At 65.9% G+C, this 49,783-nt stretch carries 47 protein-coding genes, 2 tRNA genes and 1 rRNA gene; 35 read left to right on the top strand and 15 right to left on the bottom strand.

The window, feature by feature from the left end; genetic code table 11:
• Positions 1-240 precede the first annotated feature (240 nt).
• The gene (locus tag ACFWCF_RS20975) at positions 241-1,050 is read left to right on the top strand and encodes a metal-dependent hydrolase (protein ID WP_378565488.1); all 810 of its coding nucleotides are present in this window, start codon (positions 241-243) and stop codon (positions 1,048-1,050) included.
• Between the two features lie 81 nt (positions 1,051-1,131).
• Entirely contained in the window at positions 1,132-2,892 is a 1,761-nt protein-coding gene (locus ACFWCF_RS20970) for a cholesterol oxidase substrate-binding domain-containing protein (protein ID WP_378565485.1), read from the top strand.
• A 93-nt stretch (positions 2,893-2,985) separates the two neighbouring features.
• Here ACFWCF_RS20970 and ACFWCF_RS20965 read toward each other — a convergent pair whose 3' ends face one another.
• The 3 genes from ACFWCF_RS20965 to ACFWCF_RS20955 all read right to left on the bottom strand — a co-directional run bounded on the left by ACFWCF_RS20965 (position 2,986) and on the right by ACFWCF_RS20955 (position 5,835).
• Positions 2,986-3,441 (bottom strand): tellurite resistance TerB family protein, encoded by a 456-nt coding sequence (locus ACFWCF_RS20965; RefSeq protein ID WP_378565482.1) that lies wholly within the window; start codon positions 3,439-3,441, stop codon positions 2,986-2,988.
• 85 nt (positions 3,442-3,526) lie between these two features.
• On the bottom strand, positions 3,527-4,612 hold the full coding sequence (locus ACFWCF_RS20960; protein ID WP_378565660.1) for a CaiB/BaiF CoA transferase family protein: 1,086 nt from the start codon (positions 4,610-4,612) through the stop codon (positions 3,527-3,529).
• A 35-nt stretch (positions 4,613-4,647) separates the two neighbouring features.
• Positions 4,648-5,835 (bottom strand): acyl-CoA dehydrogenase family protein, encoded by a 1,188-nt coding sequence (locus tag ACFWCF_RS20955; RefSeq protein WP_378565479.1) that lies wholly within the window; start codon positions 5,833-5,835, stop codon positions 4,648-4,650.
• A 155-nt stretch (positions 5,836-5,990) separates the two neighbouring features.
• Between ACFWCF_RS20955 and ACFWCF_RS20950 the strand changes: the two genes are divergently transcribed.
• The 5 genes from ACFWCF_RS20950 (at position 5,991) to ACFWCF_RS20930 (ending at position 10,897) form a co-directional block, all read left to right on the top strand.
• A complete protein-coding gene (locus tag ACFWCF_RS20950; protein WP_378565475.1) occupies positions 5,991-6,998 on the top strand; it encodes a LacI family DNA-binding transcriptional regulator in 1,008 nt (335 codons plus the stop codon).
• 122 nt (positions 6,999-7,120) lie between these two features.
• Positions 7,121-7,495, top strand: a complete 375-nt coding sequence (locus ACFWCF_RS20945) for a helix-turn-helix transcriptional regulator (protein ID WP_378565657.1) — start codon at positions 7,121-7,123, stop codon at positions 7,493-7,495.
• Between the two features lie 10 nt (positions 7,496-7,505).
• A complete protein-coding gene (locus ACFWCF_RS20940) occupies positions 7,506-7,916 on the top strand; it encodes a VOC family protein (protein WP_378565472.1) in 411 nt (136 codons plus the stop codon).
• 39 nt (positions 7,917-7,955) lie between these two features.
• The gene (locus tag ACFWCF_RS20935) at positions 7,956-8,429 is read left to right on the top strand and encodes a nitroreductase family deazaflavin-dependent oxidoreductase (protein WP_378565469.1); all 474 of its coding nucleotides are present in this window, start codon (positions 7,956-7,958) and stop codon (positions 8,427-8,429) included.
• 77 nt (positions 8,430-8,506) lie between these two features.
• A complete protein-coding gene (locus ACFWCF_RS20930; protein WP_378565466.1) occupies positions 8,507-10,897 on the top strand; it encodes an ATP-binding cassette domain-containing protein in 2,391 nt (796 codons plus the stop codon).
• 168 nt (positions 10,898-11,065) lie between these two features.
• Here the strand turns inward: ACFWCF_RS20930 and ACFWCF_RS20925 are convergent.
• Together ACFWCF_RS20925 and ACFWCF_RS20920 are read right to left on the bottom strand one after the other, a co-directional pair.
• Positions 11,066-11,139: transfer RNA gene (locus ACFWCF_RS20925), tRNA-Pro, on the bottom strand.
• 98 nt (positions 11,140-11,237) lie between these two features.
• A complete protein-coding gene (locus ACFWCF_RS20920) occupies positions 11,238-12,191 on the bottom strand; it encodes a metallophosphoesterase (protein ID WP_378565463.1) in 954 nt (317 codons plus the stop codon).
• Positions 12,192-12,258: 67 nt separating this feature from the next.
• Here ACFWCF_RS20920 and ACFWCF_RS20915 point away from each other — a divergent pair, with 67 nt between their 5' ends.
• Positions 12,259-12,735: a GatB/YqeY domain-containing protein gene (locus ACFWCF_RS20915; protein WP_378565460.1), complete on the top strand. Its 477-nt coding sequence runs from the start codon at positions 12,259-12,261 to the stop codon at positions 12,733-12,735.
• A 2-nt stretch (positions 12,736-12,737) separates the two neighbouring features.
• Here the strand turns inward: ACFWCF_RS20915 and ACFWCF_RS20910 are convergent, their stop codons facing one another.
• Positions 12,738-15,176, bottom strand: a complete 2,439-nt coding sequence (locus tag ACFWCF_RS20910) for a transglycosylase domain-containing protein (RefSeq protein ID WP_378565654.1) — start codon at positions 15,174-15,176, stop codon at positions 12,738-12,740.
• A 277-nt stretch (positions 15,177-15,453) separates the two neighbouring features.
• On the opposite strand from ACFWCF_RS20910, the gene ACFWCF_RS20905 reads away from it, so the two are divergent.
• Positions 15,454-15,777 carry a WhiB family transcriptional regulator gene (locus ACFWCF_RS20905; protein WP_378565457.1) on the top strand — a complete coding sequence of 108 codons (324 nt, stop codon included), beginning with the start codon at positions 15,454-15,456 and terminating at the stop codon, positions 15,775-15,777.
• Between the two features lie 80 nt (positions 15,778-15,857).
• Here the strand turns inward: ACFWCF_RS20905 and ACFWCF_RS20900 are convergent, their stop codons facing one another.
• Both ACFWCF_RS20900 and ACFWCF_RS20895 read right to left on the bottom strand, forming a co-directional pair.
• Positions 15,858-16,997 (bottom strand): ArsA family ATPase, encoded by a 1,140-nt coding sequence (locus tag ACFWCF_RS20900; protein WP_378565454.1) that lies wholly within the window; start codon positions 16,995-16,997, stop codon positions 15,858-15,860.
• Positions 16,994-18,007 carry an ArsA-related P-loop ATPase gene (locus ACFWCF_RS20895; protein WP_378565451.1) on the bottom strand — a complete coding sequence of 338 codons (1,014 nt, stop codon included), beginning with the start codon at positions 18,005-18,007 and terminating at the stop codon, positions 16,994-16,996. The genes ACFWCF_RS20900 and ACFWCF_RS20895 overlap by 4 nt, the downstream gene beginning before the upstream one ends.
• 53 nt (positions 18,008-18,060) lie before the next feature.
• Between ACFWCF_RS20895 and ACFWCF_RS20890 the strand changes: the two genes are divergently transcribed.
• From ACFWCF_RS20890 to ACFWCF_RS20880, 3 genes are read left to right on the top strand one after another with little or no spacing between them, the layout of a single operon-like run.
• Entirely contained in the window at positions 18,061-18,225 is a 165-nt protein-coding gene (locus tag ACFWCF_RS20890) for a hypothetical protein (protein WP_378565448.1), read from the top strand.
• Between the two features lie 4 nt (positions 18,226-18,229).
• Entirely contained in the window at positions 18,230-18,691 is a 462-nt protein-coding gene (locus tag ACFWCF_RS20885; RefSeq protein ID WP_378565445.1) for a RidA family protein, read from the top strand.
• A gap of 2 nt (positions 18,692-18,693) precedes the next feature.
• Positions 18,694-19,476: an MBL fold metallo-hydrolase gene (locus ACFWCF_RS20880; protein ID WP_378565442.1), complete on the top strand. Its 783-nt coding sequence runs from the start codon at positions 18,694-18,696 to the stop codon at positions 19,474-19,476.
• An 86-nt stretch (positions 19,477-19,562) separates the two neighbouring features.
• Here ACFWCF_RS20880 and ACFWCF_RS20875 read toward each other — a convergent pair whose 3' ends face one another.
• Both ACFWCF_RS20875 and ACFWCF_RS20870 read right to left on the bottom strand, forming a co-directional pair.
• On the bottom strand, positions 19,563-20,237 hold the full coding sequence (locus ACFWCF_RS20875; RefSeq protein WP_378492192.1) for a Crp/Fnr family transcriptional regulator: 675 nt from the start codon (positions 20,235-20,237) through the stop codon (positions 19,563-19,565).
• 195 nt (positions 20,238-20,432) lie between these two features.
• Complete coding sequence (locus ACFWCF_RS20870; RefSeq protein ID WP_378565438.1) at positions 20,433-20,702, bottom strand: hypothetical protein; 270 nt, start codon at positions 20,700-20,702, stop codon at positions 20,433-20,435.
• 82 nt (positions 20,703-20,784) lie between these two features.
• On the opposite strand from ACFWCF_RS20870, the gene nth reads away from it, so the two are divergent.
• The 4 genes from nth to ACFWCF_RS20850 are packed head-to-tail and all read left to right on the top strand — an operon-like array spanning position 20,785 to position 24,138.
• Complete coding sequence (gene nth, locus ACFWCF_RS20865) at positions 20,785-21,591, top strand: endonuclease III (protein ID WP_378565435.1); 807 nt, start codon at positions 20,785-20,787, stop codon at positions 21,589-21,591.
• A gap of 2 nt (positions 21,592-21,593) precedes the next feature.
• Complete coding sequence (locus tag ACFWCF_RS20860; RefSeq protein WP_378565432.1) at positions 21,594-22,256, top strand: redoxin family protein; 663 nt, start codon at positions 21,594-21,596, stop codon at positions 22,254-22,256.
• Entirely contained in the window at positions 22,253-22,951 is a 699-nt protein-coding gene (locus ACFWCF_RS20855; protein WP_378565429.1) for an NUDIX hydrolase, read from the top strand. The genes ACFWCF_RS20860 and ACFWCF_RS20855 overlap by 4 nt, the downstream gene beginning before the upstream one ends.
• On the top strand, positions 22,948-24,138 hold the full coding sequence (locus tag ACFWCF_RS20850) for a MarP family serine protease (RefSeq protein ID WP_378565426.1): 1,191 nt from the start codon (positions 22,948-22,950) through the stop codon (positions 24,136-24,138). The genes ACFWCF_RS20855 and ACFWCF_RS20850 overlap by 4 nt, the downstream gene beginning before the upstream one ends.
• Before the next feature lie 22 nt (positions 24,139-24,160).
• Here ACFWCF_RS20850 and ACFWCF_RS20845 read toward each other — a convergent pair whose 3' ends face one another.
• The 3 genes from ACFWCF_RS20845 to acs form a co-directional block, all read right to left on the bottom strand.
• Entirely contained in the window at positions 24,161-25,093 is a 933-nt protein-coding gene (locus ACFWCF_RS20845; RefSeq protein WP_378565423.1) for an alpha/beta fold hydrolase, read from the bottom strand.
• Positions 25,094-25,115: 22 nt separating this feature from the next.
• A complete protein-coding gene (locus tag ACFWCF_RS20840) occupies positions 25,116-25,616 on the bottom strand; it encodes a phage holin family protein (protein WP_378565420.1) in 501 nt (166 codons plus the stop codon).
• A gap of 197 nt (positions 25,617-25,813) precedes the next feature.
• The gene (gene acs / locus ACFWCF_RS20835; protein ID WP_378565417.1) at positions 25,814-27,745 is read right to left on the bottom strand and encodes an acetate--CoA ligase; all 1,932 of its coding nucleotides are present in this window, start codon (positions 27,743-27,745) and stop codon (positions 25,814-25,816) included.
• A 225-nt stretch (positions 27,746-27,970) separates the two neighbouring features.
• Between acs and ACFWCF_RS20830 the strand changes: the two genes are divergently transcribed.
• Entirely contained in the window at positions 27,971-28,723 is a 753-nt protein-coding gene (locus tag ACFWCF_RS20830; RefSeq protein WP_378565414.1) for an oxidoreductase, read from the top strand.
• A 429-nt stretch (positions 28,724-29,152) separates the two neighbouring features.
• Here the strand turns inward: ACFWCF_RS20830 and ACFWCF_RS20825 are convergent, their stop codons facing one another.
• Positions 29,153-30,019 carry an HAD family hydrolase gene (locus tag ACFWCF_RS20825; protein ID WP_378565411.1) on the bottom strand — a complete coding sequence of 289 codons (867 nt, stop codon included), beginning with the start codon at positions 30,017-30,019 and terminating at the stop codon, positions 29,153-29,155.
• A gap of 358 nt (positions 30,020-30,377) precedes the next feature.
• Between ACFWCF_RS20825 and ssd the strand changes: the two genes are divergently transcribed.
• The 11 genes from ssd to ACFWCF_RS20770 all read left to right on the top strand — a co-directional run bounded on the left by ssd (position 30,378) and on the right by ACFWCF_RS20770 (position 40,654).
• Positions 30,378-31,442 (top strand): septum site-determining protein Ssd, encoded by a 1,065-nt coding sequence (gene ssd, locus ACFWCF_RS20820; RefSeq protein WP_378565408.1) that lies wholly within the window; start codon positions 30,378-30,380, stop codon positions 31,440-31,442.
• Positions 31,439-32,611, top strand: a complete 1,173-nt coding sequence (locus tag ACFWCF_RS20815; RefSeq protein ID WP_378565405.1) for a TadA family conjugal transfer-associated ATPase — start codon at positions 31,439-31,441, stop codon at positions 32,609-32,611. The genes ssd and ACFWCF_RS20815 overlap by 4 nt, the downstream gene beginning before the upstream one ends.
• Complete coding sequence (locus tag ACFWCF_RS20810; protein WP_378565402.1) at positions 32,608-33,408, top strand: type II secretion system F family protein; 801 nt, start codon at positions 32,608-32,610, stop codon at positions 33,406-33,408. The genes ACFWCF_RS20815 and ACFWCF_RS20810 overlap by 4 nt, the downstream gene beginning before the upstream one ends.
• Complete coding sequence (locus ACFWCF_RS20805; RefSeq protein ID WP_378492179.1) at positions 33,405-33,986, top strand: type II secretion system F family protein; 582 nt, start codon at positions 33,405-33,407, stop codon at positions 33,984-33,986. Before ACFWCF_RS20810 ends, ACFWCF_RS20805 begins: the two co-directional genes overlap by 4 nt.
• Positions 33,987-34,075: 89 nt before the next feature.
• Positions 34,076-34,240: a DUF4244 domain-containing protein gene (locus ACFWCF_RS20800; RefSeq protein WP_169690768.1), complete on the top strand. Its 165-nt coding sequence runs from the start codon at positions 34,076-34,078 to the stop codon at positions 34,238-34,240.
• Between the two features lie 47 nt (positions 34,241-34,287).
• Positions 34,288-34,602, top strand: a complete 315-nt coding sequence (locus ACFWCF_RS20795) for a TadE family type IV pilus minor pilin (protein ID WP_378492207.1) — start codon at positions 34,288-34,290, stop codon at positions 34,600-34,602.
• The gene (locus ACFWCF_RS20790) at positions 34,602-34,967 is read left to right on the top strand and encodes an Rv3654c family TadE-like protein (protein WP_378565651.1); all 366 of its coding nucleotides are present in this window, start codon (positions 34,602-34,604) and stop codon (positions 34,965-34,967) included. Before ACFWCF_RS20795 ends, ACFWCF_RS20790 begins: the two co-directional genes overlap by 1 nt.
• A gap of 398 nt (positions 34,968-35,365) precedes the next feature.
• On the top strand, positions 35,366-36,985 hold the full coding sequence (locus tag ACFWCF_RS20785) for an ABC transporter substrate-binding protein (RefSeq protein WP_378565399.1): 1,620 nt from the start codon (positions 35,366-35,368) through the stop codon (positions 36,983-36,985).
• A 79-nt stretch (positions 36,986-37,064) separates the two neighbouring features.
• On the top strand, positions 37,065-37,988 hold the full coding sequence (locus ACFWCF_RS20780) for an ABC transporter permease (RefSeq protein WP_378565396.1): 924 nt from the start codon (positions 37,065-37,067) through the stop codon (positions 37,986-37,988).
• Between the two features lie 70 nt (positions 37,989-38,058).
• The gene (locus ACFWCF_RS20775; RefSeq protein WP_378565648.1) at positions 38,059-38,934 is read left to right on the top strand and encodes an ABC transporter permease; all 876 of its coding nucleotides are present in this window, start codon (positions 38,059-38,061) and stop codon (positions 38,932-38,934) included.
• A 4-nt stretch (positions 38,935-38,938) separates the two neighbouring features.
• Positions 38,939-40,654 carry an ABC transporter ATP-binding protein gene (locus tag ACFWCF_RS20770; protein WP_378565394.1) on the top strand — a complete coding sequence of 572 codons (1,716 nt, stop codon included), beginning with the start codon at positions 38,939-38,941 and terminating at the stop codon, positions 40,652-40,654.
• Between the two features lie 16 nt (positions 40,655-40,670).
• On the opposite strand, the gene ACFWCF_RS20765 is transcribed toward ACFWCF_RS20770, so the two are convergent.
• The gene (locus tag ACFWCF_RS20765) at positions 40,671-43,025 is read right to left on the bottom strand and encodes a DEAD/DEAH box helicase (protein ID WP_378565391.1); all 2,355 of its coding nucleotides are present in this window, start codon (positions 43,023-43,025) and stop codon (positions 40,671-40,673) included.
• Positions 43,026-43,380: 355 nt separating this feature from the next.
• Here ACFWCF_RS20765 and ACFWCF_RS20760 point away from each other — a divergent pair, with 355 nt between their 5' ends.
• From ACFWCF_RS20760 to ACFWCF_RS20730, 7 genes are all read left to right on the top strand, one after another.
• Complete coding sequence (locus ACFWCF_RS20760) at positions 43,381-43,584, top strand: cold-shock protein (protein WP_054720028.1); 204 nt, start codon at positions 43,381-43,383, stop codon at positions 43,582-43,584.
• A gap of 150 nt (positions 43,585-43,734) precedes the next feature.
• Positions 43,735-44,343 (top strand): hypothetical protein, encoded by a 609-nt coding sequence (locus ACFWCF_RS20755; protein WP_378565388.1) that lies wholly within the window; start codon positions 43,735-43,737, stop codon positions 44,341-44,343.
• A gap of 115 nt (positions 44,344-44,458) precedes the next feature.
• Positions 44,459-47,404: a type I DNA topoisomerase gene (topA, locus tag ACFWCF_RS20750; RefSeq protein WP_378565385.1), complete on the top strand. Its 2,946-nt coding sequence runs from the start codon at positions 44,459-44,461 to the stop codon at positions 47,402-47,404.
• A 46-nt stretch (positions 47,405-47,450) separates the two neighbouring features.
• Positions 47,451-48,638 (top strand): DNA polymerase III subunit delta', encoded by a 1,188-nt coding sequence (locus ACFWCF_RS20745; protein ID WP_378565382.1) that lies wholly within the window; start codon positions 47,451-47,453, stop codon positions 48,636-48,638.
• Between the two features lie 62 nt (positions 48,639-48,700).
• Positions 48,701-48,773, top strand: a tRNA-Thr gene (locus tag ACFWCF_RS20740).
• 220 nt (positions 48,774-48,993) lie between these two features.
• Positions 48,994-49,191, top strand: coding sequence for a hypothetical protein (locus ACFWCF_RS20735; RefSeq protein ID WP_378565379.1), 198 nt, complete (start codon positions 48,994-48,996; stop codon positions 49,189-49,191).
• 495 nt (positions 49,192-49,686) lie between these two features.
• A 16S ribosomal RNA gene (locus tag ACFWCF_RS20730) occupies positions 49,687-49,783 on the top strand; the annotation flags it as partial.

The following is a 49,783-nucleotide window of genomic DNA, read 5'->3' as shown; positions in this document are numbered from 1 at the left end:
GGTGCCTAGGCCCCCTCCAACCCCCGGGGGGGGGGGGGTTTTGTTCCCCCCCCCCGCCCAAAACCCCGGGGGGTGGTGGAGGGTCCCCCCCCCCCCGGCCCGGGGGGGGGCCCTTCCGTCGTTTCGGGGGCATCCAGGGCTATCCGTGTGACTGATGTGTCGGGTGTGGTTGCTAGGTTGGGTGTTCGACTTGTCCGAACCGGGTGAGTGGCGTCTTCCGATCGAAAGGTGTTGTCCGACATGGTAATGGGCCCTACCCATGCGGTATCCGGAGCGCTTGTCGGCCTCCTTGTCGCCGACGTGCTGCCGCGAGACTGGGGCGGCCCGACGTCGACGCCGGAGATACTTGCCTTCGCAGGCGTCTGCGCGGGATCGGCGCTGTTGCCCGATCTCGATACATCCCAGTCGACCGTCGCTCGATCGTTCGGTCCGGTGAGTCAGACCTTCGCTCGGGGAGTCGGTGCGGTCTCGGCCGGGTATTACAACGTCACCCGCGGAAAAAAGGACAGGAAGCGAACCGGTGGACACCGCACGATGACGCACACTGCGTTGTTCGCCGCCCTGCTGGGGGCGGGAGTGTCGCTGCTGGTGGCGCAGTTCGGAAGAAATGCGATCATCGGCGTCCTGTTCATCACGCTGGGCCTCGCGCTGCGCGGGCTGTTCGGCGGCTGGGCGAAGAAGTACGGGTGGTTCATCGTCACGCTCGTCACCGCGATCCTCTCCGTCCTGATGTGGACGACATTTCCCGGCGAGGTGGGATCGACCGGTCTGGGGGTTGCCGTCACGCTCGGATGTGTCACCCACTGCGTCGGTGACGCGATCACGAAGGAGGGGATCCCGTTCCTCGCGCCTTTCGTGCCATGGAGGGGGAAGCGGTGGTGGGAGTTCAAGCTGCCCCGCGCGATCGCGATCCGGGCGGGTGGACCGTTCGAGATCATGTTCCTCGGGCCCGCGATGACTCTGGCCGCGATCGGTTTCGCTCTCTGGTCCGTCGAGGGGGTCCCGGATTTCGTCTTCGGAGCGCTGGAGGCATCGGGTCTGTCGTTCTGATTTCCGATGCCACTGGCATAGAAAAGGAACTTGTTCTATTTTTGCTCTGTCCTGGTTCTCCATAGAACGGAGCTCGTCCACGTGAGCGCACACGCTTCAGGAGTTGCCCTCAGCCGTCGTGGCTTCCTCGGGGCCGCAGCGGGTGCTGCGGCCCTCGCCGGTTTCTCCTGGGCGCCCGCAGGGGCCATCCCGCTCGGAGACCCGTCGGCGACCATCCCCGCACCCCCGGAGTTTCCCGCAGACATTCCGCTCGCTCAGCAACGGTTCGAGAACTGGGCGAAAACCATCCGGTTCGACGCCGTGTGGACCGCCACCGCGCGCGAACCGGGCGACGTCGTGCGCCTCGCGAACTGGGCGTACATACACGGCTACCGCATCCGCCCGCGCGGCTCGATGCACAGTTGGAGCCCGCTCACCCTCGTACCCGGTGAGAGCGCCGACAAGATCGTGCTCATCGACACCATCACGCATCTGAACTCCGTGAGGGTCGATGCGGCGCGCGCTGAAGGCGGGGAAACGCCGGCCACGGTCACCGCGGGTGGTGGCGCGAGCATCGAATCGATTCTCTCGGCGCTCCAGGCCGAAGGGCTGGGCTGGGCCAATTCGCCGGCCATCGGCGACATCACCATCGCGGGTGCGCTGTCGATCGGAGCTCACGGCGCGACCTACCCGGCTGTGGGGGAGCAGGCAGTCCCGGGGCAGTCGTTCGGTTCGCTGTCGAACCTCGTCGTTGCGCTCACCGCAGTGGTGTGGAACGAGGCGGCAGGGGAGTACGCGCTGCGCGAGTTCCGCCGCTCCGACTCCGACATCACACCCCTGCTCACGCACCTGGGCCGTACCTTCGTCACGTCCGTGACCCTGCAGGCCGGCGCGAACTACCGGCTGCGGTGTCAGAGCTTCACCGACGTCCCGTGGCAGGAACTGTTCGCACCGCCCGGAGCAGCGGGCAGGACATTCGAGCGATACGCCGACGAATCCGGACGCGTCGAAGCGATCTGGTTTCCGTTCACCGAAACCCCGTGGCTCAAGATCTGGTCCGTCAGCCCCGAGAAACCGCCCGCCTCACGCGAAGTCCACGGGCCCTACAACTACTTCTTCACCGACAGCATCCCCGAACTGGTCACCACCCCTCTCGGCCAGGTGGTGAGCGGCAATCAGGCCATCACCCCGGCATTCGGTGCGTCGCAGTTCGGTGCCGTCGCTGCCGGTCTGAAGGCGACCGGCACCGAAGACCTCTGGGGCTGGTCGAAGGACCTGCTGTTCTATCTGCGGGCGACCACTCTCCGCGTCATCGCGGGCGGCGGCGTCGTGGTGACGAAACGGGAGAACATCGCGCAGGTCATCAATGAGTTCACGACGTGGTTGCACGGCCGGATGAGCGACTACGCGTCGCAGGGGCTGTATCCCGTCAACGGACCGTTCGAGGTGCGAATGTGCACGGTCGACGACCAGGGTGAGGTGCTCGTCGACTCCGCCGGTGCACCGAACCTGTCGCCGGTGCGCCCGCGACCCGATCGTCCCGACTGGGATACCGCAATCTGGATGAACGTCGTATCACTCCCCGGAACCGCGGGTCTGCCCGCGTTCTTCGCGGAGATGGAGCAGTGGATGGTCGCCAACTACTCCGGCGACTACGCGACGTTCCGCTCCGAGTGGTCCAAGGGCTGGGCGTTCGACTCCGAGGGTGGCTATCGCAACCAGCAGTTCCTCGGAGACACCGTTCCGGCCATGTATCGCACCGGATTGGGCAGCGAGGAGGGCTGGGATGCAGCGCGCGCGGCATTCGATCGGCACGATCCGCATCGCGTCTTCAGCAACGGTTTCCTCGACAGACTGCTCTGAACGACCTGAGCGGTCGGGATCGGCGACAAGGACGACGAGAAGTGGAGCCGCGCACTCGCGTGAGTGCGCGGCTCCACTGTCGTTGATCCGATATCAGAGGTCGAATTCTGCGGGGTTGATTCCCACCGCGTGCGCCGCGCCGCGCACCGCTGCCTTCTCGTGGTCGTCGAAGTGTCCGTCGGCGCCGCCGATGATGATGCCGATCTGGATGACCGCACGGGCCTGATCCTGCTTCGACTTCAGCTTGGCGATCGTGGCTGTGGCCTCGACCTTGCCGAAGTCGAAATCGGAGTCCAGCTTGCTGCAGTACCAGTCGAACTTCTCGCGGAGTTCGTCCTTCGGGAACACCGAGAGGAGGTCGTTGCTCATGATCAGCGCTGCGGTCTTCTGTCGTTCGCTGGGGTCGATGCTGCCGTCGGCGGCCGCGATCAGCGCGCACATCGCCATGCTGGCGTTCGCGAATTCTTTGTTCTTGAACTGATCGGTCTTGGTCTTGAGCTGCGCGCTCAGTTCGGTGGTCTTCGCCTTGAGCTGATCCCAGAACGCCATGGTGGCCCTTCGTGTCGGTGTGCGTGTGCACCATCCACTCTGCCATCGGATGCGAAACGGGTGTTTTGTGAGGTCCGCTGCTCGCCTACGCTTCGCCGAGCCGTGGCGGCGCATTCCGGTAGGTCGCGGGTGTGGCGCTGAGGCGGATCGGGTTGGCGATCTGCCTCAGCGGCTGTTCGCGTCGTTCGTCGTCGATCTCGACGACCGGTGCGAGACCGAGTCTTTCGGCCAGCGCGATCGCGTCGGCAACGTCGTTGAGTGGGCCGCAGGGGACCTTCTCCGCAGTGAGCGCCTCGAACCATGTGTCGGCGGGCTCGGCGGACAGGGCGTCGTTGATCGTCTTGACGAGCACCTCGCGGTTGGCCACGCGTGCCGCGTTGGTGGCGTAGCGCTCATCGGAGGCGAATCCGTCGAGCCCGAGTACCGAGCACAACGACGCGAACTGGCGGTCGTTGCCCACGGCCAGCACCAGCGGACGGTCGGCGGTGGTGAACAGCTCGTACGGCGCGATGCTCGGATGCCTGTTTCCCATTGCGGTGGGAACGACACCCGCCGCCACGTACCCGGAGGACTGGTTCGCGAGCGCAGAGAGGAGCGACGACAGCAGATTGACCTCGACGCGCTGCCCCGCGCCGTTTCGGTCGCGGTTCCGCAATGCGGCGAGAATCCCCAGTGCCGCATGCATTCCGGTGATGACGTCGACGACCGCGACCCCTACCTTGGTGGGGGTGCCTGCGTCGGGTCCGGTGATGCTCATCAGGCCGCCGACCGCTTGGATCAGCAGATCGTACCCCGGCAGGTTGTTGTGCCCGCCGAATCCTGTGATCGAGCAGTACACGATGTCGGGATTGATCGCGCGTACCTGCTCGTAGCCGAGGCCGAGGCGGTCCATGGTGCCGGGCAGAAAGTTCTCGACCACCACGTCGGCGCGTTCGACGAGGCGGCGTGCCTCGTCGAGTCCCTGCGGAGAGGACAGGTCGAGAGCTACCGACTGCTTGTTCCGATTGACCCCGAGGAAATACGACGATTCGTCACCGACCCACGGCGGACCCCAGCTACGGGTGTCGTCCCCGACACGGGGCCTCTCGACTTTGATCACCTCGGCGCCGAGGTCGGCGAGCATCATCGTGGCGTACGGGCCGGCGAGGACGCGGCCGAAGTCGGCGATCATCAGGCCGTCCAGAGCGCCGCCGGTCTGCGTGGTGCTCACCTGAACGCAGCTTCCCCGGTGAGAGCCTTGCCGATGGACAGCTGGTGCATTTCGGAGGTGCCTTCGTAGGTCAGCACCGATTCGAGGTTGTTGGCATGCCGGATGACCGGGTATTCGAGGGTGATGCCGTTGGCACCGAGGATCGTGCGGCATTCACGGGCAATGGCAATGGCCTCGCGGACGCTGTTGAGCTTGCCGGTACTGATCTGTTCGGGTGTGACCTCGCCGCGGTCCTTGATCCGGCCGAGGTTGTAGGCAAGGAGGTGACCTTTACCCACCTCGAGGGCCATATCGGCGATCTTGGCCTGAGTCAGCTGGAACGAGGCGAGCGGCTTGTCGAACACGATCCGCGACTGTGCGTATTCGATGGCGGTCTCGAGGCAGTCACGCGCAGCGCCGATCGCGCCGAAGGCGATGCCGAAGCGGGCTTCGCCGAGCGCGGTGAGGGGACCGCGCAGACCCTTCGCAAGCGGCAGCATCGCGGAGGACGGCAGCCGCACTCCGTCGAGGACGAGTTCGGACGTCACCGAGGCGCGCAGCGACATCTTGGCGTGGATCTCCGGTGCAGAGAACCCCGGGGTATCGGTGGGAACGACGAAGCCGCGGATGCCCTTCGGTCCTTCGTCGAGATCGGTCTGGGCCCACACGACTGCGACGTCGGCGATCGACCCGTTGGTGATCCACATCTTGGTACCGCTGAGGACCCAGTCGTCGCCGTCGCGCTTGGCGTTGGTGCGCATCCCGGCCGGGTTGGAGCCGAAGTCGGGTTCGGTGAGGCCGAAGCAGCCGATCGCCTCGCCGGCGGCCATCCGCGGCAGCCATTCCTGCTTCTGTTCCTCGCTGCCCCAGTGGTGGATGGAAAACATCGTGAGCGAGCCCTGCACGGAGACGAGGCTGCGGATGCCCGAGTCGACGGCCTCGAGTTCGAGGCAGGCCAGCCCGTAGGCGGTTGCACTCATGCCTGCGCAGCCGTAGCCGTCGAGGTGCATGCCGAGAACGCCGAGTCCGCCCAGTTCTTTCGCGAGGTCGCGGGCGGGGAGTTTCGCGTCCTCGAACCACTGCGCGACGTGCGGACGGATGCGGTCGTGTCCGAACTTGCGGACGGTGTCGCGGATGGCGATCTCTTCCGGCTCCAGCAGCGAGTCGAGAGCGAAGAGCTGCGTGAGGGACTGAATGTTCGACATGTGGTTCTCCGAGGTCCTGGGTGATGGGTCCGAGGTAAGGAAAATCGTTTGTGCAATCGTATGCAGGAACGATTGCGAGAACGTTTGCATCGCCTAGGCTAGGGGGACTGATGCGGGTCGTCAACCCGTACCGATGTGGAGAGCAGGAGAGCCTCATGGCCCGACCCGACCGCGCGCCGACTCTCAAGGAGATCGCGGAGCGCGCCGGCGTGCACGTCTCGACCGCATCGCGGGTGCTGCGTCAACCCGAACCCGTCGACGGATGGTCGGACTCCGCGCTACGTGTGCGCGAGGTCGCGGAGGAACTGGGCTACCGGCCGAACCTGTGGGCGGCGAGTCTGCGGACCAGGAAGACCACCACACTCGGTGTCGTGATGCCCAGGCTCACCGACGGCGTCGTTGCCACCACCTATCAAGGCATCGAGGAAGCGGCGGAGCGCGCCGGATATTCGGTGCTGCTCTCGAGTCCTCCCGACGACCTCGACGCGCAGCGCCGGGCCATTTCGCTGCTCGTCGGGCGGCAGGTCGACGGACTGCTGCTCAGTAGCCTTCATATACCCGGCGGCCCGTTCGTCGAGTCACTTGCGCTCGGACCTCTGCCGTTGCTGTGTGTCACCAGGCACGCCGACGCAGGACTGCCCTTCGTCGTCGGCGACGACTACCGCGGTGGGCAACTGGCTGCTCGGCATCTGCTCGACCGCGGTTATTCGGAGATCGCGATCATCGCCGGTCCCGAGCACGCGAGCACGGCGCGAGACCGCCGTGCCGGTTTCGTCGACACCTTCGAACGTGCGTCGGTGCCGTTGCGATCCGACCGGATCGTACGGTCGGGTTTCGATGTGGCGGGAGGTGTAGCGGCCGCTCGCATACTGCTGGATCGTCCGGACCGTCCGCGCGCGATCTTTGCGGTCAGCGACACGATCGCAATCGGTGTCCTCGGGGTCGCGCGAGATCTGGGGCTGAGCATTCCCGGCGACCTTGCGCTCGTGGGGTACAACGACATCCCCATCGTCGAGCAACTGCCCGTCCCGTTGACCACGGTCCGCTCGCCCGCCCACGAGATCGGCGCCGCTGCCGTGCGCAGTCTGCTCGAACTCGTACAGGGGCGCGAGGTGGAGTCCGCACGACTCCCGGCCGAGCTCGTCGAGCGACAATCGAGTTGATCCGGGCATACCCGGCTCACCGCTGGACAACGTCGCGGTGACCGAGGACGATCGCGCACGTGGCGAACAGCGATGCGCAGCGTCTCCGGGATCTCACACTGTTACGCCGTGTCCGCGACCGCATGGATCGTGAGTACGCGCAACCACTCGACGTCGACGCACTCGCGCGTGGAGTAGGCATGTCTGCAGGGCATTTGAGCCGCCAATTCAAGAAGGCCTACGGCGAATCGCCCTACTCGTATCTGATGACCCGCCGAATCGAACGCGCGATGACGCTGCTGCGCCGCGGTGACCTCAGCGTCACCGATGTGTGTTTCGAAGTGGGATGCTCGTCGCTCGGGACATTCAGCACGCGATTCACCGAACTGGTCGGCATGCCGCCGAGTGTCTACAGGGACAAAGCCGTATACGGGACGGAAGGCATACCGGCGTGCGTCGCGAAACAGATCACGAGACCGGTCAGGAATCGAGAAGCACAGGTGTTCGGCCGTCATTAACGTTACGGCCATGGACATCACCATTCACTACACATTCCTCCCGCACACCGATCCGGAAGCGTCCCTGGCGTTCTACCGCGACACCCTCGGATTCGAGGTCCGCAAGGACGTCGGTTACGAGAACATGCGGTGGATCACCGTAGGGCCTCCCAACCACCCGGAAACATCCATCGTCCTGAACCCGCCCGCGGCGGATCCCACCATCAGCGACGACGAGCGGAACACGATCCTCGAGCTGATGGCGAAGGGCAACTACGGCGCACTCACCCTCGCGACGGACGACCTCGACGGACTCTTCGCGCGCCTCGAGGCCGGCGGCGCCGAGGTCCTCCAGGAACCCATGAACCAGGATTACGGCGTGCGCGACTGCGCCTTCCGCGATCCCGCGGGCAACCTGATCCGCATCAACGAAACGAACTGAGTTGCAGGGTAATCGGGAACTGTAAGGGAGATTGTCGAGATGGCGCAGCACGAGAGAGCGGGCACGAACCGAACGCGGCCGCCCGCAACGCCAGGGGCGTTTTCACGTTGGCTCCAACGGACAGCGAACGCGCGAACGATGAAGAAGATCCGACGCGGCAAGGGCCGATCGATGGGCATGGACATGTTGATCCTGCACACAACCGGTCGCAGGAGCGGACAACCACGTGAAACACCATTGATGAGGTTGTCCGACGGCGACGACGCGGTGCTTGTCGTCGCGTCGGGCGGAGGCAGCGTGAACCCGGACTGGCACGCCAATCTGATGGCGCAACCGGACGGAGTATCAGTGGAACTTCCCGGTCGCGAACCCGTATCCGCGACAGCGCGGGAACTTCGCGGCATCGAACGCGAGCGGGCCTGGCAGCGACTGGCGGCCGAGCAGCCGCGCATCGCGAAGTACCAGGGCAAGTCCGATCGTGAATACCCGTTGATCCGGCTGACGTTGCTATAGCCGCGTGGCACAGTCGAACAGGTCAACAGCAGCGGACCTCCAGGGTGGGGGACCCGGACAGAGAAACGGAGACACCGATGGCGCCGTCCGCCAGGACGAACACCCAGTCGCGCGAACTGAATGTTGCCGACAGCCACGACAGGATCCTCGTCCACGGGGCGCGGGTGAACAACCTCCGCGACGTCAGCATCGAGATCCCGAAGCGGCGGCTGACGGTGTTCACCGGGGTTTCCGGATCGGGCAAGAGTTCGCTGGTGTTCGGCACGATCGCCGCGGAGTCGCAGCGGCTGATCAACGAGACCTACAGTGCGTTCGTCCAGGGGTTCATGCCGAGCATGGCCCGACCCGATGTGGACGTGCTCGACGGACTGACGACGGCGATCCTCGTCGACCAGGAACGCATGGGCGCCAACCCGCGCTCCACCGTCGGCACCGCAACCGACGCCAACGCCATGCTGCGCATCCTGTTCAGCCGGCTCGGCGAGCCGCATATCGGTTCCCCCCAGGCCTTTTCGTTCAACGTCGCCTCGATCAGCGGCGCCGGTGCGGTGTCGATGGAGCGAGGCGGCCGGACGGTGAAGGAACGCCGCTCCTTCAGCATCACCGGCGGGATGTGCCTGCGCTGTGAAGGCCGGGGATCGGTCTCAGACTTCGATCTGACCGCGCTGTACGACGAGACCAAGTCGCTCAACGAGGGTGCGTTGACCATCCCCGGCTACAGCATGGACGGCTGGTACGGGCGGATCTACCGGGGCTGCGGCTTCTTCGATCCCGACAAGCCGATCGCGAAATTCACGAAGAAGCAACTGAACGATCTTCTCTACAAGGAACCCACCAAGATCAAGGTCGAAGGGGTCAACGTGACCTTCGAGGGGCTGATCCCCAAGATCCAGAAATCGTTCCTGTCCAAGGACCGCGAGGCGATGCAGTCGCATATCCGCGCATTCGTGGACCGCGCGATCACCTTCTCGATATGCCCCGAGTGCGACGGCACACGGCTCACCGAGGACGCGCGGTCGTCGAAGATCAAGGGCCTCAGCATCGCTGATGTGTGTTCGATGCAGATCAGCGACCTCGCCGAATGGGTACGAGGTCTCGACGAACCGTCGCTGGGCCCTCTGATCGACAATTTGCGGCAGAACCTCGATTCCTTCGTCGACATCGGCCTGGGATACTTGTCGCTCGAACGCCCGGCAGGCACCCTCTCCGGTGGTGAAGCACAGCGAACCAAGCTGATCCGTCATCTCGGGTCGTCCCTGACCGACATCACCTACGTCTTCGACGAGCCGACCATCGGGCTGCATCCGCACGACATCGCGCGGATGAACGACCTCCTGCTGCAGCTACGCGACAAGGGCAACACAGTGCTCGTCGTCGAACACAAGCCCGAAGTCATGGCGATCGCCGATCATGTCGTCGATCTCGGCCCCCGCGCAGGTAGCGAGGGCGGCAAGGTGATGTTCGAGGGCCCCTTCGACGGTCTACGGAAGAGCGACACCCTCACCGGGAAACATCTCGACGATCGTGCCTCGCTGAAATCGTCGGTGCGCAAGGGTACCGGTGCACTCGAAGTGCGCGGCGCCGACACCAACAACCTCCGAGACGTCGACGTCGACATTCCCCTCGGTGTGCTGGTGGTGCTGACCGGTGTCGCGGGGTCGGGGAAAAGTTCGCTGATCGGCGGTTCGGTGTCCGGTCGCGACGGTGTGGTCACCATCGACCAAGGAGCGATCAAGGGGTCGCGGCGCAGCAACCCTGCCACGTACACGGGCATGCTCGACCCGATCCGCAAGGCCTTCGCGAAAGCCAACGGCGTCAAACCGGCCCTGTTCAGTGCCAATTCGGAAGGAGCGTGCCCCAACTGCAACGGCGCGGGCGTCGTCTACTCCGACCTCGCGATGATGGCAGGAGTCGCGACACCCTGCGAGGTGTGCGACGGAAAGCGTTTCCTGGCCGAGGTGCTCGAATACAAGTTCGGCGGAAGGGACATCAGCGAAATCCTGCAGATGTCGGTTGCCGAGGCCGAAGATTTCTTCGGATCCACCGACGCGAAGATCCCGGCAGCCCACAAGATCCTGGATCGCCTGGTGGACGTCGGGCTCGGCTACATCAAGGTCGGGCAGCCGCTGACCACGCTCTCCGGTGGCGAACGGCAGCGCCTGAAGCTGGCCACCCACATGGGGGAGAAGGGCGAGATCTACATCCTGGACGAGCCCACCACCGGCCTCCACCTCGCCGACGTCGAGAATCTGCTCGGCCTCCTCGACCGTCTCGTCGACTCCGGAAAATCCGTCATCGTCATCGAGCACCATCAGGCCGTCATGGCGCACGCCGACTGGATCATCGACCTCGGTCCCGGTGCGGGCCACGATGGCGGCAGCATCGTCTTCGAGGGCGCGCCGTCGGATCTCGTCGCCGCGCGGTCGACGCTCACCGGTGAACACCTCGCGGAGTACGTCGGGGCGTGACGTCGACCCATCCGTGAACATTGGCCCACGGAAAGTTTCCTCCCGATACACGGGTTTCCGTCGGTCGTGTTCGTGGGGAAGCCCTGTACGACAGGAGGAAAGTTCGGCAAATGCAATCAGGGCATACTCTCCGGCCGGAGAATATGCCCTGATCTGCTCACTCACGAGTCGGGGTGGCGGGATTCGAACCCACGACCTCTTCGTCCCGAACGAAGCGCGCTACCAAGCTGCGCCACACCCCGTGATGAACCTCGGTCAGCTTACAACACCATCCGTGTGAAGGTTAAATCGGCTGGTCGGTGACAAGGTTCCCGATGGTCAGCGACAAGGTTCCCGATGGTCAGCGACGAGACCCCGCGCTTTCCGCGGTGCTGCCCGTAGAGTTCCGTGATTCCTCGTGCGGCGCCGGAACCAAGGTCAGAAGGGTGGCTTCCGGACGGCAGCAGAAGCGTGCCGGGGCGAACGGCGACGTCCCCATTCCTGCCGACACGTGCAGCCGCATCCGTGCCCCCCACCGGGAGGGACCCTTCACCCGCGACCGATCGATGCCGCAGTTGGTCACCAGGGCACCGAAGAACGGCAGGCAGAGCTGACCACCGTGGGTGTGTCCGGCGAGTACCAGGTCGTATCCGTCGTCGGCGAAACGGTCCAGCACTCGCGGCTCGGGGGAGTGGGACAGGCCCAGACGAAGATCTGCGGACTTGTCGGCTGCCCCGGCGATGGTCTCGTAACGATCGCGTTCGAGGTGCGGGTCGTCGACGCCGGCCACCGAGATACGCACACCGCCGACCTCGACGTCGCGCCGGATGTGCGTCATGTCCTGCCAGCCGCGTTCGTTGAACGCTGCGCGCAGGTCGCCCCAGGGGAGCGGAGGGCCGTACACGCGGTCGTGGTCCTTGTCGAAGTAGGCGAGGGGGTTCTTCAGCACCGGCGCGAAGTAATCGTTGCTGCCGAAGACGAAGAGGCCCGGCCGCGCCAACAGGCCACTGAGCGACTGGACCACCGCGGGAACCGCTTTCGGATGCGACAGGTTGTCGCCCGTGTTGATCACCAGATCGGGTTCGAGCCGGTCCAGTTCCCTGAGCCAGTTCTGTTTACGTTTCTGCCCCGGCATCATGTGCAGGTCGCTGATGTGCAGCACGCGGAGAGTCGATGCACCCGGCGCGAGGACCGGGACGGTGACCTCCCGGAGGGTGAAGGCGTTGCGTTCGATCAGCGTGGCGTAACCGAGACCGAGGACGGCAGCTCCTGCGGTACCCGCGGCGACACGTGTGAGGGGAGAAAGGTCAGGCACTTCTTCAGCGTACCGCCGCTGCACGTCTGCGCACGTGCTTCGGTGCTCCCGGCGTAGCGTTCCGGGCATGACCGATACAGCTTCTTCACTCAAATCCGCCTTGCGCGCAGACATGACTGCCGCGATGAAGGCCAAGGACCAACTGCGTTTGGCGACGTTGCGGATGTTGCTCGCCGCGATCCAGACCGAGGAGGTCTCGGGAAAGGAAGCACGCGAACTCTCCGACGACGAGGTCATCAAGGTTCTGTCGCGGGAGGCCAAGAAGCGCGGCGAGGCCGCTGAGGTCTACACCGAGAACGGTCGCGGTGAACTCGCAGCCAAGGAACACGCCGAGGCCCGCATCATCGACGAGTACCTGCCGATGCCGCTGACCGACGCGGAGCTCGTCGATGTGGTCGACACGGCCATCGGAAGGGTCGCCGATGAGCTCGGTGCGCGTCCCGGCCCGAAGAACATGGGCCAGGTCATGAAGGTCGCGACCGCGATCGCCGCAGGAAAGGCAGACGGAAAGCGCCTTTCTGCGGCGGTGCGGTCACGCCTCTAGCGTCAGTTGTCCGGCTGCGACGGTGTCGTCGTGGCTGCCGGGCTCTCCGATTCGCTTTCGTCCGGCGGCGCCGACTCGGTCTGCGCCGGTTCTTGTCGGCTGGGGACTGGGGCGGGAGCCGCAGGCACGGTGGTGTCGGGAACTTCGCTGCCGCTCGGCCGTGCGGGTGTCGCGCTCGTGGTGGGTGCCGCCCGCACCGAACCGTCACTGATGAAGATCGTGACCGTCGAGCCGGGCACCGCGGAGCCGGCGGGCGAACTTCCGGTGACCGTGCCTGCCCGCTCCTCGCCCTTGGTCGTGGATTCGGACACCGAGAACCCGGCGTCTCGCAGTCGCTGCACGGCCCGATCCTTGGAGAGGCCGGTGACGTCGGGGACCTGAGCATTGCCTGCGCCGCGGACGTAACGCGGGTCGGCGGGCGGAAGTTCGACGGAGCCGAACTTCGTGGCGACCGGCGTCATAGCGGTGAACCAGGTGTGCGCGGGAGCGGTGCCACCGAACAGGTTGCCGTCGTAACAAGGGCGGACCGGGTTGGCGCAGATCTGTCCGGGCGTGGGGGAGTCGCCGTAGGTATAGACGGACCCGGCGTACCGGTTGGTGAAGCCTAGGAACGCGGACGACATGTGCGACTCGGTGGTGCCGGTCTTCGCGGCCACCGGCAGGTTCCATCCGGTGTTGCCTGCAGCCCCGGCAGCGGTGCCGCCCGCGGAGGTGTCCTTGCTCATCGCATTGGCGAGAGTGTCGGCCAGACCGGGCTCGATGACCTGCTCGCACGCCTGCTGCGTGATCGGCACGGACTTGCCCTCCCGATCGAAGACACCCTCGATCGGAGTCGGAGGGCACCACTTGCCGTGCGAGGCAAGGGTGGCTGCGACGTTCGACAATTCGAGGTTGTTGATCCAGGTGGGGCCGAGTGTGTACGAGCCCAGATGCTGAGCCTTCTGCATGTCGGCCATCGACTGCTCACCGAAGCCCGAGGTGTTGGGCTGTGAGTACGAACGCATGCCCAGTCGGACCGACATGTCGACGACGGAGTCGACTCCGGTCGCCTCGATCAGTTTCACGAAAGCGGTGTTCGGGGACTGCGCGAGTGCGTCGGTCACCGTCAGCGACTGCGGATACGGTGCGGCATTTTCGACGCAGTAGTAGCCGGCGGGGCATCCGCGCGCGCCGCCGTCGCCGAGGCCTTGTGCGTTGTATCGCGAAGGCACGTCGAGGACAGCGCTGGTGCCGAGCCCCTGCTCCATCGCTGCGGCGACCGTGAAGATCTTGAAAACGGATCCCGCACCGTGTCCGGCGAGCGAATAAGGCTGTGGCTGGACCGTTTCGTGCGCGTCACCGTCGAGGCCGTAGGTGCGGCTCGATCCCATTGCGAGGACGCGATGGGCATCCTGGCCGGGTTCGACCACGTTCATCACCGTTGCGACATCGTCGACGGTCGGACTCGTGTATTGATCTAGCGCGGACTTGGTCGAATTCTGAACTTCAGGGTCGAGTGTGGTGCGGATGAGGTAGCCGCCCTTGTCGATCTGTTCTCGGGACAGGCCCGAGTTCGCGAGGTACTGGAGTGCGTACTCGCAGAAGAATCCGCGATCGCCCGCTTCGATGCAGCCTCGCGGCAGGGTGTTCGGTTCGGGAAGGACGCCGAGCGGTTCGGCTTTCGCGGCACGGATCTCGTCGGCCCGCTCGGGAATGTTGTCGATCATCGTGTCGAGCACGATGTTGCGGCGCTTCGTCACGCCCTCTTCGTTCGTGTAGGGGTTGAGGGCGGAGCTCGACTGCACCATGCCCGCGAGCATCGCGGACTGGGCGACGTTCAGGTCTTTCGCGTCGATCCCGAAGTAGGTCTGGGCGGCGTCCTGGATGCCGAACGAACCGTTGCCGAACGGCACCAGGTTCAGGTAGCGGGTGAGGATCTCGTCCTTGGACAGCTCTTCGTCGAGGGTCAGTGCCATCCGGATCTCACGGATCTTGCGAGCCGGAGTGGTCTCGATCGCCGCGCGGCGTTCCGCATCGGTCTTCGCCACGACGTGCAGCAGGTAGTTCTTCACGTACTGCTGGTCGATCGTCGACGCGCCCTGCTCGACCTGGCCACTGCTGGTGTTGGTGAGGAAGGCACGGATGGTGCCCTGCCAGTCCACGCCCTGGTGCTCGGGGAATCGCTTGTCCTCGATCGAGACGATCGCGAGCTTCATCTCGTTGGAGATCTGGTCGCTGGGGACCTCGAAGCGACGCTGGTCGTACAGCCACGCGATCGGGTTGCCTGCGGAGTCGACCATCGTCGTGACGGCGGGAACGATCCCTTCGACGAGTTCTGCGGAACTGTTGTCCACGGTGTCAGCGGCGCGATTCGACACGTAACCGAATCCGCCTGCTGCCGGGAAGAGCATTCCGGCCAAGAGGACACCGCCGAGGGCCGTGCAACCGGCAAGTTTCGCCACAGTACTTCGGATCGACACGGGTACACCCTACGTGCCGTTCGTCGGGGTCGCCGATTCCAGGGAGGCGAAACGCCGTCCGACGTGCAGCTATGCACGGACGTACCAGAAAAGGTTTCGTTCGCCTTGCGCGCGGGCACCAGTTTACCTAGATTGAGACAGCAGTGTGATGCAGATAACACCTCGACAGTGAAGACGCACAAGTTCTTTCATGCTAAGTGCAAATTGTGTGTCCTCGGGAACTCCGTACAGCGGCGTTCGGAAAGAAAAGGGGAACTGAATGCACCTGACCACCCCCACGACCAGGCTCGACGTCGACGAAGAAGAAGCACGCATCGCCTGGGTATCGAAGGCTCGATGCCGCGAGGTAGACCCCGATCAATTGTTCGTCCGAGGCGCTGCGCAGCGGAAGGCGGCGGTGATCTGCCGTCACTGCCCCGTGATGCTGCAGTGCGGCGCAGACGCACTCGACAACCGTGTCGAGTTCGGAGTGTGGGGAGGGATGACCGAACGACAGCGTCGTGCGCTTCTCAAACAGCATCCGGAAGTGGAGTCCTGGTCGGACTTCTTCGAGGCGCAGCGTCAGCACCAGAACGCGGTGTGACTGCGATTCGGTGAGACTGCTGCCTGTGACGACGCCGGAGCACGCACGACGGGGAAGGTCGTGCGTGCAACCCGGAACGATCAGGCCTGACGGGTCAACTGGTCGCCTACCGCCCGAAGCGCTTCGAGGTCCGACACCTCGAAGGGCAACGACGGCACACCGACGACCGGCACACGAGGATTCGCCGCGGTGAATCCTCGCAGCAGATGAACCTCTCGCTTCGCCGTCACGGCACGATGCGCGTGGATACGGAGCACGGCCTCCGCGGCGGGCGCATCCTCCCCGCCCTCGTCCGCGAGGAGGTCGGCCGAGGTCAACGCGTGATCGACCGATAGTGACGACAACGTCGGATGTGTCCGGTTGAGCACCAGACCCGCGAGCGGCATCTTGTCGGAGCTCAGTCGTTCGACGAAGAACGACGCCTCCCGCAGGGCATCCGGTTCCGGCGCTGCAACCACCATGAAGTGTGTTCCCGGCTGCTGCAGGAGCTGATACGTACGGTTGGCGCGGTCACGGAACCCACCGAACATCGAATCCAGCGACTGCACGAACGCGGATGCATCCGAGAGCATCTGACTGCCCACGACCGTCGACACCGCCTTCAACGCCAATCCCATCGCGCCCGTGACGATCCGTCCGAGTCCGCGACCGGGGGCAGTGAAGATACGGATCATCCGGCCGTCGAGGAAGGCGCCGAGACGCTGCGGTGCGTCGAGGAAGTCGAGGGCGTTCCGCGACGGCGGAGTATCGACGACGATCAGATCCCATTCCTTGCTCGCGGCGAGCTGACCGAGCTTCTCCATCGCCATGTACTCCTGCGTACCGGAGAACGACGACGCCACCGTCTGATAGAAGGGGTTGTCGAGGATCTGCTGCGCTTTCTCCGGCGCCGAGTGTTCGACGACCATGTCGTCGAACGTGCGGCGCATGTTCAGCATCATCGCGTGCAACTCGCCCGTCGTACCGGGCTCGAGCGGCACTTTCTGTGGCGAGTTGTCGAGGGTCTGCACACCGAGTGCCTGGGCCAGCCGCCTTGCCGGATCGATCGTGAGCACCACGACCCTGCGGCCCTGTTCTGCCGCACGCAGCGCGAGCGACGCCGCCGTCGTCGTCTTACCGACACCCCCGGACCCACAACACACGATCACCCGCGACGCCGGATCGTGGAGGATTTTCGCGACATCGAGCACCGGTGCCGTGCGCACCGTCCGCTCGGTCATCGGACGCCCTGCTCGGCAAGAAGCTCGGCAAGCTCGTAGAGCCCACCGAGGTCGACCCCGTCCGCAAGCAACGGTAGAGACATCCGGGCCACCTTCACATCGTCGAGTTGGGCAGCGCTGACCTGCTGCGCCTGCAATACCGAAGCATGCTCGATGGTCTCCGTGAGCACACCGGCGAAATCGTCGTCCGCCAGCGTCAGCCCGACCCGCTCGAACGCGGCCCGGATGGATGCGCCGGGGATACGGCCGTCGGCGACGTCGTCGACGAGTGCGTCCGGCAGATGCTCGGGCTCGGTCCTGTTGACGATCACCGTGCCCATCCGAAGGTCGGCCGCCTCGAGTTCGTCGACCGCGTCGGATGTCTCCTGCACGGGCAGCGCCTCGAGCAGTGTCACCAGATGCACGACGGTCTCGTCGGAATGAAACAACCGCACCACACCTTCGCTCTGCGAGCGGATCGGCCCCGACTTCGCGAGGTCGGCCATCGCCTTCGTCACATCGAGGAAGCTGCCGATCCGGCCGGTGGGCGGGGCGTCGACCACGATCGCGTCGTAGAGGCGCTCACCGGACTTGTCGGTGCGCACCACCGTCTCCTTGATCTTTCCGGTGAGGATGACATCGCGGAGTCCCGGGGCGAGCGTAGTCGCGAACTCGATCGCTCCGATCTTGCGCATCGCGCGTCCCGCGAACCCGAGGTTGTAGAACATGTCGAGGTATTCCAGGAACGCCGCCTCGATGTCGATCGCGAGGGCCATGACCACTCCGCCTCCCTCGGCGGTTGCGATCTTCGTCTCCACCGGAGGTAGGGGCGCCACGTCGAACAGCTGCGCGATCCCCTGCCTGCCCTCGGTCTCGACGAGCAGAACCTTGCGGCCTCCCGACGCGAGGGCAAGTGCTATCGCCGCCGCGACCGTGGATTTCCCGGTTCCACCCTTACCGGACACGAAGTGCAGTCGTGCCCGCGCGGCCTTGGCCGGCCATGTGCCGGAATGAGATGTCTGTGTCGCCACGGTGACGAGCCTATAAGTCGTCAAGGGGGAAAGGCGCCGGATAGGGTCAGGTCATGAGTGAATTGATTACGTGGGAGTACGCAACCGTGCCCCTGCTCACGCACGCAACCAAGCAGATCCTCGACACGTGGGGTTCCGACGGGTGGGAACTGGTGACGGTTCTGCAGGGACCCACCGGTGAACAGCACGTCGCATACCTCAAGCGACCGAAGAGCTGACCGCATGGCCGAAACCTGGACCGCACGTCTGACCGACCTCGGGATCGCCCTGCCGCCGGTCGCGAAGCCGGTCGCCGCATATGTGCCTGCTGTGCGCAGCGGGAACACCGTCTACACCTCCGGCCAGCTTCCGATGGTCGACGGCGTCCTGAACTACGCAGGCAAGGTCGGCGCCGACGTGTCCGCTGAGGACGCGAAAGCCGCTGCCCGCATCTCGGCGCTCAACGCTCTGGCCGCAGTCGACGCCCTGGTAGGTATCGACAACGTGGTGCGCATCGTCAAGGTCGTCGGATTCGTGGCCTCGGCCGACGGTTTCACCGGACAACCCGGTGTCGTCAACGGAGCCTCGGAACTGCTGGGTGAGATCTTCGGCGAGGCCGGTGCTCACGCGAGGTCGGCCGTCGGTGTCGCTGAACTTCCGCTCGGTGCGTCCGTTGAGGTGGAGCTGATGGTCGAGGTGCGCTGATCATGGCACTCGTTCATCCTGTCTACGGTCGGCTGCGGCAGGTGACCGAGAACGCGGCGGTGGTGCTCGCCGAGAATCCGTCGGTGATGTCCCTCGAGGGCACCAACACGTGGATCCTGCGCGCGCCGGGCAGCGACGAGTGCATCGTGATCGATCCGGGACCGCTCGACGAGGACCACCTCGCGCGTGTCGCGCAGGTCCCGGTCGCGATGACGCTCATCAGCCACCGCCACTTCGACCACACCGAAGGCGGTGAGCGTTTCGCCGCGCTCACAGGAAGCCCGGTTCATGCCGTGACACCCGAACATCGGCACGGTGGTGGTAGCGGGCTTTCCGACGGCGACGTCGTCGAGGCGGCGGGACTGCACGTCCGGGTCCTCGCCACGCCGGGGCACACGGCGGATTCCCTGTCGTTCGTTCTCGAGGACGACCGCAGTGTCCTCACCGCCGACACGATCCTCGGGCGAGGCACCACCGTGCTCGACGACGCCGACGGTGACCTCGGTGACTACCTGGGGTCGTTGCGGTCGTACATAGAACTCGGCTCGGGGTACACGGTGCTGCCCGGGCACGGTGCGGAACTGCCCGACCTCGAGACGATCGCTCGCCGGTACCTCGCGCACCGGGAGGACCGGCTGGATCAGGTGCGGAGCGCATTGCGCAGCCTCGGCCACGACGCGTCGGCACGGCAGATCGTCGAACACGTGTATGCCGACGTCGACGAGTCGCTGTGGGGTGCCGCAGAGAAGTCGGTGAATGTGCAGCTGGCATATCTGCGCGGATAGACCCGCCGGACGAGTACGAACGAGTGAGGCCTGGACACCGGATGGTGTCCAGGCCTCACTCGTATGCAGTATTTCCGGAGCTGTCGCTAGCGGGCGCGACGCGCCAGACGCTCGGAATCCGAGATCAGCACGCTCTTACCTTCGAGCCGCAGCCAGCCGCGGTGCGCGAAGTCGGCGAGCGCCTTGTTGACCGTCTCGCGGGATGCGCCGACGAGCTGGGCGATCTCTTCCTGCGTCAGGTCGTGGGTCACGCGGAGCGCACCTGCTTCCTGCGTGCCGAAACGCTGCGCGAGCTGGAGCAGCGCCTTGGCGACACGACCGGGAACATCGGTGAAGATCAGGTCGGCGAGGCTGTTGTTGGTACGACGCAGACGACGGGCGAGCACGCGCAGCAGCTGCTCCGCGATCTCGGGTCGCTGGTCGATCCACGCTTTGAGTGCTTCGCGGTCCATGCTCACCGCACGCACCTCGGTGACGGTGGTGGCGGTGGAGGTGCGCGGGCCCGGATCGAAGATGGACAGCTCACCGAACATGTCGGAGGGGCCCATGATCGTCAGCAGATTCTCGCGGCCGTCGGGCGAGCGTCTTCCGATCTTGATCTTGCCGGAGACGATGATGTATAGACGATCGCCCGGTTCACCCTCGTTGAAGATGACGTGGCCGCGTGGGAAATCGACCGGTTGCAGCTCCTTGATCAGCGCCGCAACCGCAGAGGGCTCGACTCCTTGGAAGATGCCTGCTCTGGTCAGGACGTCGTCCACGTGCGCTCCTTTTGGGATGATTCTTGTTGTTCTTCGACTGGCGGTGTGCACGTCCAGGCATCCCGGCGAGGTTCACCAGTCCGGCGTACGAACGCCAAGTCTACTGTGCCTGCCGCATGTGTGAGTGACCGACACCACGGATTCCGTCCGGATATGTCGGAGGCCGCCCTGGAAGGCTACCGGCCGGTACTTGCGTCAGCTCGCGCGGCTCGTGTCCAGTAGATCCGGGGCGTCGATGGAATCGGTGGTGTCGCTGCGTCGCCGCCGGCGGTTGAATCGAGCCAATGCGCCGGGGAATCCCTCGCGGGCGAGGGCCTCGACGTCGTCGTGATCCGCCTGATCGAGGAACTCCTCGACCTCCTGCTGACGCACGGACAATCGACTCAATCGGGATTCGACCCTTTCCATGGCGAGTGCAAACAGCATGAGCAGCACTGGGAGAAGTACGACAGCAAGAGCTTGCATGACGGGAAGTAAACACGGGCAAGATCTCAGAACAGACACGACCCCCCGGTTCGCGTCCGACGCCTTACGTAGAGTGGGTCAGGTGCAGCCGACCCCGTCCGAGAGCCTCGAAGAGAGTCCTGTTCGCGCCGCAGAACGGAGCCCGCGCAGGCCACGTGGGGTGCGGGGACCGGAGTCCCGGCTCGCCCTGGTTCGGCGTGCACGGCGAATGAACCGGCGCCTCGCCGAGGCCTTCCCGCACGTCTATTGTGAACTCGATTTCACCACCCCGCTCGAGCTGGCGGTCGCGACGATTCTGTCCGCACAGTGCACTGATGTACGCGTCAACCAGGTCACGCCCGCGCTCTTCGCCCGCTACCCGGACGCCCGCTCGTATGCGGAAGCCGACCGCGCCGAGCTCGAGGAGTACATCCGTTCCACCGGTTTCTACCGCAACAAGACCAACTCGCTGATCGGCCTCGGCCAGGCGTTGCTCGAGCGCTTCGACGGCGAGGTTCCGCGCAGGATGAAAGACCTCGTGACCCTCCCGGGGATCGGCCGCAAAACGGCGAACGTGGTCCTCGGCAATGCCTTCGATGTGCCGGGAATCACTGTCGACACCCACTTCGGGCGCCTCGTGAACCGGTGGAAGTGGACGGATGAAACCGACCCGGTGAAGATCGAGCATCTGATCGGCGAGTTGATCGAGCGCAAAGAATGGACCTTGCTGTCCCATCGGGTGATCTTCCACGGGAGGCGCGTGTGCCACGCGCGTAAGCCGGCATGTGGAGTGTGCGTGCTCGCGAAGGACTGCCCCTCCTACGGGATCGGGCCCACCGATCCGCAGATCGCTGCTGGGCTCGTGAAGGGACCGGAGACCGAGCACCTGCTCGAGCTGGCCGGGAGGTGACGGTGCGTCCTTCGAGTGCAGGCCGTTGGAGCCTGGCAGCATTGATCGTCGTGATCGCGTTGATCGTCGCCATCTGGCCCCGCGGCAGCGACACCTCCGACCCGCCCGACACCGACGCTCCGGGCACGTCCGCGGCACCCGTCGACCGTCGGTCCCAGGACGACGCGCAGGCACTCGCCCCGTTGCGAGCCGCCGCGGACCTGCAGTCGTGCCCGGCTCCGACGGGGGCAGCTCCGGAGGGACCGCTCGCCGGATCGGTGTTCGAGTGCGTCGGCGACGGTAGCTCCGTCGACCTCGCAGCCGGCCTCGCCGGACGACCCGCGGTCGTCAACCTCTGGGCGTGGTGGTGCGCTCCGTGTGCCGAAGAACTTCCGGTGCTCGAGGAGTACGCGCTCCGCGCGGGTGAGGCGGTGTCGGTGGTGACCGTGCACACCGATCCCAACGAGGCGAATGCGCTCGAGCGGCTCGCTCGATACGACGTCCGGCTACCCGGTGTGCAGGACGGTTCGGGCCGCGTGCAGGCTGCGGTGGCCGCGCCGGCGGTACTGCCCGTCACGGTGCTCCTGCGCGCCGACGGTTCGGTCGCCAAGGTGCTGCCCCAGCCGTTCCGCACTGCCGACGAGGTGGCCGAGGTTGTCGAGACACATCTGGGGGTTGTCGCATGATGCCGTATTGGTTACGGGGTGTGGCTACGAGCATGCCCACCGATCCGCACGGACTCAACCCCATCCTGACCCGCGCGGCTCCGCACGGGACGATCACGCGCCAGGCGTCGGTGCTCGTCCTGTTCGGGGGATCGCCCGAGGCCGACCCTCTCGTCCGCGGTGGCCTGCCTGCCGATGCCGATGTGTTGCTCACCCAGCGTGCCGCGACCATGCGCCAGCACAGCGGGCAGGTCGCGTTTCCCGGTGGTGCTGCCGACCTCGAGGACGACGGCCCCATCGCGACCGCCTTGCGGGAGGCGTGGGAGGAGACCGGGCTCGACCCTGACGGGGTGCGCCCGCTGTCGGTGCTGCCCGAACTGTTCATACCCCCGTCGGGGTTCGACGTGACCCCCGTCGTTGCGTATTGGGAGAAGCCGAGCCCGGTCGGAGTGGTCGATCCCGCAGAGGCGGCTCGCGTCGTGCGTGTGCCTCTGCGTGACCTGCTCGATCCCGACAACAGATTCCAGGTCTCCCACGAGATGGGGTATCGCGGCCCGGCGTTCCAGGTCGACGGCATGCTCGTGTGGGGGTTCACCGCGGGTGTTCTCGCGGGCCTGTTCGAGGTGTCGGGGTGGGAGATCGAATGGGATCACCGGGACATCCGTGATCTGGCAGTGGTGCAGGCAGAGCTCGAATCGGGAGTGATCGACGCATGACCGGATCGAACTGGATCGACCTGGTCATCGTCCTCGTCGTGATCATCGCGGCGTCGTCCGGCCTGCGGCAGGGAGCGGTGGCGTCGGCGCTGGCCTTCCTCGGCGTCCTGCTGGGTGCTGTGGCGGGCATCCTCATCGCACCGCACGTTCTGGTCCACGTCGAAGAGGGACGGCTGCGGATCCTGGCGGGGATCGTGTTGATCATCGTGCTGGTGGTGGTCGGGGAAGTCGCAGGTATGGTGCTCGGCCGGGCCGCGCGCAGCAGCATGCACAGTCCGAGTGCTCGCACAGTCGACAGCGTGATCGGCGCCGGATTCCAATCCGTCGCGGTGCTCATCGCTGCGTGGTTGCTGGCCATCCCACTGACCTCCGCGGCGCAGACACAGGTCTCCGCGGCGGTACGAGGTTCGAGTGTTCTCGGCACGGTCGACAATCTCGCGACCGACTGGATGCGGGCGATCCCCAACGAATTCTCGGCGCTTCTCGACACCTCCGGACTGCCCGAGGTGATCGGGCCGTTCGGTCGTACACCGATCGCCGAGGTCGCCGTTCCCGACGGCACTCTTCTCGACGGACAGATCCCGGCGCAGTTGCAATCGAGCGTGCTGCGCATCAACGGTGTGGCCCCGAGCTGCCAGAAGGCGCTCGAAGGGTCAGGTTTCGTGGTGTCGCCCGAACGTGTCATGACGAATGCGCATGTGGTCGCGGGGACCGCGGCGGTGACCGTCGAGAGCAACGGACGTGCACTCGACGCGGAGGTCGTACTGTTCGATCCGGGTGTCGATGTGGCGATCCTCGCGGTTCCGGGACTGACTGCGACACCGCTCGCGTTCTCGCCCACCCCGGCCGACTCGGGCGACGACGCCATCGTCCTCGGGTATCCGGGTGGTGGGCCGTACACCGCCAGTGCCGCCCGTATCCGCGAGACCCTGGATCTACAGGGCCCCGACATCTATCGCAGCGGTACCGTCGAGCGTGAGGTCTACACGCTGCGCGGGCTGATCCAGCAGGGCAACTCCGGCGGACCGCTTGTCGATCCGCAGGGGCGGATTCTGGGCATGGTGTTCGGCGCCGCTGTCGACGATGCCGATACCGGTTTCGCGCTCACCGCATCCGAGGTGAGCCGTCAGCTCGCGGTCGCCGACTCGATGTTCACCGCCGTCGGAACCGGGGCGTGCATCGTGTGACTCGATCCGGGCCCGATGCGGTCTAGAGAGCGCGGGTGAAATCGAGGAGGGCAGCCGTCGTATCGTCGGGCTTCTCCTGGTGCGGGTAGTGGCCTGCGCCGTCGATGAACTTCAGGATCCGACCGGGCGCGTGTCGCGCACATCGACGTAGGGTCGCGGCCATCACGTACGGATCGAGCGCCCCGTGCAACTGCAGAACGGGAAGGGTCAGGGTGACGTCCATGATTTTCATGAACCGGCGTCCGTCGGGTCGCCACTGACTACGGAATGCCCACCGTTGGTATTCGAGACTGCAGTGCGCGACTCCGGGAATCTGGACGGCCGAGCGCAGGCGCTCGATGACATCTGCGAAGTCCGTGCTGCGTTGCCAGTCGCTGCCGGAGCGGACGCGGACGAGACGTTCGATCTCGGTGCCGTCGTCGCGCACGAGGAGCCGTTCGGGTCGCCACGGGAGCTGATAGGTGAGGAAGGTGGGCAAGAGGGCCTTGCGTTGCGCGCGGTCGCGAATCGCAGCATCGCGGAGCGAAATCGGATGCGGGGAGTCCACGACCGCAATCGCACGAACGAGTTGCGGGTGCAGAACGGCGGTGGCCCAGCACACGAGACCGCCGTCGGCGTGGCCGACCAGAACAGCCTCGGTGTGACCCAGGGCCCGGATCAGTCCGGCGACGTCGTCGGCGAGGGTCCAGCCGTCGTAGCCACGGGGCGGCTTGTCGCTGTCGCCGTAGCCGCGCAGATCGATCGCGACCGCGCGATGGCCGTCGTCGGCGAAGGCCTCGAGCTGGTGTCGCCACGACCACCACAGGTCTCCGAAACCGTGAATGAATACCACCAACGGTGCGCCGGACTCGGTGCCGTGGGCTTCGACCGTGTGTAGTCGGATGCCGTTGGCGTGGATATCGCGGTGGGTCCACGGCCCGTCGTAACGGACCGTGGACGGATCGGGTGCGGACAATGTGGTGATCGTTCGGGCTGCGTCAGCGGGCCGCGTGCTGCGGGCGGTGTGCGTCGGCGTTGTCGCCGGACATCGGCAGTACCGTCTTCGTCTGCTTGAGCGAATCGATGGTCTTGTTCGGCGCTCGCAACTTGCGCACCCGCAGATAGCCGAGGAGCGCGAATATCGCCGTGACGACCACCATGATCAGGAACACGATCAGGAATGCCAGCCAGCGGGCAATCCACACGTCGAGCAGTTCGGCGAGGAAGAAGAAGAAGAAGAACGAGCTGAAGACGAGAACAGCGAGGGCGAGGATGAAGAAGAGGCTGCCCTGCAGACCCTTCTTGACCTCGCCGGTGACCTCCGACTTCGCGAGTTCGACTTCGGCGCGGAACAGCGTGGACACCTGCGCGGTCGCGTCACGGACGAGTTCGCCGATGCTCGCGTCCCGCGAGGTCGGAGTGTGTACCTCCGTCAGCGGAATGCCCGAGATGCTGCTCGGCGCCCCGTCTCCCGGCCGGTTCCCGTTCGTGACGCTCACTAGTCGACCCCTTCGGATTGGTTCGTTCTGCTTGCGGTGGGGCTCGCCCACGCCGTAACAGTAGCGCTGATCGTGGTGCAGAAGCGACGAGTGACATGGCAAGGACGGCGGCTTTCCTGATTTCGGGAGGTTCGCCGCCTCCGACGACACGGCGCCCTCGCGGAGACCGATTCCGGGAGGGCGCCGTGACGAGCGGGTTACTTCTTGCGGATGGCGTCGAAGACCGCGGGGTCGACGAGGGTCGAGGTGTCGCCGAGTTCACGACCCTCGGCGACATCGCGGAGCAGGCGTCGCATGATCTTGCCGGAGCGGGTCTTGGGCAGCTCGGGCACGACGGTGATCTGCCGCGGTTTCGCGATCGGGGAGATCTCGACTGCGACGTGATCGCGCAGTTCCTTGATGAGCTGATCGCCGGTGTTCTCGACGTGCTCGAGCAGGATCACGTACGCGACGATGCCCTGGCCGGTGGTGTCGTCGGCCGCTCCGACAACCGCGGCTTCCGCGACAGCGGAGTGGCTCACCAAGGCGGATTCCACTTCGGATGTGGAGATGCGGTGCCCGGAGACGTTCATGACGTCGTCGACGCGGCCGAGAACCCACAGCGCGCCGTCCTCGTCGTACTTGGCGCCGTCGCCCGCGAAGTACCAGCCCTGGTCCTCGTAGCGGGACCAGTAGGTTTCGCGGTAACGCAGCGGGTCGCCCCAGATGCCGCGGAGCATCGCCGGCCACGGCTCGTCGAGAACCAGGTAGCCGTTGCCTCCCGCGCCGAGCGGAGCGGCTTCGTCGTCGACGATCTTCGCGGAGATGCCGGGCAGCGGTGCCATGGCGGAGCCCGGCTTGGTGGCGGTGACGCCGGGCAGCGGGGAGATCATGATCGCACCGGTTTCGGTCTGCCACCAGGTGTCGACGACCGGGGTCTTGCCTGCGCCGATGACCTCGCGGTACCAGCGCCACGCCTCGGGGTTGATCGGCTCGCCGACCGAGCCGAGCAGCCGGATCGACGACAGGTCGTGGGCGTCGGGGATCTCGCGGCCCCACTTCATGAAGGTGCGGATCAGCGTGGGGGCGGTGTAGTAGATGCTCACCCCGTACTTCTCGATGATCTCGAAGTGCCGGTGCTCGTTCGGGGAGTTGGGGGTGCCTTCGTAGACCACCTGGGTGGCACCGTTCGAGAGAGGCCCGTACACGATGTAGGAGTGTCCGGTGACCCAGCCGATGTCGGCGGTGCACCAGTAGACGTCCTTGCCCGGCTTGTGGTCGAACACGTAGTGGTGGGTGTACGAGACCTGCGTGAGGTAGCCGCCCGAAGTGTGGACGATGCCCTTGGGCTTTCCGGTGGTGCCGGAGGTGTAGAGGATGAACAGCGGGTGCTCGGCGTCGAATGCCTCCGGAGTGTGTTCGGGGGAGGCCTTCTCGACCGTCTCGTGCCACCAGAGATCGCGGCCGTCGGTCCATTCGACGTCGATGCCCGTGCGCTTGACCACCAGGACATGTTCTATCGACGCGGCCCCCTGGGCGGCTTCGTCGGCGGCGGTCTTGAGGGGGGCAGCCTGACCACGGCGCCACTGGCCGTCGACGGTGACGAGAAGTTTGGCTTCGGCGTCGTCGATGCGTGAACGCAGCGCGGTGGCGGAGAAGCCGGCGAAGACGACGGAGTGGGTCAGTCCGAGGCGGGCGCAGGCGAGCATGGTGACGATGGCTTCGGGGATCATCGGCATGTAGATCGCGACGCGGTCGCCGGTGACGAGACCGAGTTCGGTGAAGGTGTTCGCGGCCTGCGAGACCTCGGCGAGCAGGTCGTTGTAGGTCAGGGCGCGGGTATCGCCGGGTTCGCCCTCGAAGTGGATCGCGACGCGGTCGCCGTTGCCTGCTTCGACGTGCCGGTCGACGCAGTTGTAGGCGACGTTGAGGGAACCCCCGACGAACCATTTCGAGACGGGCGCATCGGACCAGTCGAGCACCTGTGTCCAGGGGGCGGCCCAATCGAGTCGCTGGGCTTGGGTGTCCCAGAACGCCAGCCGATCGGCGTCGGCGGCGGCCTGCAACTCGGGACCTGCGTTGGCGGTGGCAGCGAACTCTGCGCTCGGCGGGAATGCCTGCTGGTCGTGGTCCTGGGCTGCGCTCGTCATGGTGAGTTGGCCTCTTTCCGGGTCGTGGCAAACGGTTCGGGCTCTAGTGAGCGTAGTCACCTGTGATGCGGATCGCATCGTTGCACGCTGCTGCAACCTGCTCACATGCGCTGATCGGTCGTTGTCGCGCGACAGGCGGTCGGCAGCGGCGACGAGTGGCCGCCGATGAGGCCGGCGATGGGCCGTAGGTGGTGTTCGCGGCGCGCGCCGGTACCGTTCGAGACCGTGACCGATCCGCTTCAGCCCATCCTCGATCTCCCCGGCGTGCGCGACGCGGCAGACCGCGCGCGTGACGCCCTCGCCGAGGTCCACCGCCACCGCACCAACCGTCGTGGCTGGCCGAACACCGCGGCCGAGGCCTCGGTGCGGGCTGCGCGAGCATCGGCGGCGATCGACGGTGGATCCACCGAGCTTCCGTCCCCGGGGGAAACCGGTGACCCGGTGCTCTCGGGTGCCTTGCGGGTCGCGCAGTCCCTCGACGGTGACGCGCTCGCGAATCAGGTGTCGACCTGGCGCCGTGCACCGCTGCAGGCTCTTGCTCGCTTGCACCTGCTCGCGGCGGCGGACCTGGTGGATGACCCCGAGCAGCTGGGTAGGCCACGCTCGGCTCCGGGAGTTGCGGAGCGTCTCGACGGCCTCGCTCAGCTGGTCACGGGAGGAACTGCTGTTCCCGCCCCGGTCCTCGCCGCCGTGGTGCACGGCGAGCTCTGTTCCCTGAGCCCCTTCGGCGTCGCCGACGGTCTCGTGGCGCGTGCAGCGTCGCGCCTGGTGTGTGTGGCTTCCGGACTCGACACCCACAACCTCGGCGTGCCCGAAGTGACGTGGATGCGGCGAGCGCAGGCCTATCGCGACGGGATCGCGGGGTTTGGTCAGGGCCACGAGGGGGGTGTCGGCGGCTGGGTGATCTTCTGCTGCGGTGCGCTCGAGGCCGGCGCCCGCGAGGCAACGTCGATCGCCGAGGCGTTCGGCGGAAACTGAGGATCGTTGCACGCTGCGGAATTGATCGCATCGGAATCAATTGCAGCGCAGAATACTTCGATTGAGAAATAAAAGCGGGTGGCACGCCGATCGTGATCGGTGCGCCACCCGCTAGCACGGACTTTCCGGGTTACCATGCGTGCTGGTGTGGGTTGTGTGTCAACGGCCTCGGCGATGATCCGGGTGTCGGGGGTTCGCTCCTCGCAACGGGTGCGAGGGTCTTGCCTTCGAGAACTCGGAACTCGCAGGCCCACAACGCTTCTGCCCTTATAGTGGCATCGGCTCCGCGTGGGTACTCGGTGTCCGTGCTGGGAAACGCGGGCGGGAGATCGAATCTTCTCTTCCGATTCGCTCTAGGCCTTCCGTGTTTCCGTAACTCATTTGTACCCCGTACTTTCCGAGTCGGCAAGACCCCTGGTGCGGAAAGATTCAGCCGGGGGTCGGGATGAGGCGAGGGGGGCGTCCGAGTTCCTGCCTGCGTCCGGCGAGGTAGATTGCGGCACCGGTGATCAACGCCGCCGCGGCTCCCGCGGCGGCGAGCCTGAGGAGCCCTTTCGCCGACGGCCGGACTCGCCGCGACAGCGGCACCTGTCGGGTGAACCCCAGTATGGGCCAGCTATTTTCGTTTGCGATGCGACGCAATACGCGGTCGGGATTGACTGCGCGCGGCTTGCCGACCGCCTGCAGCATCGGCACGTCGGTCGCCGAATCCGAGTACGCGTAACAGCGCGTCAGGTCGTAGCCGTGGCTCACTGCGAGCTCACGGATGGCGGTGCCCTTCGCCTCGCCGAAACAGTAGAACTCGAGTTCCCCGGCGTAGCGCCCGTCGACGATCCGCATCCGGCTGGCCGTGCTGTACGAGGCACCGAGTGCCTGCGCGATGGGCGTGACGACCTCCTCGCCCGATGCCGACACGATCACCACATCGTGTCCCCGGGCGCGGTGGTCCGCGATCAGGTCCTTGGCTTCCGCATACACCAACGGCTCGACGATCTCGTCGAGGGTCTCCTCCACGATCGACCGGATCTGCTCCACATCCCAGCCCTTGCACATCTGTGCGATGTGCTCACGCATCCGGTCGACCCGATCCTGGTCGACCGCGGACAGTACGAACAGCAATTGCGCGTAGCTGCTCGAGAGCACCGCGCGGTGACTCAGTAGGCCGTGTTCGAAGAACGGGCGCGTGAAGGCGAGAACGCTCGACTTGGCGATCACGGTCTTGTCGAGGTCGAAGAAGGCGGCGATTCGTCGGGACTCGGAGGGATCCGCGGTCGCGTCTGTCACGTTCTCCACCATAGGGCCCTCGGTGCCACTTGCGGAGCCCGGAGAGCGCCGCGCCACGCCGATGCTTGAACTTGCAAACACCGAGTATGGAAGGTGTAGTATCGCGTCAGTCTGGATATCCAGGCAGTGTTCAGCCCGACCCCCCGGGGCTGAACTCCGACGGCCCTCGCCTCCTCCCCCCCCTGGCGAGGGTCGTCCTTTTGTCCGGACCCGTTTTGCCGGACCTGTTTCTACCTGTTCAACCGACGTCTCTCGGCCATGGCATGCGAATCGGCCCGAGTTGTCCACAGGCACCTGATCCATCCACAGATTCGGCGAAACCGGCGAATGGGCCTTCCACGCCGGTAGCCGACCGCGCACTCTGAGCGGCATGAACGACGTCCTCGCGCTGATCGGCGACTCGACCCTCCTGGCAAGCCTGCGTCGTGTCGCAGCGGCAGCAGACCGGCAGCTCGCCGAAGAGACCACCGTGCCGCGGCGCCGTGCATGGCTGGATGCAGGCCTGATCGTGGTCGACCGCGACGAAGCACTCATGTGCGCCGCTGCGCTGCCCCGCAGATCGGGGATCGTGCTGGTCTGCCCCGGCGCACCCGGCCTCGGCGAGTGGCAGGCCGCCGCGACGGTGGGTGCCGAACACGTTCTCGGTCTGCCCGACGACGAAGTGGAACTGCTTGCAGTGCTCGGCGCCGCCGCCGAACCCGAAGCGGGCGGAGGCACCGTGTTCGCGGTGGTCGGCGGTCACGGTGGAGCAGGCGCGTCGACGTTCGCTGCTGCGCTCGCGTGGGCGGCCGCCGCGCGGGGCACACCCGGCGGTGTCCTTCTCGTCGACGCCGACCCCTTCGGAGCGGGCCTGGACATCCTGACGGGGCTCGAAGAACGTCCCGGCATCCGATGGTCGGGCCTGACCGTCGACTCGGGCAGCGTCTCCGCCCGCGCCCTGCGCGACGCCGTACCCGAATGGCTCCCCGGCGTGGGTGTGCTCGCCGGAGACCGCGGCGCCGAGAGCATCGGGGCAGCCCCGCTCACCGCCGTCCTCGAAGCGGTACGCCGTGCAGGTGCGATCGTGGTCTGCGACGTGGCCCGCACGTTCGACGAGGTTGCCGACGCCGCGATCGCTGCAGCCGACACCACCGTCCTCGTCACCCAGGCGCGGGTGAGCGGCGCGTTGTCGGCTGCCCGTACTGGGGACTGGCTCAGGGACCGCGCCACCACGGCGGGAGTCGTCGTGCGTGGACCCGCGCCCGGCGGGCTCCGCGCCACCGACGTCGCGGCAGTGGTGGGACTGCCGCTGTTGGCCGCGATGCGTGCTCAACCCGGGCTCGCAGAAGCCCTCGAACGCGGAGGTCTGCGACTCCGGCAGCGGTCGCCGCTCGTCGTCGCCGCTCTCGAGGTCTTCGACTCGTCCGTGCACGCCGGGTCCAGGGATGCCGCATGAACGACGTCCTGGACGCCGAATTGCTCGACCGGGTACGTGATCGGCTCGCTGCAGAGCCTGGAGAACTGTCACCCGCACGGGTCGCGACCGCGCTGCGCGCCGAAGCCGGGGGAGTGCTCGGCGACACCGATCTTCTCGTCGCACTGCGCCACCTCCAGACCGAGCTCACCGGAGCAGGCCCACTCGAAGCGCTCCTCGCCGACCCCACCGTGACCGACGTGCTGGTCACCGCGCCCGACCGGGTATGGGTGGACTGCGGCGGTGGCCTGACACTCACGTCCGTGACCTTTCCGGACGAGGCTGCGGTCCGCCGTCTCGCCCAGCGTCTCGCGCTGTTCGCCGGTCGCCGACTCGACGACGCGCAGATGTGGGTCGACGGTCGTCTCCCCGGACACGGTGAGTTCGGTGTCCGTCTGCATGCTGTGCTCGCTCCCGTCGCCCAGGGCGGAACGTGCCTGTCGCTACGCGTGTTGAGACCGGCAACGCAGGGGCTCGACGCGCTGGTCGAGCGTGGAGCGGTGCATCCCGACGCCTACCGTTTGCTCCGGCGGATCGTGTCGGGGCGTCTCGCCTTCCTCGTCGTCGGTGGCACCGGCGCGGGAAAGACCACCCTTCTTGCGGCGTTACTCGGCGCTGTCGACCGCACCGAACGAATCGTGTGCGTCGAGGACGCGGCCGAACTCGTGCCGGATCACCCGCACGTGGTTCGTCTCGTCGCCCGCGCACCCAACGTCGAGGGCGTCGGGGAGGTCACCGTGCGCGACCTCGTGCGTCAAGCGCTGCGGATGCGCCCGGACCGGATCGTGGTCGGTGAAGTGCGGGGCGCCGAGGTGGTCGACCTGCTGACAGCGCTGAACACAGGACACGACGGCGGTGCGGGCACCGTGCACGCGAACTCGCCCGACGAGGTGCCCGCCCGACTCGAAGCGCTCGCGGCCCTCGGCGGACTCGATCGCAGTGCCCTGCACAGTCAGTTGGCCGCCGCGGTCCAGGTGATCCTGCATGTCCACCGAGCTCCCGACGGGGCCAGGAGACTCGTCGAGATCGGAGTCGTGGAGCGCGACCCCATCGCTGGGGTCCTGGTCGTGCCTGCGTGGACGTTCGTCGGTGGCACCGTGCCGGGTGGTGAACGACTCGAACGGATCCTGCGGTCGAGGGAGGGCGCGTGACCGAATCCGTACTGTGCCTGGCCGCCGCCGTGCTCGCTGCTCCCGGTATCGACGCGCGCCGACGGCTCGAAAAACACACCGTTGTACTGCGGGCGACCCGGCGTCGTCCGAATCGAGTGCTCTGCGCGGTCGTCGTCGCGTCTGCCGGTGCCTTTCTCGTGGGCGCGGGCGCAGCCGCCGCGGTGGTGGTCGCAGCGGCGACGATCCTGTTCCGGCTGCGTCGTCGACAGCGGGCGACGCGGCTCGACACCGACCGTCGGATGCTGCTTTCGGGCCTCGACATGGTGATCGCGGAGCTGCAGGTCGGTGCGCATCCCGCCGACGCATGTGACACGGCTGCGAGCGAAACCACCGGGCCGACCTCGGACTCGCTGCGGGTTGCGGCGGCCAGGGCGCGACTGGGCGGATCTGCCTCCGACGGATTGCTGGGGGCAGCACGTGAATTCGACTCCACCGGGATCGGCGAGAGCCTCGTCCGGGTAGCCGACGCATGGTCGGTCTCCGACCGTCACGGCTTGGCGCTCGCGGAACTGTTATCGGCCGCTCGCTCCGATCTCGCCGCCCGGATGCGGATCCGGACGCGAACGAATGCCGGTCTGGCCGGTGCGCGCGCCACCGCAACGGTTCTCGCTGCGCTACCCGTGCTCGGTGTGGCACTGGGCCAGCTCATGGGGGCATCACCGCTGACGACGCTCCTCGGCGACGGGCTCGGTGCCGTGCTGCTGGTGCTCGGCACGGTGCTCGTGTGCGCCGGATTGCTGTGGACCGACCGCATCGCCGACAGGGTCGGCCGATGACCGGCTCGATGGTGTTGCCGTCGTTGTGTCTTGCCGCGGCGCTGGTCGCGGTACCCGACGCGGGGACTCACCGGTTACATGCCGTGCACGGATCGCCGGGCCCTCCTCAGAGTGTCGCGGCCGATACCGCACAGGATCCGTATGCGATCGCCGCCGCGTTCGATCTCTTCGCGGCGTGCCTGCGGGCCGGGATGCCTGCCGCATCCGCGGCGGGTGTGGTTGCGGAGTCCGCGCCGCCCGTGCTCGGCGCAGCGCTCCGGCGGGGAGCCGACCGCCTGAAACTCGGTGCAGACCCGGCCGATGCGTGGTCGGCGGAAGGCGGCGCAGTCCTCGAAGACTTCGCTCGCGCAGCCAGGAGATCGGCGAGATCCGGTGCCCCACTGTCCGACATCGTGTCCGAACTCGCCGCGCGGCATCGCGCGGAGGCCGAGGACAAGGCCGCAGGCGATATCGAACGCGCCGGCGTGCTCGTGAGCGGGCCACTCGGCCTGTGTTTCCTCCCGGCCTTCGTGTGCCTGGGAATCGTGCCGGTGGTGATCGGCTTGGCCCGGGGCGTCCTGGGATCAGGGCTGTTGTGACGCCGATGCGGACCGTCCGCATCGGTAGAAAGGGGAGTTTCGTGTTCGTTGAATCCGCAGAAGAAGATCGGTCGTTCGCCCGCCGTGTTGTGAAGGTGGCGGCCGGCGACGACGGTATGTCGACGGCCGAATATGCCATCGGCACTATTGCCGCGGCGGCATTCGGCGCCGTGTTGTACACGGTCGTCACCGGGGATGGAATCGTGTCGGCGCTGACCGGCATCGTCGAACGAGCCCTCAACACCTCGGTGTGACGGGGTGGGCTCTTACTCGTCGCGCTGCTGCGCGGGACGAGGGTGGTGTGACCGTCGAGGCGGCGCTCGCGATCGCCTCACTGGTCACGGTTCTGACGTTGTGTCTCGGTGCGGTGCTCTGTGTTTCGCAGCAGGTGCAGTGCCAGGACGCTGCCCGTGAGGCGGCCCGACTGGTAGCGCGCGGTGACGAGGCCCGGGCGGTCGAGGTGGCTGCTCGGGTCGCGCCGCCGGGCGCGCACATCGAGGTGAGCGTGGAAGACGACCTCGTCGTAGCAACCGTCAGCGTCGACGCGCCGCTGCTCCCGATGGTGACCTTGACGGCCGACGCCGTTGCGGTCCGTGAACCGGGGGAGGTGTCGTGATGCGGGTGGATCTGCGCGAGGAGGGTGGCAGTGCCAGCATCCTCGGATGTTGCATCATGGCCGCGCTGATCGCGATCACCGCGACCGTTCTGCACGTCGGATCGGTTGTGGTGGTACGACACCGGCTGCAGGCCGCGGCAGACCTGGCGGCGTTGGCCGTCGCGTCGTCGCTCGACCGAGGCGTCGGGGCGGCGTGCGAAGTGGCCGAACCGATCGTGACGCGCATGCACGTACAGGTGCGGCGGTGCGAGATCGACGGCTGGTACGCGGTAATTGAGTTGACAGCCGCGGTGTCGTCGCTGTTCGGCGGTGAAGTGGCAACAGCCGTGGCACGAGCGGGTCCAGCGGAGGCGTCCGGGGGGTGAAAAGAGTCTTCGACAGGCCCGATAGGAGCGCTACGATTGCCGTTACATGTGATATCCATCACATTAAATGCGACGGTGCGAATCCGCGCGTCGATCGAGGGGTGTGGAACCGGGCAAATGTGATGTATTGCCGCGTGACGTCACTCGTTGTCGCGCACGCCGTCTCGGCCTGTCCAACCTTCCGAGAGGACCCTCCCACGGTGCGTTGCCGCAGAATTTCGATGGGCCGCGAGGGTTTCCCTACCCCGGGAGGGAACGTTGCCTTCGCTAGGCATGTGTCTAGAGTCAACCGGCGTTCCGGGCCTCACGCTCATCCGTGTGGCCCACACCGCACCGTGGATCGTCACGGACTTCGTGGACAGCGACGCTGTCTCGTTGGGGCTGAGGAAGGGTTGATTTTGAGGATCAAGCGCGCGATCGCGGTAGTGTCGGCGGGCTTCGTAGCCGTCGGCATGCTTGCCGCCTGTGGCGGCGATACGGCTGCCGGTAGTAGTAGTGAGGGCATCTACAGCCTGTACATCGATCAGCCGGAGAACCCGCTGGTTCCGGGCAACACCACCGAGTCCGAGGGGCATCAGGTCCTCGTGTCGTTGTTCACACCGCTGGTGAAGTACAACGACGAGACCAGCGAGGTCGAGTACACCGGCGTCGCCGAGTCGGTCGAGTCCGAGGACCAGGTCAACTGGACCATCAAGCTGAAGCCGGGCTGGACCTTCCACGACGGAACCCCCGTAAACGCCAAGTCGTATGTCGACGCGTGGAACTACACCGCGCTGAGCACCAACGCATACGGCGCGTCGTACTTCTTCGAGAACGTGAAGGGTTACGACGACTTGCAGGCCGCCGAAGGTGGCGAGCCGGCCGCGACCACCATGTCCGGTCTGAAAGCAGTGGACGACTCGACCATCTCGGTCGAGCTGAAGGAACCGTTCGCGATCTACCCGCTCACCCTCGGGTACACGGCGTTCCTGCCCCTGCCCGAAGCCTTCTTCGCCGATCCCGAGGCCTACGGCCGCCGTCCGATCGGTAACGGCCCGTTCAAGGCCGACGAGGACTTCATCGAGGGCCAGGGCTTCACCGTGACCAAGTACGACGACTACGCCGGTGAGAATGCCGCGCAGTCGGATGGCGTGCAGTTCAAGGTCTACACCGAACTGACAACCGGCTACACCGATGTTCAGGCCGGTGGCCTCGATGTGATGCTGGACTTGCCGCCGGACGCCTATGCGGCAGCCCGCGACGAGTTCGGTGATCGCTACCACGAGCGTGCCCGTGCCGACATCACGTCGCTCGCCTTCCCCACTTACGATGCGCGATTCTCCGATCCGCGTGTGCGCGAAGCCTTCTCGATGGCAATCGATCGCCAGGCCATCACGCAGGCAATCTTCTCCGACACGCGCACCCCGGCGACGTCCTTCGGATCGCCTGTCGTCGACGGGTACCGCGCGGACGCCTGCGGCGCCAAGTGCGAACTGAATGTCGAGCAGGCGAACAAGCTGCTCGACGAGGCCGGTTTCGATCGCAGCCAGCCTGTCGATCTGTGGTTCAACGCCGGTGGCGGGCACGACACCTGGATGACCGCGGTCGGTAACCAGATCCGCACCAACCTCGGTGTCGAGTACGCGCTGCGCGGAGATCTGCAGTTCGCTCAGTACTTGCCGCTGCAGGACGAGAAGGGCATGACCGGTCCGTTCCGGATGGGCTGGATCATGGATTACCCGTCGCTGTACAACTACCTCGCGCCGGTCTACAGCACCGCGGCACTGCCGCCCGGTGGCTCGAACATGAGCTTCTACAGCAACCCCGAATTCGACGCTGCCCTGTCGGCCGGTAACAACGCCGACTCGCTCGAGGCTGCCACGGCGGAGTACCAGAAGGCCGAGGACATCCTGTTCCGCGACCTTCCCGCCACGCCGCTGTTCTACGGCCTCAACCAGGTCGTTACGAGCGACCGCCTGAGCAACGTGAAGATCGACGCATTCGGTGACATCGTGGTCGAAGACGTCACGGTCAACTGAGTGACGAGTGGTGGGGTGTTTCGCGAAGCGAGGCACCCCACCACCGTGTAGGACATTCTGTTCCGTATAGGAGAACCCAGTGGGTCGCTTCATCACGCGCCGATTGCTGCTGACCATTCCGGTCCTGATCGGCGCCTCTCTTCTGATTTTCGCGATGGTCTACGCCCTTCCGGGCGACCCCATTCGCGCGCTCGCGGGCGATCGCCCGCTTGCTCCCGCCGTCATGGCGCAACTCCGAGCCCAATACAACCTCGACGATCCGTTCTTCGTCCAGTACCTCAAGTACGTCGGCGGACTTCTCCAGGGCGACTTCGGTTCCGACTTCTCCGGACGGCCTGTGCTCGACACGATCGCGCAGCGACTGCCGGTCACCATGCAGTTGACAGCAGTGGCCGTCGCCTTCGAAATCGTCATCGGCATCACGGCCGGTGTGCTCGCAGCCCTGCGCCGCAACTCGTTCTTCGACAATCTGGTGCTCGTCTCCTCGACGATGCTGGTGTCGATCCCGGTGTTCGTCCTCGGCTTCGTCTCCCAGTACTTCCTCGGATACAAGCTGGGCCTGTTCCCGATCGCCGGAATCCACAACGGCTGGCACAGCTTCGTGCTGCCCGGCCTGGTGCTCGCGTCGCTGTCCATGGCGTACGTCGCGCGACTGACCCGCACCGCTGTGTCCGAGTCGATGGCCGCCGACTACATTCGCACCGCGCGGGCGAAGGGCGTCGGCTATCGCCGGATCGTGGTCCGGCATGCGCTGCGTAACAGCTTGATTCCCGTGGTCACGTTCATCGGTGCCGATATCGGCGCGTTGCTCGGCGGTGCCATCATCACCGAATCGGTGTTCAACATTCCCGGTCTGGGCCGCGCGATTTTCGACGCCGTACAGAGACAGGAAGGTGCAGTGGTCGTCGGCATCGTCACGCTGATGGTCTTCTTCTACATCTTCTTCAACCTCGTCGTGGACATGCTGTACGCGTTCCTCGACCCCCGGATCAGATACGAGTAGTGGTATGGATTCCAATAATGTCGAAGCCGCCCGTACGCATGCCGTGCAGGAAGGCGAGCCCGGCAACGTCATGACGGGTGAGGTCGTAGAGCTCGTCGGCCAGGCGAGCCTGTGGGGCAACGCGTGGAAGAAATTGCGCCGCAGTGCGTTCTTCTGGTTCGGCGCGGTCGTTACGGCACTCCTGGTGCTCATGGCGCTGGTGCCGCAAGTGTTCGCCCGCGGAATCGATCCTCGGGCGTGCAACCTGTCCGACACCCGTCTGCCACCGAGTGCGCAGCACTGGTTCGGAACGGACCTTCAGGGCTGCGACTATTACGCGAACGTGATCTACGGTGCCCGCGTCTCCCTGAGCATCGGACTAGTCGCAGTGATCGGCGTCCTGGTCATCGGTGTGCTGATCGGTGCGCTCGCAGGCTATTTCGGTGGCTTCCTCGACAGCGCACTCGCCCGTTTCACCGATATCTTCTTCGGTATCCCGCTTCTGCTCGGCGCGCTGGTGCTGCTGACAGTGACGACGGAGCGGACCGTCTGGACGGTGGCGCTGGCACTGATCGTCTTCGGCTGGATGACGGCGATGCGCCTGGTGCGCTCCTCCGTCATCGCGATCAAGCAGAGCGAGTACGTGCAGGCTGCCCAGGCGCTGGGCGCCTCGACCTTCCGCATCCTGGTTCGGCACATTCTGCCGAACGCGCTGACCGCGGTTCTGGTCTACGCCACGATCGCCGTCGGTACGTTCATCGCCGCGGAAGCGGCGCTGTCGTACCTCGGTATCGGTCTTCAGATGCCGGCCATCTCGTGGGGCTTGCAGATCAACCTCGGTCAGAGCTACCTCTCGTCCTCGCCGCACCTGGTGCTGTTCCCGGCAGCCTTCCTGTCGGTCGCGGTGCTGGCCTTCATTCTCATGGGTGATGCGCTGCGTGACGCGCTCGACCCGAAACGGAGCTGACGCAATGAGTCTCGTCGACACGAGTGAGCAGACCACCTCCGGCACCGCGATTCTCGGGGTGTCCGGTCTGACCATCGATTTCGAGGTGGACAAGACCTGGAAACCGGCCGTCCGTGACGTCTCGTTCGAGGTGGCGCGGGGAGAGATCCTGGCGATCGTCGGTGAATCCGGTTCGGGTAAGTCCACGACGGCGATGGCCGTACCGGGTCTGCTCGCCGACAGCAGCCGGGTCACGGGCAGCATCACCCTCGACGGCCGTGAACTGGTCGGCCTGACGGAACGCGAGCTGAACTCGTTACGCGGCAAGGATATTGCCGTGATCTTCCAGGAGCCCATGACGGCCCTGAACCCCGTCTACACCATCGGGTGGCAGATCACCGAGGCCATCCGCTCGCACTCCGACATGTCCAAAGCGCAGGCCAAGGAGCGCGCGATCGAGCTGCTCCGGCTCGTGGATATGCCCGAACCCGAGAAGCGGGTGAAGTACTACCCGCACCAACTCTCGGGTGGGCAGCGACAGCGCGCGATGATCGCCCAGGCATTGGCATCCGAGCCCTCTGTGCTCATCGCCGACGAGCCCACCACCGCGCTCGACGTCACCGTGCAGGCGGAGATCCTGCAGCTGATGCGGGATCTGCGCGAGCGGGTGGACGCGGCGATCGTGCTCATCACGCACGACATGGGCGTCGTCGCCGATATGGCCGACCGCATGATCGTCATGCGAGACGGTGCCATCGTCGAGCAGGGCACGGCCGACCAGATCTTCAACAAGCCGGGGCACGCCTACACCCGGGAACTGCTTGCCTCGGTGCCCCACCTCGGTTCACGCGTCGGTGAAGCCGGCGCCGACGACACCCCCGACGTGCAGTATGCGCTCGACATCACCGACGCGGTGATCGAGTATCCCGGTGCTCGCCGCAACCGTGGTTTCCGCGCGGTGGACGGGGTCAGCCTCAATATCGAACCCGGAGAGGTCGTCGGACTCGTCGGAGAATCCGGCTCCGGAAAATCGACCATCGGCAAGGCCGCGGTCGGGTTGCTGAAGCTGCATTCCGGTTCGTTGTCCGTCGCGGGCACCGACATCACGAAGATGTCGACGCGCGATCTTCGCGCGGTGCGGCGCAAGGTCGGCATCGTGTTCCAGGATCCGGGCTCGTCGCTCAATCCGCGCTGGCCGATCGGGCAGTCCATCGGTGAGCCGATGCTGCTGCACACCGAGATGGATCGCGGCCAGCGGGACAAGAAGGTCGAGGAACTCCTCGATCAGGTCCGTCTGCCGCGTGACATGCGCAACCGGTATCCGCATCAGCTCTCCGGCGGGCAGCGCCAGCGTGTGGGCATCGCAAGAGCGCTCGCTCTCGAACCGACGCTCCTCGTGGCGGACGAGCCCACCTCCGCGCTGGATGTGTCCGTCCAGGCGAAGGTGCTCGAGCTGTTCAAGGAACTGCAGGGCGAATACGGTTTCGCCTGCTTGTTCATCAGCCACGACCTCGCCGTGGTCGAGGTACTCGCCCGGCGGATCGCCGTGATGCGTTCCGGCAAGCTCGTCGAATTCGATCGGACCGATCGCATCCTGCGGTCCCCGGAGGATCCGTACACCAAGCGGTTGCTGGCAGCGGTTCCCGTGCCCGATCCGGCGGAGCAGGCGAAGCGTCGCGAGGAGCGCGCCGCGCTGCTGGCCGCCGAACGGGCAGCGGGGGAGCACGCGTCGGTGTCCTGACGCGGTGGGCCGGTTCTCAGTCCCCAGTGCCGATCGCGTCCAGCACGGCGCTGAGGACGAGAACCGCGCCCGCCTTGTCGAGTGGGTCATTTCCGTTACCGCACTTGGGCGAGTGCACGCACGACGGGCATCCGTCGGTGCATTCGCATGCCTGTACCGCATCGCGGGTGGCGGTGAGCCACTGGATGATCCGTGAGAATCCGCGTTCGGCGAAACCGGCACCGCCCGGATGCCCGTCGTAGACGAACACGGTGGGCAGTCCGGTGTCGGCGTGCAGATCGGTGGATACGCCGCCGATATCCCCGCGATCACACGTCGCGACGAGCGGTAGCAATCCGATGGCGGCGTGCTCGGCGGCGTGCAGAGCACCCGGAACCCGCTCGGGTGTCAACCCGATCCGGTCGAGAAGTTCCGGGGTCACGGTGTACAGCACGGCGCGCGTGGGCAGGGTCTGTGCCGGCATGTCCAGTTCGACCTGGTCGAGTACCTCCCCGGAGGGGAGACGCCGGAGATAGGCGACCACCTGCCCGGTCACCTCGACGGCTGCCATCTGCACGGTCACGGGCCCGTACGTGCAGGTCTCCTCCACAGCGACGACTCGGATGTCGGTGACCTCGCGCACCGACGTCGACCACTCCGGATCCTCCGCGTGTACGAGTGCGACGCCGTCGTCGAGATGCAGTTCGTCGACGACGAAGCTCTCGCCCCGGTGGAGATGGACGGCGCCGGGATGGACAGTTGCGGGCGCACGCCCCGCCTCGACGGTGCCGAGCATCCGGCCGGTGTCGGCCTCGACGATCGCGACCTGATGGCCGATGCCGCCGCGGATATCGACCTGGGCGTGCGGGTGGGTATCCGGTGTGACGAACCAACCGTGCGGGCGCCGACGGATCAGACCCTGCTGTGCGAGGTCGGTGAGAAGGTCGTGAGCGTCGAACTGCCCGACTTCCGCGTGCGAGAGCGGCAACTCCAGCGCAGCGCACAGCAGTTGCGGCCCGAGTACATACGGATTCGCGGGGTCGGTCACGGTCGCCTCGACCGGCCTGTCGAGCAGCGCGTGCGGGTGGTGGACGAGATAGGTGTCGAGTGGGTCGTCGCGCGCGACGAGAACGACCAGGGAACCCTGGCCCCGCCGTCCGGCCCGGCCGCCCTGCTGCCAGAACGACGCCACGGTGCCGGGAAAACCGGCGACGACGACGGCGTCGAGTCCTGCGATGTCGACTCCGAGTTCGAGCGCATTGGTGGTCGCGACCCCGAGTAGCCGACCGTCGGACAGCGCAGCCTCCAGATCGCGACGATCCTCCGCGAGATACCCGGCGCGATAGGTCGCGACACGATCCACCAGGTCGGGTGCCGATTCGGTGAGCAGACGCCGCGTGCTCATCGCGGTGAGTTCCGCGCCGTGACGCGAACGGACGAATGCCAGCGTGCGGGCGCCTTCGACGACGAGGTCGGCGAGCAGCCGTGCCGCCTCGGCGCCTGCGGCGCGTCGCACGGGCGCCCCGTGCTCGCCGGTGACCTCCCGGAGCAGGGGCGGTTCCCACAGTGCGACAGTGCGCGGACCGTGTGGTGAACCGTCCTCGGTCACCTCTCGGCAGGGCGCCCCGATCAATCGTGAGGCGGCAGCTCCCGGGTCGGCAGTGGTTGCGGACGCCAGGATGAACACCGGGTCGGCGCCGTAGTGGTTCGCGAGGCGGCGCAACCTGCGGATGACCAGCGCGACGTGCGACCCGAAGACACCCCGGTACGAGTGGCACTCGTCGATCACGACGTAACGCAGTCGACGCAACAGCCGCGCCCAGCGTGCGTGACCAGGAAGTATCGCCAGGTGCAGCATGTCGGGGTTGGTGAAGATCCACCGAGAGTGGCTGCGCGCCCATCGACGCAGCTCGGTGGAGGTGTCGCCGTCGTACGCGCACGGATGCGCTGTCGACAGGTCGGGCGTCGCCCCGGTCAGCTCTGTGACGGCGCGCAGTTGGTCGGCGCCGAGGGCCTTCGTGGGCGAGAGATACAGCGCGGTGGCCTGTGGGTCGGACGCGAGGGCGGTGAGCACCGGAAGCTGGTAGGCGACGGATTTGCCCGACGCGGTACCGGTTGACACCACGACATTGCTGCCCCCGGCCGCAAGGTCGGCGGCGTCGATCTGGTGCAGCCAGGGCTTCGGCACACCGTGTTCGCGGAGCGCATCGACCACGGAATCGGCGGCCCAGTCCGGCCAGTGGGCGTGTTGCGCCTTCCGGGCAGGGAGCTCGGCGGTGTGGGTGAGGGGGTGCTCGTTCGACGGTGTCCCCGCGAGCAGCCGGTCGAGCAGCGCCTGTCCGTAGCCCGGGACTGTGGCTCCACCGGTGTCGATACCTGATGAACTGGTCACACGTCGGCTCCGGCTGGGATCGAATTCGGCACGGGAGGATGTGGCGCCGCGTAGCATGGTCGCCATACCTCTACCCGCCGGACATGCTACCGAGCGTCCTGCAAGATCAGAATTTTGGCGCGATTGTGCCATACCTACTGTTGCGACTGCCCGGAACATGATTGACTGGCACGCGGTCGCAGCTTCTGTGTTCGTAGGCTTGAGAAAGTGCACGCTCGCAGGATCGATGGTTGCGGGCGGTGTGCTTTAGCTCTTCCAACGGGGGATTCGAAAGGTACAGCGGTCGGAATCGGGACCTGGCGGCCGCTGTCCCCAGCGGCTCGTCGAATCCGGTGTTAGAAAGAGAAGGAAAAGCATGGCACAGGGCACTGTGAAGTGGTTCAACGCGGAGAAGGGCTTCGGCTTCATCGCTCCGGAGGACGGCTCTGCCGACGTGTTCGTTCACTACTCCGAGATCCAGGGTGCCGGTTTCCGCACCCTCGAGGAGAACCAGCGCGTCGAGTTCGAGGTCGGACAGGGCACCAAGGGCCCGCAGGCCACCGGTGTGCGCGCCGTCTGATCCGACGCGCTCCATCGAGCACCTGTGAGGGTTTTCGCCCCACACTCCCACCGTCCCCTGTCGCCCCCGGCGATGGGGGACGATGGCTTTCGGGAGTACAACATCGGGAAATGGCCACAGATGGAAGGGCCACAGATCAGGGAGGCGACAGTGAGTCAACTGTCCTTCTTCGGCGCCGACACCGCGCCGCCTGCATTGTCCGACCTCAGCGGGTTGCTCGCGGCGCAGGGACGGATCGTGATGCACACGGCCGACACGGCTCGGATCTCGGTGACGGTCGATGCGCCATGGCGTGCGTCCGCGATCGCCGACCGGATCGTCGCGACGGGTCTGACCGCAGAGATCGGTGCGACGCCGGGTGGGTTTCCGCTGGTGCGCACCGCAGACGTTCCCGAGCTCGTCCCGTTGGCGACCGCATGGTCGCGAGGCGGAATCAAGTACGTCCCGGTCGGATGGGTGCCGAACGCGGGAGCGCTGAGGATCTGGTTCCTGGCCGCGGGCCGGATGGAGGTCGAAGGGGAGCGGTATGTCCTCGGGCTCGATCCGGATGCGCCCGGCACCCATGTCCCTCTCTCCGAGGCATTGATGCTTGTCGGAATCGCCCCCACCTTGATCAGCCCACATGGCGCCCCACCAGGGCTGAGAGTATCGGGGCCGCGCCGCATCTCGCGGCTCGACGAGAGCATCGGAGCACCCCCGGACCATCCCGAAGCCCGCGCGATCTGGCCTCGTCACGAGCACTTCGAGCACCACATGTGACGAGAGATCGACAGAGTGTGTGCGACCCTGTGTGTGACCGAGTCGGGGAGACAGGGTCGGTATACATGTCTTCGAGAGCAGGCATGTCGGCAAAAGGGAAGGTTCGGGCGTCACGGTGGCAGCACGGGACAAGGGCACGTCGGACAACGCGTCGGGCACGCGTCGACTCGTCATCGTCGAATCTCCGACAAAGGCGAAGAAGATCGCCCCCTACCTGGGGCGCAACTATGTCGTCGAAGCCTCCGTGGGGCATATCCGTGACCTTCCACGCGGTGCAGCGGACGTCCCCGCCAAGTACAAGGGCGAGTCGTGGGCTCGACTGGGCGTCGATGTCGATCATGATTTCGAGCCGCTGTACGTCGTCAGCCCTGAGAAGAAGTCGAAGGTCACCGAGCTCAAGTCGCTCCTGAAGGACGCCGACGAGCTCTACCTCGCCACCGACCCCGACCGCGAGGGCGAAGCCATCGCGTGGCATCTCCTCGAGACGCTCAAGCCGAAGGTCCCTGTCCGCAGGATGGTCTTCCACGAGATCACCGAATCCGCGATCCGCGCTGCCGCCGAGAACACCCGGGAGCTCGACACCGACCTGGTCGACGCGCAGGAAACCCGGCGCATCCTCGATCGTCTGTACGGCTACGAGGTCAGCCCGGTGCTGTGGAAGAAGGTCATGCCGAGACTGTCGGCGGGCCGAGTCCAGTCCGTCGCGACCCGCGTCATCGTGCGCCGCGAACGTGAGCGCATGGCGTTCACGTCCGCCGAATACTGGGACATCGCCGCGACCATGGATGCCGGTGCCGACGCGAGTCCCCGCTCGTTCGGCGCACGCCTCGTCAACGTCGATGGGTCTCGCGTCGCGGCAGGTCGTGATTTCGGTCCCGATGGCGCTCTGAAGTCGGACAGTGTCGTCGTGCTCGACGAGGCAAACGCTCGCCGACTCGCCGACGCGTTGTCCGGTGCCGCGCTGACGGTGTCGTCGGCCGAGAGCAAGCCGTACACGCGCAAGCCCTACGCACCGTTCATGACGTCGACGCTGCAGCAGGAAGCCGGCCGCAAGCTTCGGTTCTCGTCCGAGCGCACGATGCGCATCGCACAGCGGTTGTACGAGAACGGCTACATCACGTACATGCGTACCGATTCGACGACGTTGTCCGAGTCGGCGATCACCGCGGCGAGGTCGCAGGCCACCCAGTTGTACGGCGCCGAGTACGTCCACGCGACACCCCGCCAGTACACCCGCAAGGTCAAGAATGCGCAGGAAGCGCACGAAGCGATCCGGCCGGCCGGCGACGTCTTCGCTACTCCGGGCGAACTGCACGCGCGGCTCGACGCCGACGAGTTCAAGCTGTACGAGCTGATCTGGCAGCGCACGGTCGCGTCGCAGATGGCCGACGTCCGCGGAACCACACTCACCCTCCGCATCACCGGCACTGCCAGGACGGGTGAGGTATGCACCTTCTCGTCGTCGGGTCGCACGATCACGTTCGCCGGCTTCCTCAAGGCCTACGTCGAGAGCGTCGACGAAGAGGCAGGCGGTCAATCGGACGACGCCGAGTCGCGTCTGCCCAACCTCAGCGAAGGCGCGGCGGTCATCGCGACGAAGCTCGATCCGGATGGGCACTCGACCAACCCGCCCGCCCGATTCACCGAAGCGAGTCTGATCAAGACCCTCGAAGAGCTGGGTATCGGGCGTCCGTCCACGTACGCCTCGATCATCAAGACGATCCTCGACCGCGGGTACGTCTACAAGCGCGGCAGTGCGCTGGTGCCGTCGTGGGTGGCGTTCGCGGTGATCGGTCTGCTCGAGGCTCATTTCGGTCAGCTCGTCGACTACGACTTCACCGCGGGCATGGAGGACGATCTCGACGAGATCGCCTCCGGTCAGGAACAGCGGACTGCCTGGCTGTCCAGGTTCTACTTCGGTGGCGAGCACGGCGACGAGGACTCGGTCGCGCGTAAGGGCGGCCTGAAGAAGCTGGTCGGGCAGAACCTCGAGGACATCGATGCCCGCGAGATCAACTCGATCCGGTTGTTCGACGATGCCGAAGGTCGCGAGATCCACGTGCGGGTGGGCCGGTTCGGTCCGTACCTCGAACGGATGGTCGTCGACTCGGACAACCCGGACGGCGATCTCATCTCGCAGCGTGCGAATCTCCCCGAGGATCTGCCGCCGGACGAACTGACCCTCGAATACGCGGAGAAGTTGTTCTCGACTCCGCAGGAGGGGCGGGTTCTCGGGGTCGATCCGGGGACCGGGCACGAGATCGTGGCCCGTGAGGGACGGTTCGGTCCGTACGTCACCGAGTTGCTGCCGGAGCCGAAGCCCGAACCCGAACCTGATGTCACTCCTGTCCCGGTCGAAGAGCTGACGACCGGCGGTGCAACGAAGACCGCGACCAAGACGGCCGCGAAGAAGGCAGCCAAGAAGGCGCCCGCGAAGAAGGCGGCCAAGAAGGCCACCGGCCCGAAGCCGCGGACGGCGTCGCTCCTCAAGACGATGGAGCTGTCGTCCGTCACGCTCGACGACGCCCTGCGGTTGCTGTCGCTGCCGCGCATCGTCGGTGTCGATCCCGAATCCGGTGACGAGATCACCGCACAGAACGGCCGCTACGGTCCGTATCTGAAGAAGGGCACCGATTCGCGGTCGTTGGCGACCGAAGAACAGATGTTCACGGTCACCCTCGACGAAGCCCTGAAGATCTACGCCGAGCCGAAGCGCCGCGGACGTCAGGCTGCTGCTGTTCCGCCGCTGCGCGAACTCGGTGTGGACCCGATCAGCGAGAAGCCGATGGTGATCAAGGACGGTCGTTTCGGTCCGTACGTCACCGACGGCGAGACCAATGCGAGCCTGCGTAAGGGCGACGAGGTCGGCACGATCACCGACGAACGCGCATCCGAGCTGTTGGCGGATCGTCGTGCCCGGGGTCCAGCGAAGAAGACCACCAAGAAGGCGGCGAAGAAGGCTCCGGCCAAGAAGACCGCAGCCAAGAAGACCGCAGCCAAGAAGGCTCCGGCCAAGAAGGCTGCCGCGAAGAAGACCGCAGCCGAGGGGACGACCGACTGATCCGCCCGGACCGAAGTCGTCGGTGTCGATCGCTACGCTGAGCCCCATGCCCGGTGTCTTCGATCGTCTCGTCGGTCAACGCGATGTCGAGACCGACCTCGTCAGCGCGGCCGTGGCCGCACGCACCGGCGCTTCCGGCTCTGCGATGACGCATTCCTGGCTGTTCACCGGTCCGCCCGGATCGGGTCGCTCGGTCGCTGCTCTGTGCTTCGCCGCGGCACTACAATGCACAGACGACGCAGCCCCCGGGTGCGGTCGCTGCCACGCATGCACCACGACGATGGCGGGCACGCACGGCGACGTCCGACGCGTCGTTCCCGAAGGTCTGACCATCAGCGTCAAGGCGATGCGCGCGATCGTGCAGGTCGCGGCGAGGCGGCCGAGTACCGGGCGTTGGCAGATCGTGGTGATCGAGGATGCCGACCGCCTCACCGAAGGCGCCGCGAACGCTCTGCTCAAGGTCGTCGAGGAACCGCCACAGCGCACGGTGTTCCTTCTGTGCGCCCCGTCGGTCGACCCGGAAGACATTTCGGTGACCCTGCGGTCGAGGTGCCGACACGTCGGGCTCATCACTCCGAGCGTCGACTCGATCGCCCAGGTCCTCCGCGACGTCGACGGAATCCCCGCAGATGCAGCGCAGTGGGCCGCTTCGGTCAGTGGTGGTCACGTCGGCCGTGCTCGGCGTCTCGCCACAGACCCGGTTGCGCGCGACAACCGCACACGTGCGCTCGATGTCGCCGGCGCAGTGCTGCGACCCTCCACCACCTATACCGCTGCGGACGAACTCGGCAAGAGCGCGGAGGTCGAGGCCAAAGAGATCAGCGCCGACCGCGACGAACGGGAAACCGAAGAGCTCAAGACCGCACTCGGCGCGGGCGGTACCGGCAAGGGTGCCGCCGGTGCGCTGAGAGGTTCGGCGGGAGTACTCAAAGAACTCGAACGCACCCAGAAGTCGCGCAAGACCCGCACCGAGCGCGACATCATGGACCGCGCGCTCATCGACCTCGCCGGGCTGTACCGGGACGCCCTCGCGCATTCGATGGGCGCGGCTGCGACGCCCAACCACCCCGACATGGCAGACCGCGCCCGCGATCTCGCATCTCGGACACGGGCCGAGGGGCTGCTCGACTGCATCGAGGCGATCCTCGAATGCCGCGAGGCGCTCGCGCAGAACGTCAAACCACGCTTCGCGCTGGCCGCGATGGCAGCTCGCCTGAGCGCAGCGTTCCGATGATCACGCTGCCGGTTTGCATCGGGCGGGGGGTTTTCGGCTAGACTTCGGTCGCCGCAAGGCGCGCTGCCTTAGCTCAGTCGGTAGAGCATTTCACTCGTAATGAAAAGGTCGAGAGTTCGATTCTCTCAGGCAGCTCAGAGACGAAGGCCCCGTCCCCACAGGGACGGGGCCTTCGTCGTTCCCGAACTTCTCCGGATATGCGTGGATCATGGGAACCATGCTGATGGAACTGTTCTCCCTCATCCTGATTATCGGTGCACTTGCCGTCGTGCTCCCGATGGCGATCCGGGTCTTCCGCAACCGCGACGATCGCTAGCCTCTCGACAAGCTGCAGTGCGACGCCCATGCTCGACACATGAGTGAGTCGTTGAAGGGGCGGGTGCGCGACAAGATCCTCCGGCAACGCGGGGAAGACGGCGGCCGGCCTCTCGGGGACGCCGAAGGTGACGACCCCAGAGTCATGGATCTGCACCACGATCTGATGTTGCTCGACCGCGCAGAGGAGGACGACGCGGTCGTACAGGCCCTCGCGGAGAAGTACTGGGTGCCCTGATAGCGGAAAAGGTTCGTTGACCTGGCGATTTGGTGTTCCCACGAACCGTCGCGTAACTTAATCCAGGTCAGAGCGACACGGACACCGACCCGGACCGCAAGGTCAGGGACAACGAGGTTGGACGCAGGCGCCTGAATTTCACTGGTACGAAACCTTCTGGTAAGGTTTTGCACCGCCCCTGGTTCCGAACAGCACACGGATTTGCGTCCGTGAGTGAAACGAACTAGACTGGAACAGTTGCCCCGGAACGGGCCGGATGTGAAAATCCGGTCGGTGATGGTGTGTGCGTGTTCTTTGAGAACTCAACAGTGTGCCGATGAATGTCAGTGCCAATTATTTTGGTGCGATCATCCGCTTTTGGTGGATGATCATTTTGCTGATCATCACATTCTTCCGTCTGTGGTGATCGGTTCAAGCTAGTTTGAGTTTTGTATGCTAGTGATTTGGCTCGATGTCTTTGACTGATCAGCCCTTCGGGGTTTTGATTATGAGTCTTCAACGGAGAGTTTGATCCTGGCTCAGGACGAACGCTGGCGGCGTGCTTAACACATGCAAGTCGAACGATGATGCCCAGCTTGCTGGGTGGATTAGT

Origin of the sequence: Rhodococcus sp. NPDC060090, assembly GCF_042729855.1 — a bacterium.
In the GTDB taxonomy this organism is placed as follows: domain Bacteria; phylum Actinomycetota; class Actinomycetes; order Mycobacteriales; family Mycobacteriaceae; genus Rhodococcus.
Note: the sequence above shows the minus strand (reverse complement) of the source record. Positions and strands in the feature narration are given on the sequence as shown.

What these genes read in the sequence shown, in the direction of transcription:
- ACFWCF_RS20775 (WP_378565648.1), top strand. Translation starts at nt 38,059, where the DNA reads ATGACGGGTGAGGTCGTAGAGCTCGTCGGCCAGGCGAGCCTGTGGGGC.
- ACFWCF_RS20955 (WP_378565479.1), bottom strand. Translation starts at nt 5,835, where the DNA reads ATGTCGAACATTCAGTCCCTCACGCAGCTCTTCGCTCTCGACTCGCTG.
- ACFWCF_RS20735 (WP_378565379.1), top strand. Translation starts at nt 48,994, where the DNA reads ATGAGTGAGTCGTTGAAGGGGCGGGTGCGCGACAAGATCCTCCGGCAA.
- ACFWCF_RS20770 (WP_378565394.1), top strand. Translation starts at nt 38,939, where the DNA reads ATGAGTCTCGTCGACACGAGTGAGCAGACCACCTCCGGCACCGCGATT.
- ACFWCF_RS20950 (WP_378565475.1), top strand. Translation starts at nt 5,991, where the DNA reads ATGGCCCGACCCGACCGCGCGCCGACTCTCAAGGAGATCGCGGAGCGC.
- ACFWCF_RS20900 (WP_378565454.1), bottom strand. Translation starts at nt 16,997, where the DNA reads ATGACCGAGCGGACGGTGCGCACGGCACCGGTGCTCGATGTCGCGAAA.
- ACFWCF_RS20960 (WP_378565660.1), bottom strand. Translation starts at nt 4,612, where the DNA reads ATGATCGCCGACTTCGGCCGCGTCCTCGCCGGCCCGTACGCCACGATG.
- ACFWCF_RS20805 (WP_378492179.1), top strand. Translation starts at nt 33,405, where the DNA reads ATGACCGGCTCGATGGTGTTGCCGTCGTTGTGTCTTGCCGCGGCGCTG.
- ACFWCF_RS20940 (WP_378565472.1), top strand. Translation starts at nt 7,506, where the DNA reads ATGGACATCACCATTCACTACACATTCCTCCCGCACACCGATCCGGAA.
- ACFWCF_RS20935 (WP_378565469.1), top strand. Translation starts at nt 7,956, where the DNA reads ATGGCGCAGCACGAGAGAGCGGGCACGAACCGAACGCGGCCGCCCGCA.
- ACFWCF_RS20790 (WP_378565651.1), top strand. Translation starts at nt 34,602, where the DNA reads ATGCGGGTGGATCTGCGCGAGGAGGGTGGCAGTGCCAGCATCCTCGGA.
- acs (WP_378565417.1), bottom strand. Translation starts at nt 27,745, where the DNA reads ATGACGAGCGCAGCCCAGGACCACGACCAGCAGGCATTCCCGCCGAGC.
- ACFWCF_RS20905 (WP_378565457.1), top strand. Translation starts at nt 15,454, where the DNA reads ATGCACCTGACCACCCCCACGACCAGGCTCGACGTCGACGAAGAAGAA.
- ACFWCF_RS20945 (WP_378565657.1), top strand. Translation starts at nt 7,121, where the DNA reads ATGGATCGTGAGTACGCGCAACCACTCGACGTCGACGCACTCGCGCGT.
- ACFWCF_RS20885 (WP_378565445.1), top strand. Translation starts at nt 18,230, where the DNA reads ATGGCCGAAACCTGGACCGCACGTCTGACCGACCTCGGGATCGCCCTG.
- ACFWCF_RS20930 (WP_378565466.1), top strand. Translation starts at nt 8,507, where the DNA reads ATGGCGCCGTCCGCCAGGACGAACACCCAGTCGCGCGAACTGAATGTT.
- ACFWCF_RS20855 (WP_378565429.1), top strand. Translation starts at nt 22,253, where the DNA reads ATGATGCCGTATTGGTTACGGGGTGTGGCTACGAGCATGCCCACCGAT.
- ACFWCF_RS20915 (WP_378565460.1), top strand. Translation starts at nt 12,259, where the DNA reads ATGACCGATACAGCTTCTTCACTCAAATCCGCCTTGCGCGCAGACATG.
- ACFWCF_RS20825 (WP_378565411.1), bottom strand. Translation starts at nt 30,019, where the DNA reads ATGGTGGAGAACGTGACAGACGCGACCGCGGATCCCTCCGAGTCCCGA.
- ACFWCF_RS20760 (WP_054720028.1), top strand. Translation starts at nt 43,381, where the DNA reads ATGGCACAGGGCACTGTGAAGTGGTTCAACGCGGAGAAGGGCTTCGGC.
- ACFWCF_RS20890 (WP_378565448.1), top strand. Translation starts at nt 18,061, where the DNA reads ATGAGTGAATTGATTACGTGGGAGTACGCAACCGTGCCCCTGCTCACG.
- ACFWCF_RS20975 (WP_378565488.1), top strand. Translation starts at nt 241, where the DNA reads ATGGTAATGGGCCCTACCCATGCGGTATCCGGAGCGCTTGTCGGCCTC.
- ssd (WP_378565408.1), top strand. Translation starts at nt 30,378, where the DNA reads ATGAACGACGTCCTCGCGCTGATCGGCGACTCGACCCTCCTGGCAAGC.
- ACFWCF_RS20850 (WP_378565426.1), top strand. Translation starts at nt 22,948, where the DNA reads ATGACCGGATCGAACTGGATCGACCTGGTCATCGTCCTCGTCGTGATC.
- ACFWCF_RS20965 (WP_378565482.1), bottom strand. Translation starts at nt 3,441, where the DNA reads ATGGCGTTCTGGGATCAGCTCAAGGCGAAGACCACCGAACTGAGCGCG.
- ACFWCF_RS20880 (WP_378565442.1), top strand. Translation starts at nt 18,694, where the DNA reads ATGGCACTCGTTCATCCTGTCTACGGTCGGCTGCGGCAGGTGACCGAG.
- ACFWCF_RS20815 (WP_378565405.1), top strand. Translation starts at nt 31,439, where the DNA reads ATGAACGACGTCCTGGACGCCGAATTGCTCGACCGGGTACGTGATCGG.
- ACFWCF_RS20745 (WP_378565382.1), top strand. Translation starts at nt 47,451, where the DNA reads ATGCCCGGTGTCTTCGATCGTCTCGTCGGTCAACGCGATGTCGAGACC.
- ACFWCF_RS20870 (WP_378565438.1), bottom strand. Translation starts at nt 20,702, where the DNA reads ATGCAAGCTCTTGCTGTCGTACTTCTCCCAGTGCTGCTCATGCTGTTT.